41 protein-coding genes and 1 tRNA gene (1 of these 42 running past the window's edge) are annotated in these 57,671 nt (G+C 63.9%); 14 read left to right on the top strand and 28 right to left on the bottom strand.

Annotated features, from left to right (window positions below):
- The 4 genes from ACJH6H_RS21370 to ACJH6H_RS21355 all read left to right on the top strand — a co-directional run.
- Positions 1–1,472, top strand: partial view of a DEAD/DEAH box helicase gene (locus tag ACJH6H_RS21370; protein ID WP_406775765.1) — the final stretch only. 4,978 nt of this gene lie to the left of the window's left edge; the window shows 1,472 of its 6,450 coding nt (coding positions 4,979–6,450); the start codon falls outside the window, past its left edge; it ends in the stop codon at positions 1,470–1,472.
- Between the two features lie 82 nt (positions 1,473–1,554).
- Positions 1,555–2,826, top strand: coding sequence for a hypothetical protein (locus ACJH6H_RS21365; RefSeq protein ID WP_406775764.1), 1,272 nt, complete (start codon positions 1,555–1,557; stop codon positions 2,824–2,826).
- Positions 2,827–3,318, top strand: coding sequence for a T3SS (YopN, CesT) and YbjN peptide-binding chaperone 1 (locus tag ACJH6H_RS21360; RefSeq protein WP_406775763.1), 492 nt, complete (start codon positions 2,827–2,829; stop codon positions 3,316–3,318).
- Positions 3,290–4,225 carry a S1C family serine protease gene (locus ACJH6H_RS21355; protein WP_406775762.1) on the top strand — a complete coding sequence of 312 codons (936 nt, stop codon included), beginning with the start codon at positions 3,290–3,292 and terminating at the stop codon, positions 4,223–4,225. Before ACJH6H_RS21360 ends, ACJH6H_RS21355 begins: the two co-directional genes overlap by 29 nt.
- A 43-nt stretch (positions 4,226–4,268) precedes the next feature.
- Here the strand turns inward: ACJH6H_RS21355 and ACJH6H_RS21350 are convergent, their stop codons facing one another.
- The 10 genes from ACJH6H_RS21350 to ACJH6H_RS21305 form a co-directional block, all read right to left on the bottom strand.
- Positions 4,269–6,482: a 3'-5' exonuclease gene (locus ACJH6H_RS21350; protein ID WP_406775761.1), complete on the bottom strand. Its 2,214-nt coding sequence runs from the start codon at positions 6,480–6,482 to the stop codon at positions 4,269–4,271.
- Complete coding sequence (locus tag ACJH6H_RS21345; protein WP_406775760.1) at positions 6,482–12,865, bottom strand: DEAD/DEAH box helicase; 6,384 nt, start codon at positions 12,863–12,865, stop codon at positions 6,482–6,484. Before ACJH6H_RS21345 ends, ACJH6H_RS21350 begins: the two co-directional genes overlap by 1 nt.
- 2 nt (positions 12,866–12,867) lie before the next feature.
- Positions 12,868–13,563 (bottom strand): hypothetical protein, encoded by a 696-nt coding sequence (locus ACJH6H_RS21340; protein ID WP_406775759.1) that lies wholly within the window; start codon positions 13,561–13,563, stop codon positions 12,868–12,870.
- A 2-nt stretch (positions 13,564–13,565) separates the two neighbouring features.
- Positions 13,566–18,161, bottom strand: a complete 4,596-nt coding sequence (locus tag ACJH6H_RS21335) for an Eco57I restriction-modification methylase domain-containing protein (RefSeq protein WP_406775758.1) — start codon at positions 18,159–18,161, stop codon at positions 13,566–13,568.
- A 3-nt stretch (positions 18,162–18,164) separates the two neighbouring features.
- Entirely contained in the window at positions 18,165–21,062 is a 2,898-nt protein-coding gene (locus ACJH6H_RS21330; protein WP_406775757.1) for a helicase-related protein, read from the bottom strand.
- A 208-nt stretch (positions 21,063–21,270) separates the two neighbouring features.
- The gene (locus ACJH6H_RS21325) at positions 21,271–21,528 is read right to left on the bottom strand and encodes a hypothetical protein (RefSeq protein WP_406775756.1); all 258 of its coding nucleotides are present in this window, start codon (positions 21,526–21,528) and stop codon (positions 21,271–21,273) included.
- 208 nt (positions 21,529–21,736) lie between these two features.
- Entirely contained in the window at positions 21,737–23,470 is a 1,734-nt protein-coding gene (gene drmB, locus ACJH6H_RS21320) for a DrmB family protein (RefSeq protein ID WP_406775755.1), read from the bottom strand.
- Positions 23,467–26,415: a helicase-related protein gene (locus ACJH6H_RS21315; protein WP_406775754.1), complete on the bottom strand. Its 2,949-nt coding sequence runs from the start codon at positions 26,413–26,415 to the stop codon at positions 23,467–23,469. Before ACJH6H_RS21315 ends, drmB begins: the two co-directional genes overlap by 4 nt.
- Positions 26,416–26,681: 266 nt before the next feature.
- Positions 26,682–28,496, bottom strand: coding sequence for a UvrD-helicase domain-containing protein (locus ACJH6H_RS21310; protein WP_406775753.1), 1,815 nt, complete (start codon positions 28,494–28,496; stop codon positions 26,682–26,684).
- On the bottom strand, positions 28,486–33,198 hold the full coding sequence (locus ACJH6H_RS21305) for a DEAD/DEAH box helicase (protein WP_406775752.1): 4,713 nt from the start codon (positions 33,196–33,198) through the stop codon (positions 28,486–28,488). Before ACJH6H_RS21305 ends, ACJH6H_RS21310 begins: the two co-directional genes overlap by 11 nt.
- Positions 33,199–33,401: 203 nt before the next feature.
- On the opposite strand from ACJH6H_RS21305, the gene ACJH6H_RS21300 reads away from it, so the two are divergent.
- Positions 33,402–34,514: a DNA cytosine methyltransferase gene (locus tag ACJH6H_RS21300; protein WP_406775751.1), complete on the top strand. Its 1,113-nt coding sequence runs from the start codon at positions 33,402–33,404 to the stop codon at positions 34,512–34,514.
- Here ACJH6H_RS21300 and ACJH6H_RS21295 read toward each other — a convergent pair.
- Both ACJH6H_RS21295 and ACJH6H_RS21290 read right to left on the bottom strand, forming a co-directional pair.
- Positions 34,511–34,909, bottom strand: coding sequence for a very short patch repair endonuclease (locus tag ACJH6H_RS21295; RefSeq protein ID WP_406775750.1), 399 nt, complete (start codon positions 34,907–34,909; stop codon positions 34,511–34,513). The two genes, ACJH6H_RS21300 and ACJH6H_RS21295, sit on opposite strands and share 4 nt — an antisense overlap.
- A 119-nt stretch (positions 34,910–35,028) precedes the next feature.
- A complete protein-coding gene (locus ACJH6H_RS21290; protein ID WP_406775749.1) occupies positions 35,029–35,343 on the bottom strand; it encodes a hypothetical protein in 315 nt (104 codons plus the stop codon).
- 232 nt (positions 35,344–35,575) lie between these two features.
- On the opposite strand from ACJH6H_RS21290, the gene ACJH6H_RS21285 reads away from it, so the two are divergent.
- From ACJH6H_RS21285 to ACJH6H_RS21275, 3 genes are read left to right on the top strand one after another with little or no spacing between them, the layout of a single operon-like run.
- Positions 35,576–35,911: a hypothetical protein gene (locus tag ACJH6H_RS21285; protein WP_212812451.1), complete on the top strand. Its 336-nt coding sequence runs from the start codon at positions 35,576–35,578 to the stop codon at positions 35,909–35,911.
- Between the two features lie 8 nt (positions 35,912–35,919).
- Positions 35,920–36,819, top strand: a complete 900-nt coding sequence (locus ACJH6H_RS21280) for a hypothetical protein (RefSeq protein ID WP_318987128.1) — start codon at positions 35,920–35,922, stop codon at positions 36,817–36,819.
- A gap of 60 nt (positions 36,820–36,879) precedes the next feature.
- Positions 36,880–37,188: a hypothetical protein gene (locus ACJH6H_RS21275; RefSeq protein WP_406775748.1), complete on the top strand. Its 309-nt coding sequence runs from the start codon at positions 36,880–36,882 to the stop codon at positions 37,186–37,188.
- Positions 37,189–37,326: 138 nt separating this feature from the next.
- Here ACJH6H_RS21275 and ACJH6H_RS21270 read toward each other — a convergent pair whose 3' ends face one another.
- Entirely contained in the window at positions 37,327–37,725 is a 399-nt protein-coding gene (locus ACJH6H_RS21270; protein WP_406775747.1) for a DUF4267 domain-containing protein, read from the bottom strand.
- Positions 37,726–37,791: 66 nt separating this feature from the next.
- A complete protein-coding gene (locus tag ACJH6H_RS21265; protein ID WP_406775746.1) occupies positions 37,792–39,210 on the bottom strand; it encodes an SDR family NAD(P)-dependent oxidoreductase in 1,419 nt (472 codons plus the stop codon).
- A 99-nt stretch (positions 39,211–39,309) separates the two neighbouring features.
- Between ACJH6H_RS21265 and ACJH6H_RS21260 the strand changes: the two genes are divergently transcribed.
- Positions 39,310–39,900, top strand: coding sequence for a TIGR03086 family metal-binding protein (locus ACJH6H_RS21260; RefSeq protein WP_406775745.1), 591 nt, complete (start codon positions 39,310–39,312; stop codon positions 39,898–39,900).
- A gap of 49 nt (positions 39,901–39,949) precedes the next feature.
- On the opposite strand, the gene ACJH6H_RS21255 is transcribed toward ACJH6H_RS21260, so the two are convergent.
- The 6 genes from ACJH6H_RS21255 to ACJH6H_RS21230 form a co-directional block, all read right to left on the bottom strand.
- Positions 39,950–40,150, bottom strand: a complete 201-nt coding sequence (locus tag ACJH6H_RS21255) for a hypothetical protein (protein ID WP_406775744.1) — start codon at positions 40,148–40,150, stop codon at positions 39,950–39,952.
- 320 nt (positions 40,151–40,470) lie between these two features.
- Positions 40,471–41,064 (bottom strand): DsbA family protein, encoded by a 594-nt coding sequence (locus ACJH6H_RS21250; RefSeq protein WP_406775767.1) that lies wholly within the window; start codon positions 41,062–41,064, stop codon positions 40,471–40,473.
- A gap of 96 nt (positions 41,065–41,160) precedes the next feature.
- Positions 41,161–42,645, bottom strand: coding sequence for a SulP family inorganic anion transporter (locus tag ACJH6H_RS21245; protein ID WP_406775743.1), 1,485 nt, complete (start codon positions 42,643–42,645; stop codon positions 41,161–41,163).
- A gap of 29 nt (positions 42,646–42,674) precedes the next feature.
- A complete protein-coding gene (locus ACJH6H_RS21240) occupies positions 42,675–43,424 on the bottom strand; it encodes an ABC transporter ATP-binding protein (RefSeq protein WP_061007257.1) in 750 nt (249 codons plus the stop codon).
- Positions 43,421–44,308: an ABC transporter permease gene (locus ACJH6H_RS21235; protein WP_110766992.1), complete on the bottom strand. Its 888-nt coding sequence runs from the start codon at positions 44,306–44,308 to the stop codon at positions 43,421–43,423. Before ACJH6H_RS21235 ends, ACJH6H_RS21240 begins: the two co-directional genes overlap by 4 nt.
- Positions 44,309–44,336: 28 nt before the next feature.
- Entirely contained in the window at positions 44,337–45,788 is a 1,452-nt protein-coding gene (locus ACJH6H_RS21230; protein WP_064857943.1) for an ABC transporter substrate-binding protein, read from the bottom strand.
- Positions 45,789–45,989: 201 nt separating this feature from the next.
- Between ACJH6H_RS21230 and ACJH6H_RS21225 the strand changes: the two genes are divergently transcribed.
- Positions 45,990–46,358 carry a YidH family protein gene (locus tag ACJH6H_RS21225; protein WP_061007259.1) on the top strand — a complete coding sequence of 123 codons (369 nt, stop codon included), beginning with the start codon at positions 45,990–45,992 and terminating at the stop codon, positions 46,356–46,358.
- Positions 46,355–46,675, top strand: a complete 321-nt coding sequence (locus ACJH6H_RS21220) for a DUF202 domain-containing protein (protein WP_064857928.1) — start codon at positions 46,355–46,357, stop codon at positions 46,673–46,675. Before ACJH6H_RS21225 ends, ACJH6H_RS21220 begins: the two co-directional genes overlap by 4 nt.
- Positions 46,676–46,679: 4 nt before the next feature.
- On the opposite strand, the gene gyrB is transcribed toward ACJH6H_RS21220, so the two are convergent.
- The 4 genes from gyrB to ACJH6H_RS21200 all read right to left on the bottom strand — a co-directional run bounded on the left by gyrB (position 46,680) and on the right by ACJH6H_RS21200 (position 51,878).
- Complete coding sequence (gene gyrB, locus ACJH6H_RS21215) at positions 46,680–48,593, bottom strand: DNA topoisomerase (ATP-hydrolyzing) subunit B (RefSeq protein WP_406775742.1); 1,914 nt, start codon at positions 48,591–48,593, stop codon at positions 46,680–46,682.
- A 62-nt stretch (positions 48,594–48,655) separates the two neighbouring features.
- Positions 48,656–50,008 (bottom strand): arylsulfatase, encoded by a 1,353-nt coding sequence (locus ACJH6H_RS21210; RefSeq protein WP_406775741.1) that lies wholly within the window; start codon positions 50,006–50,008, stop codon positions 48,656–48,658.
- Between the two features lie 70 nt (positions 50,009–50,078).
- A complete protein-coding gene (locus ACJH6H_RS21205) occupies positions 50,079–50,783 on the bottom strand; it encodes a GntR family transcriptional regulator (RefSeq protein WP_061007295.1) in 705 nt (234 codons plus the stop codon).
- Positions 50,784–51,002: 219 nt separating this feature from the next.
- A complete protein-coding gene (locus ACJH6H_RS21200) occupies positions 51,003–51,878 on the bottom strand; it encodes a formylglycine-generating enzyme family protein (protein WP_406775740.1) in 876 nt (291 codons plus the stop codon).
- Positions 51,879–51,965: 87 nt separating this feature from the next.
- Here ACJH6H_RS21200 and ACJH6H_RS21195 point away from each other — a divergent pair, with 87 nt between their 5' ends.
- Entirely contained in the window at positions 51,966–52,844 is an 879-nt protein-coding gene (locus tag ACJH6H_RS21195; RefSeq protein WP_406775739.1) for an NYN domain-containing protein, read from the top strand.
- Positions 52,845–52,881: 37 nt separating this feature from the next.
- Here ACJH6H_RS21195 and ACJH6H_RS21190 read toward each other — a convergent pair whose 3' ends face one another.
- Together ACJH6H_RS21190 and ACJH6H_RS21185 are read right to left on the bottom strand one after the other, a co-directional pair.
- Complete coding sequence (locus tag ACJH6H_RS21190) at positions 52,882–53,904, bottom strand: hypothetical protein (RefSeq protein ID WP_061007265.1); 1,023 nt, start codon at positions 53,902–53,904, stop codon at positions 52,882–52,884.
- Positions 53,892–55,037: a glycosyltransferase gene (locus ACJH6H_RS21185; RefSeq protein ID WP_234785414.1), complete on the bottom strand. Its 1,146-nt coding sequence runs from the start codon at positions 55,035–55,037 to the stop codon at positions 53,892–53,894. Before ACJH6H_RS21185 ends, ACJH6H_RS21190 begins: the two co-directional genes overlap by 13 nt.
- A gap of 411 nt (positions 55,038–55,448) precedes the next feature.
- Here ACJH6H_RS21185 and ACJH6H_RS21180 point away from each other — a divergent pair, with 411 nt between their 5' ends.
- A complete protein-coding gene (locus ACJH6H_RS21180; protein ID WP_406775738.1) occupies positions 55,449–55,607 on the top strand; it encodes a hypothetical protein in 159 nt (52 codons plus the stop codon).
- 3 nt (positions 55,608–55,610) lie between these two features.
- Here the strand turns inward: ACJH6H_RS21180 and ACJH6H_RS21175 are convergent, their stop codons facing one another.
- Positions 55,611–56,699: a fatty acid desaturase family protein gene (locus tag ACJH6H_RS21175; protein WP_406775737.1), complete on the bottom strand. Its 1,089-nt coding sequence runs from the start codon at positions 56,697–56,699 to the stop codon at positions 55,611–55,613.
- 222 nt (positions 56,700–56,921) lie between these two features.
- On the opposite strand from ACJH6H_RS21175, the gene ACJH6H_RS21170 reads away from it, so the two are divergent.
- Positions 56,922–57,053, top strand: a complete 132-nt coding sequence (locus tag ACJH6H_RS21170) for a hypothetical protein (RefSeq protein WP_110784233.1) — start codon at positions 56,922–56,924, stop codon at positions 57,051–57,053.
- A 408-nt stretch (positions 57,054–57,461) separates the two neighbouring features.
- Here ACJH6H_RS21170 and ACJH6H_RS21165 read toward each other — a convergent pair.
- Positions 57,462–57,548 (bottom strand) — tRNA-Leu (locus ACJH6H_RS21165).
- Positions 57,549–57,671 lie beyond the last annotated feature (123 nt).

Here is a 57,671-nt window from a genome sequence, read left to right as displayed (position 1 = left end):
CGTTCGACCGCAACCAGGTTGATCGTTCGTACCGGCTCCGGTTGGCAGCTTCCCGCTCACTCAAGAAGCAAGTTGTACCTGTGTTCAACGCGCACATCACCGAAGCAGTGATCACCGAGCCTCACGTCAGCCTTCAAAGGGAACGCAAATACCGTCACAGCTGGTCAGCTGCAGGCGTCTCGTCAAACACTCAACTAGCGGCGGAATTCGACACATCCGAAGCTGATCTCATCGAGCTGGCAAGCAATGATTTTCCAGCACTCGGACGGACGCCGGACCCCGTCACCACGTCGCCGCCGTCTCTTCGGCCAGTCCTCACCACCATGCCAAATCCGAACCCAGCAGCCATGGTCGTCCGATGGGAACAGTCCGGGTACGACCGTGCGATAACCGCCGACGGCATCTACGAGCTGATCGTCGAACCAAACGGCGAAACACGTTCTGTTGCACCATGGGCTGAGGCTGACGACCTACCCGACTGGGTCGCCGCGGCATGGGATCCGACGCCCACAATGCACGTCCACGCGAAGACCAAAGATGTCGAGGCCGCGATCGTCGAACTCGCATCGTTGATTGCGCTCGGCATCCGAACCGCCAAATCCGTTGAGTGGTATGCGATCAATCCATCCGACAGCGCGCCGGCCGCAACGATGCTTGCCCGGTGGATGGGGTTGGACGACGCCGACACTGTCGGGGTGTTCACGGACCCCAGGAAGGTGCAGCGATCCAACGTCATCAACGCCGTCCAATCCGATACAACGGTGCTGCCAACCGGCGTCCTGAGCAACCGGTCGCCGGCTCACCCAGACGTCACCGCCGAGGCACTCGAGGCTTGGATGCCCGATGCTGCAGTCAAGGCACCGGAGCTCCGAGTCCTCCCGGCCGATCTCTATGCAGCACTACGCCGTGACATGTCACCGATCTCGCCAAAATCGGTGTTGTCAATCGGCGCTCAATTCGAACAACTGGTCACGGTGGAGAGCGGCCATCAGTGGCGCTACGAACGCAAACTCGCGGCCGGCCAAACTGACGCCCGCCGAACAGCCAACAGCACGGGCAACTTGCTCGATTCTGGCGTCGTTGACCGCGAAGGGCATTTTGGAGTTGACTGCCCACCGTGCATTTACTGCGGCGGCAGAACGTGTTCCGCTTGCATCGACGGCATGATTGCCTGCACTGGCTGCCAAACCGCGATCTGCAAGCGCTGCGTAGATGGGGCCAGTCCCGGTTTCTGCCCGGCGTGCATCGCGTTGCGGCCGCCTACACGTAGCGAGGCTCGACAACATGGCCGTCTCCTGCTGACCCGTCGGATGCTCATCGGCACCGACGCACACCACACAGCGGTATTCGAGCGGAGCAAGGAGCACTGGATGCTGCATGATGCGAACGGATCGAAGGTTGAAATATCTAGCGAAGCGGCATCCAGGTTCCTCGATGAACGACTGGCAGGCGCTGGCTCGGACGGGGCCTAGCACTCGTTCAGTCCACAGGACACTCCCAGGATGTCGCAGCCCAGACATACACTCTCTGCGACCACGAAGCTAGGGGTTGGATATGTCAGAAGCCGGACACGCGCGCCCTCCTGCGCGCGCAATCAACGATGAGGTTGAGGTCTCACTCCATGCCGATGGCCTATTGGTCGGCGGTGACCCCGAGGCGATCGAGGCCTATTTGTCCCGGCTGCGCGTCGTTGCCGGCAAGACAATGCGAGTCGTCGGCATCGATAAATCTTCCCTTGGCAACGCCGCGGGCCTCGCTGCTGGCGCCGCCGCGTTCCTGGCGGACGCGGGCAAGTACGTGCAATTGCATCCGGAAAGCGTCAACGCCCTGCGGATCGGCAACTGGATCCCGGGCACTGAGGGCTTCTTCCGCATGATGACGCGCGGCCCGGACGGTCTTTTTCTCCAACAGCTCCAATGGCGGCCGGCACCAATCGCGCCGCCACAGCTGATGGCGGTGCAGATGGTCGCCGTTCAAGTTGCGCTCAAGTCCGCCATCGCAGAGGTCGAGCAGGCGGTGCGCCGCGTTGAGGGCAAGGTTGATTCGCTGCTTCAACTTGCCCAGGCTTCGCGCGCCGGCGATGTGCTCGGAAGTCACCTTTCGATCAACCGCGCAGCAGATTTCTTGGAAAAGCACGGATCGCTGCCCGACGCGGACTGGGATTCGCTGGCCGGCCTTGGCCCCACCCTGAGCGTTACCGTCGAGCAACTGCGTAATTACGTCAGTCGACTGTTGGCAACCTTCGACTCTGAACTTCCGGTACAAGCGCGAGCAGAGAAACTGCGAAATGCTGTCGAAGACAACCACTTAGGTGAGACCCTCAGCTTGCTCATCGTCGCCGAGCAATCTCTATATCAATGGCAGCGGCTGCGTATTGCCCGCGTCGAAGCCAGCCAACCGGAGCATCTCCAACGAGTACTCGATGATGCGCGAGAGCTTCTCGCCCACCAGCTAGCCGCAGACGGCGAAATCTACCGCACTGCAAGGAACCTCCTCGATCACTTTGCGAAGCCTGAAGCGATCGAGGGGTTCCGGTTCTTGTCGGTCCGCGAGCTGGCCAAGCAACGCTCAGTTCTTCGCGATGAGCTTGACCACTTTGCTGAGGCGCGCCGCCACCAAGTCGAGGAATGGGAGGCTGTCGAGGTTCCGGGTGTTCTCGACGCGGCTGCCGCTGTGCTCGATGCTGCCGGCGATTCAGCGTTGAAAGCAGTGAGTGCGGCCGGTCAGGGGTTGATCCGGCTGGGTGAGTATCTGACCGAAAAGAGCCAAGCCGACAAAGTCGAACGGCCAGTCGACGGAAACGTGGATCACAAGAGGGATCGATAGATGGGTTTCTTTGACACGATCTTCGGTGATGACGGCGGCACATCCTCCGGCGACCTGGACCAATGGCTCGTAGCCACACTCAAGCGTGAACTCAAGCTCGACAAGGTCGAGCGCGACGATGATGGCGACATCCCAATCAGTTGCGGTAGCGCAGTGGTCTTCGTGCACGCAGTCCCCGAAAGCGAAGACGAACCAGCCCGCATCGAGATCTTCGCGCCGCTTATCGGAGACTTTCCGATGCGGCCCGAAGTGTACGAAGCGGTCAATGAGATCAACAGACAAACGCCCTTGGCCAAGGCGATCGTTGATCCCGATGACACGCGGATCATCCTGCAGGCCGATATCTACATCTTCGGCGAACTGTCCCCCGACCAACTGATGGCGACACTCGATCTCGTGGCCGATCGCGCAGACCACTACGACACCCTGCTACAAAAGCGGTTCGGCGGGAAGACCATGGCCGATGACGATGACGACGAGTTCGATGTCTGAACATGTCGGCGGGTTCCTGCGGCAGTTCAGCGATGAAGCCGCATCATTTGCCGAAAGAGTTGTCCGCTCGACTGCCATCGTCCGGGGTCAGACCGACAAGTTCGAAGTGGCGAGTGGTTCGGCCTGGCTTTATGACAACGAGCACCTTGTCACCAACAATCATGTCGTCGCCGACCTAGCCGATCCCATCGAGGCACAGTTTCCAGGCAGTCGACCAATGCAGGCTTTGACGATCGGACGCGATCCGCTGACCGATCTCGCGGTGTTACGCATCGACCCGCAAGATGTTGTTCCGCTGCAGATTTGCACACGTGGTGCCAGGTTGGGCGAGCTCTGCTTTGCTTTCGGCAGCCCCCTGGGCGAGTTACCGGAAAGCATCAGCATCGGTATCGTCAGCGGATTGAAGAGGAGCCTCCCGACGGGAGACCGGCAGACCATCTTCGACGTGATTCAGACCGACGCAGCGATCAACCCAGGCAACTCGGGTGGTCCATTGGTCAATGCCGACGGACTGGTCATTGGTGTCAATACCGCAGTCGTTGACGGCGCCGACGGCATCGGCTTTGCAGTCCCCGCTGACATCGTCGCCGAAGTCGTTCACGAACTCATCACCTATGGAGCTGTGGAACGTGCATCCCTGGGCGTCTCCGTCACACGGCGCACCATCGACGGCGCAGCAGATGGGCATGGCCTGGTCGTCACCGCGGTGAAAGCCAACGCGGCAGGACCACTCGAATGCGGAGACATCATCCTCGCCGTCGGAGACCGAAAGGTCTCGACCCAGAACGACCTGATGCGGGCCCTTCGCCGCGATGTGGCAAACCGACGGGTTGCGGTCATCGTGCAACGCAAGGGATTTGAGGTCTCCGTTGAGTGCCGCCCTCGTGGAGTTCGTACTGTCGATTAGCGCTCTACCCCATTCGGCGGGTACCAAGGTCCACTGTCAAAACCTACGCGTGTCCCAACAATGCCGATTTCTTCCCGCTCCATGTGACCACCAATGCATCTCGCGCTCGGCTGCTCGCGACATACAGCAGTGAACGCTCCCGGAGCAGCGCTTCCGCGCGTTCTTCATCGGGCACGTTGCGTAGGGTCGCCGGTGACGGCACGTGCTTCTCGTCGGCGCCGGCGAGGACAACCCTGGAGAATTCCATCCCCTTTGCCCGGTGCATCGTCATCACGAGTGGTTGGCCGGGTGTCGGAGCGTTCTTGTCGACAGCGCGTGCGGTAACACCACGCTCTCCGAGCCCGCGAACGAAGCGGTCACGTTCGTCCTGGCTGCGGGTGAGCACGGCGATGCTCTGAGGCTCCACACCATCCTCAGCCAGCCAAGTCTTTACCTTCGTCGCCACCGCCTCTAGCTCGGCAGCCAAGTCGGGACACGAAATCAACTCGGGTTGAGGACCGTTCCTCGCAGAACGGTAGCCGCTGGTCGACTCCTCGCCCTGTTCGAGATCCCGGTACTCCGCACCGGACAGAACACTCACTGCGAAATGCAGGTTCTGCGCAGTCGTCCGGTAGTTCAACGTCAGGCGGCGGGATCGGCCGACGATCTTGATCCCGAAGCGACTCAAGACAACCGGGCTTCCGTAAATCCGCTGGTGCGAATCCTCGGCGATGAACAGGTCGTTAGGTCCTTCGGCCACCAATGCCCGCAGCAATGCCCAGTGTGTGGCATGCAGGTCCTGCGCCTCGTCGACGATGACGTGGTCGGCCAGATACGTGCCGTCACGCTCCGCACGGACGCGCAATGCCTCGGACGCCAAGGCAAGGACTTCCGGGAAGCTGATGCTTTCATCCATCTGGCTCTGACGCCGAAACGCATCTACCAGTTTCCAAACAGCCAACCGCTGCGGACGGCTGAGCCGCACTCCCCGACCGGGCCGCGCGACCTTGGCGTAGTCCTCACGCGTGGTGATGCGGTTGGCCAAAACCACCGACACGTACTCGCTATCGAGAAATGCCGGCGTGGCCAGTTTCGCATCGAGCCCAGAGTCGACGGTCTGTACAACTTCCCGCCACACCGAATCCGAAGATGTTCTCTTGGAACCGAACTCGATGCCACGACCGAACAATCTCTCGCATGCCGGCACAACGGCAGATCCGGCTCGACGCAGGACGCCACTACCGAGCGCATCGATGCCACCGACGTAGACGCCGAGATCTCCGGGCTTCTCGGCGATCCGGATGTCCGGGTCCAGCGCCTTGAGGTCGGCTTTGAGTCCTTCCGCCAGCGCAGTGTTGTACGTGGTCAGAATGATCCTGGCATCCGCATTGTCGCGGGCCAGCCGACGCGCCCTATGGATCGCGACCACAGTCTTACCAGTACCTGCGCCGCCCGAAAGCCGGAATGCGCCAGTGAAATCCGTGTCAACGTACTTGCGCTGTTCGGGATGCAGGAACGTACGCCACGCGGCAAAGTCGCCGCCTTCGATGACTCGACGTAGTTCTTCGTTGTCCTCGATGAATGCAAATTGCATCTTCGAGGCCGGCCGTTCCAGAGCGGCGATGATCTGCTGATCTTCGTCCAGTGAGGTGTCCACGGGTTCTTTAGAGAACCCGTGGTTCTCGCGAATCGTCTCGATCGCCATGCCGGTCGCGAGTTCGAGAAGTGCGCTCCCTTCCCATTCGAGCCCGTCCGCCGCAGCTTCCAACAGCGCCGATTCATCCGGCGCTTCCATGACTTTGGCTGCGAGCACCGGGTTGATGCCCAGTCCCTCTGTTAGGTCGGTGAGCTTGTAGCCCACTCCGGCGAGATAAGACAACGCAGGCTTCGAAACCGGTTCAGCGACAGTCGCGGCCTGAACGGGCTCGGCAGGCGCAGAGTCTCCGATCAAGCCCTCGAGAGTGCCGTTGATGGGGTTGACCCGAAGGGTCGCCCGCTCCGCGAGTTTGATCGCGTCGTCGTGGCCCCAGGTACCCATGTAGATGTAGGTCGGCCCGCTGGACTTGTCGTCCACGCGGAACAGCACGGCGCGATAGTGCAGGTCGACGCGGCCGGTCCGCACCCGGGGATCGGACGCCACATGAAGCGGTTCGATGTGCAGCGAGGGCTGAGTGTCGTCGGCGGCCAGCTTCTCGAAGAAGTCGTACACCTTGTTCTTGATCGAACCGTCGAGCTTGGACATGCCCTTGCTGTTCGATGCGATAACCAGATTCGCCACTAGACCACCCCGTTCACTTTCAACGCCTCCACAATTTCATCGACATCAGGTGAGCACAGCGTCCACCCGTCAACCGGTCCACCTTCGTCGAACACCACGGCCACTCGCCCACCGGCCCAGGCGATGTCCAGTACTTCACCATCGGTCGTCTCATAACCCAGCTCGGGCGCGGCCGCACCCGCAGCCGCCAAAGCCCGGATCAGATTGCGTTCCGCATCCGACACCGTCTCGCCGAGCAAAAGTTGCCATTCCGCGGATAGCTTGGACTCTGCGGTACCTGCAGCCACTTGAACCGGAGCCGATGTCAGCAGGGTACGAGTGGTGACGCGGCCGGGGTCGCTGATTCCCAGCCAGTTCGACAGCCGCAGCCATTCCTTCCATCCCTTCCCGCCCAGGTCGTCCAACCGCTCGTCTCGGTCATCGACGGCGAGCACGGCCCGCGGCGGATCGGACGTGGTGCGCACGCCCGCTGTGACGGTGACGCCTCCGTCGGAGTATGTCCAGCAAGTATCGGATCCGACTGCTTCGAAAGATGCCGAGCCGTCCATTGCCGCAAATGCCGCTGCGGCGACGTCGTCGGAATCAGACTTAACCCGGTTGTCGCTGCGGACGAATAGATACGGCATCCACTTGCTGAAGTGTTCCCAAGCCTCTTTGTCGGGAGTAACCATGAACTCCAGCAGTTGCGATACCGGGTCTTTGGCTTGCAGCCGAACCAAACCCGGTTGAACATGGAACCGGCTGGTGACGAAGCTAGTCGCCTTTTGATCGAACCAAGCCGGCTCGATCGACTCCCCAGATTTGAACCGCTGCAGATCCTCATGTCCGAACGACCACACCAGATAGCCCGCGGCCCGCAAGTCCCGACGCTTGTCGGCGTCGTCGGCGACGCGGTTGCGGTCTCCGGTCCCCGCGTGAAATGCGCGTCCGTCAGCGAAGATCGCGATCCGTGGGATGTCCGGGTCGGCGGTCTGCAACACAAAGTCGGGTCTCACGAAATCCAGCGAAACCTGCGGTCGCAGTGACCATTTCCGCGCCTTGCTGCCCTGCAGCGTGATGGTGGCCGACGGGCCATAGGTTCCAGGCTTCTCCACGACGGCTGCACCCATCAGCTTGAGCCGCTCGACGAACGAGCAGTAGAAGTCGCGTTCCAGGAACGACTCGTCGCTGAGCGGTGTGCTCGGCGGTGCCTGCTCGGTCACCTCAGCGGTCCAGGCATCCAGGTCGGGCGTGCCGTGGGCGCCGACCTCGAGGATGCCGTCGAGCAAATTCAATGCGGTCAGCCGTGACACCTTGTCCATCTCGTAAGGCGCGGTGAACGGCAGCAGGCAGCGGTGGCAGGCCAGCCGATCCTCATCTCGGCACGGGCATTCCCGCAGAATCTGCCGGGCCGCGGCCAGTACAGCGAAAACCTTGGTGTGGTCGGCGAATTCGGCGAGGTAGCCGGTCCCGCCGGGAACCGTGTCGTGGATCAGCAGCGCGCGCCGGTCGGGCGCCCACAGCGCATCGCTGATGGTGGCGACGTCGAGATGTTCGGGTGATCCGCCGATCACCTCGCGCAGGCCGAGCAGGATTGCTGCAGCCAGACTGGGGTGGGCGAAGTTGTCGTATTCCATCTGCGGCGGCAGATGCAGCAGCACGCCCTGCGTCCGTAGTCGTCGCGCCAGGGCGATGTCACGGACATCCTCCACGGCCGAGCCGCGTAGGCGACACCAGGTGCGGTGCTCGTATCGACTGTTGCGCCCGGCTTCCCGGTCGAGTTGCCCACAGGACGCGCAGACCCGGAACAGGCCGCTGGTCGATTCCTGCCCGGCGATCATCCGAGTCTTGCCCTTGGATGTCCGTCCGCCGAGGTTGATCCAGCGAATATCCAAGCGCCGCAGGTATTCCGCACCGAACGATGAATTCGCACGGAACCAGGTGCGCCCCACCTGGGTGGGGTCGACGTCGGCGGCGGTCACCACGGTGAACGGTTCCTGTGCGCGGTTGTCGCGCAGATCGTTGATGGTGGCCTCGTCCCGGCGCACTTCCGCCGAAACGCGGGTCATCTCGACGACCTGTAGGTGCTGACTCACGTCGGCGATGCCCGTGCTGTGACAGCGCGGGCAGCTCGACACGGGATCAGATCCCGCGGACGCGCTGCTGCTGCGCACCCACCCGCACTGCGGGCAGACTTGCCAGGCGTGGATGTTGGATTCACCGGTGCCCAGGTCGACCGCGTCGATGGTGACCGCGAGACCTTGAGCGTAGAAGGTGGCGCCGGGCGCGAGTTCGGTGAGTGCAACACGGGAGCCGCGCTGATAGCTGAGCTGCTCCCCCATGTAGTCGTTGCTGTCCGGGTCGATCCAGGTGACGCCGACATCGAGGGTCACCGCGTCGTCGAGCAGTGTGTAGTTGGGCAGCACGCCGTACCGTTCGAGCACCGAGATCCAGTAGTCGCGGGTCAGCGAGATGATCTGGGCGCCAAGCAGTTTCCGTGATCCCTTGGCGATCTTGAAGGCCCGACGGTCATCGTCTGTGGCGGCCGGGGAGGTGGCACGGCGTTCGAACTCGGGCAAATCCGCCTCGATGGTCGCCTGCCGTTCAGTGAGTTCTTTGAGATCAAGTTGCCATTGGTAGGCCGCGGCCATCAGGCGCTGCGTAAGGCCACTGGGATCGCCCTGCGGCGGTGCACTCGCCCAAGATCGCAAGGAGTCGACGGCGTCGGGGCTGAGATGCTCCCCGAACTGGGCCAGGAAGCGGTCCAACAACGCGTCGGCGTCGTTGGCGGCGGTGTCCATCAGCCGGGCCAGCCAGCTGTCCGCCCCGTTATCTCCGAGCACCGATCGTGCATCCTTGGGCGCCACCAGCTGCGGGTCACGGGCGAACTGATCGACGATGTGCGCAATGTACTGGCGTTGCAGGATCTCCTCGGCGTTGAGGAACGTTGCCGGCGGACGTACATCCCCCTGAATCACCGACAGCGGCTCGAACAACTTGGGCAAATGTTCGCCACGGCCGCGAACGTAGGCCAGCACCAAAGAGTTTCCGGTGAGCCGGCCGGCGCGCCCGACACGCTGCAGGTAGGACGACACCGATCGGGGTAACGAGCCGAGCATGACGGTGGAGAGGTCACCGATGTCGATGCCCATCTCCAGCGTCGGGGTCGCGACGAGCACGTTGGGTGCTTGCGGGTCTGTGCCGCCGCGTTTGAAGGCAGTCTCGTATTCGAGGCGGGTCTTCGTCGGCAGCAGGCCGGTGTGTTCCCGTGCAACAACGCGTTTCATCTCGGTCGAGTCGTACAGCCGGCGGTAGAAGTTGTCAGTCTTCGCGCTTCGGTGCAGCCGCCCCGGACAGCGGATCAACGTGCAAGGTGCACCGTCGAGGTCGTCGACGGTGGTAGCGCTGCCCGGCATCGGGGTTCGGCAGATGTCACAAGTGAGCAAGTGCCGGGCACCTTCGAGCGCTTCCAAAGTCGGAGCGCTGACCTGGACGGTGGCCGACGTCAATCCGTAGACAGTGGAACCGGTCTCGGAGGTGATGGTGGACAGCAACATCTGCTCGGCAAGTTCGACAAACAGTGCCTTGGCGAGGAAAGTGCCGTCGTGGGGGCGAACGTCGAGGCACCGCGATGTCCACTGCGCATACCAGGAAGACGGCGCAGTGATCGCATCGAATCCCTCTGGCAGAGCACCACTTCCGGATCTAAGTGCGGGGAATGCCGGAGCGGGACGGCCTTTCGGGAAGGCGGGCATACCCTGACCCCGTGGTCGCCCACCCCAGACGTGGTACCGGTTGGCGTTCTTCTCCAGGTAGGGCCGCAACCAGTCGTGGTGGATGCCGCCGCGGGTACGGATCCGTTCGACGGTCCCCCGCACCCAGTGGGTCAGCGCCGTATCAGACACTCCTATCAGAGGGAACTGAGCCGGGCCGGCCTTGTCGATCGCTCGTCGCCCGATGATCGGCGCCTTGTGTGCTGCACCGAGATACACCTCGGCAACGACGCTGCCGGTGAGCTCGAGGGTACGGCCGGTGCGGGACTGCAAACCGAATTCGAGATCGACGTCGAACCGCAGCCGCCGCTTGGCCTTGTTCTCCGCGGCCCGTCGCGAATTCGGGTGTACATCGGGCTTCCAGAACGCGACGAACTCGTCGCGATCCACGATGTCCGGGGGCAGCAGTTGGTAGCGCAGCATCGGATCGTTGCCGGCGCGGTCGATGACAGCTCGGGCGAGCTCGTCCAGATCGAGTTCGGCGTTACCCAGCGCTCCGCGCAGCGCGGTGCGCAGGCTCAGGCTGTGCGAGCGTGCCTGCACGAATCCGGCACGGTGCGCAGCGTCCTGCACGCTGTCGGTGAACATCAACGCCTTCTTCTCGGCAGCGTCGAGATGCTTGTCGCCGAACAGGTTCGACAAGGTCACCGACAGTTGGGTAGCCACCGCGCTGCCAAGGAACCGGATGCCGTCGCCGGCGCCGCAGGCCGGGCAGACGTCGTTCTTGGATTGCTCGTCGGCGTCCGGCCCGACCAGGGTGAGCACCGGCAGCACCCGTCCGTCGACAACAGCAGGGCTCTGCGGGTCCGGTGTCGTGTCGAGGAGTTCGCGCTGGTCGAGGTGGAACCACCGCAGACCTTGGACGCCGCCAACGACCTGCGCTTCAGCGGGTGCCGAGATCAGCGCACGGAACCGGGAAGCACCGGCAGCGTGGTCGGCTCGGATCGCCTCGTCGGTGACGTCGAGGGCACTTCCCGTCGGCGCCAACCGTGCACCCCAGCCCGAACGACCGCAGTGCCGGCAGTACACCGCCGGCAGATACAGCTCGTCGACAGCGGATGCACCGTCGTCGGCCCATCGGTATTCCGCGGAGGCCCGGACGGCGCGGTCGACGCGGCTGAGTTCTCTGATCCACAGGTGCACGTCGACCCCGAGGGCCGCGCGGCCGGTCTCGGCACGCACGTGCGAGAGCATCGCAATGACATACTCCAGGAACCGAATCCGAGTGTCACGGGTACGGGCGGCATCGCGATCGACGGGCACCGCTGGAAACACCTGCTCGGCGAGGTCGGGCAGCGACACCGCGTCGACCGCGTTCTCCAACACCGCCTGGATGAACCGATGTCGCTTGAGCTGATCAAGCATTTCCTCGGCGGTCAGGTCCGACGCGGTGGCTGAGACACCTATATGTGCCGACTTCTCAAAGAGCTCAGATTGGACGGGCTGCTCAAAAAGTTCCGCTTGGGTGGGCTTCCCGAAGAGAACAGATTGAGATTTCGTCTCGAAGATCTCGGCGAAAACCGCTGTGGCGACGGCATGGTTGTCGCCATCAACCCGATCGAGTGCCGTGATCCGGTCCAGCGCGTCAGGCAAGGCCGGTTCGATCGGCCGCCAGGCATAGTCGCCGGTGCCCAGCCGCGCCCTGCGCCATTCGCCGGGAGTCAGGCGGGTTTCTTCGATAACCGCGTCGTCGCCGAACGGTTCACCGAACACCGTGTAGGCGAAATCGAGCATGGCGGTCGGGGCTGAGCGCGAACCAAGGGTCGCCGAAGTGGCAACGGGAGTGATCTTGCCGAGCGGGCGGGCGCGATCGTCGTCTGAAACCTTTGACGCGGCAGTCCAGTGGGATTTGATGGTGAGACCGAGACGACGCAACAGCATCGCGACATCCGTGCCCTGCGCCCCGTCGTATGTGTGGAATTCGTCGAGCACCAGGTATTGCAGCGATTCGGCGGACAGCTGCCACATGCCGGCGCGGTCGGGGCGCAGCAGCATGTGGTCGAGCATCTTGTAGTTGGTGAGCAAGATGTCGGGGGGCGAATCGTGAATGAGGGATCGGTCGGTGATCAAGCCGTCGGCCGAGACTCGGGTGCGACCACCGCCGCTCTGCTCACCGGTGTAGATGCCCGCAGTGACCGCGCCGAGGGCCGGGTCACCGGAGATCAGCTTGGCCAGTCGCTCGGCCTGATCGTTGGCGAGCGCATTCATCGGGTAGAGAATCAGCGCCTTCATCCCGGTGACACCGGACTTCTTGGCGCGCAACACATGATCAAGGATCGGGAAAAGGAACGACTCAGTCTTTCCTGACCCGGTGCCGGTAGTGACCAGGGTGGGCTGTGGCCGTTCTCGGTTCTTGGTCGAGAGCCGTTCGAATACCCGCGATTGGTGCCCGTACGGGGTGAATTCGGATGGCCACCAATCCAGATAGTCACTCCAGCCATCCCTCGCAGGTGCGAATGGCAGTCGGAGCCGCACATACGGTCCCTTGAACATCCCGTTTTCAGAGTCGGCGATGAAGTCCGTCAGCACCGCCTGCGCATCCGGGTCGGTCAACGCGAATGTCGTTGCCAGATAGTCGGTCAAGCCCTCACGCAGGTGAGTCGCCTGGAGAGTTGGGAGGAGCGCGCCCATGGTTACATCCCCCGCCCGGCGTTCCACAGCGCATGGTCTATTTCCCACGCTGTAACTGGGCGCTTCAGACCGGCGCTGACGGCCGGCACGAGTGCAGCAATGAGGTCGCGCGCACCGACAGGATCGACAGTCACTCCGTGGCGGCGAAACCAGCGCAGCACCATGCGGTCGGGCTTGATGAGATCGTCCTGGCCGATGAGCATCCACAGGTAGTCACGCCGCACCGCGTGCGCTCCCTCTCCGGGGATCTTCCGCAAGTCCGCGTTCATGGCGGCGAACCGCTCGTCATCGCCGAACAGCGCGATCGCATCACCCAGATCCCCCACACCGTGTGATCGAAACGCGTGGATGTGCCGAAGCACGGCATGGGCCTTCCGGATCCCATCTCGGGTGGATGTGTTCTGCCGGTTGGTGAGCGAAATCAATTCGTCGACGCTCAGCTCAGCCAGTTCGGCGAGCGGTAACGGGTCGGCGTCGAGCGGCTCAGTCATCGGTATCGTGGGTTGTTCGACGCCGAACCTCGTGCCCAGCCTGCGCACCAATGGCACGACGACGTTGTCGTAATGTGCCCCGATGCTCCACACGGCATCTGCGATGCACAGACTGAGGCTGACCCAACGGCGTTCTCGCAGTTTCGGATCGAGTGCGACGACGGCCTCGACCAGTACGCCAAACTCGGGTGGGTGTACTCCGCGCATCATCACGCTCCTGCGCTTGCGATGTCGCTGAAGTACTTGTGCGCCAGCTCCATGTCACGCTCGCGATCAACCCCGACGAAGGGCTCGACATAAGTCCCGCCGTCGACCGTTAGGTCGTCAGGCTTCACCGCGCCCTTCTTGCGGTACTCCGAAGCGAGCTTGCCCGGCAGTTGGCGGCCGTTCGTGTCGTAGAGCGCTTCCCGCTCGTACTTTTGCAGCACGGGGAACTGAGTGCGATAGATCGTCAGCAGTTCCTCGGCGGTGATGCCGAGCATGATTGCGACGATTGCGTCGATCTCCACCAGAGCTTGTCGACGATCGGCAGCGCAACGTAGCGGGGTCGCCCACTCCCATTTCGGGCCGACAGCACCGAGCCCTCCGCGGTTGGCGTGGTCCACGCCGATGTGCGGCACCCATGAATCCCGCTGCCATGCTGCGTCATACAGTCCCTCCCAGAGCGGGGCGTACGGTCGGACGAGGCAGTTCAGGCGGAGAGTTCGGAGCAAAAGCTGCGGTTCGAGGAAGTGATTGCGGATGTGAGGAAAGCGCGAGACCACACCCCTGGTCAGATCCGCAGCTCCAATGACCTTCGCAAAGAAGTCGAGCGGCAACGACGCCCAGTGCCCTGCCGCAACGACCAGGTCCCGGCGGTCTGACGTCGATGCCGATAACATCAGGTGTACATGTGTTGCGCCTGGGGGAAGCACAGCTGGATGCATGCTTCGGACCGTTGCGGAGTCCGCCATTCGTCGCCATGCCAGGCGGAAGTAGCTCGAACTCGGCTCGCCCTGCCATTTCGGGTAGGCGGCGATGTACTCGTCGTACGGCTTCGAAATCTGATAGTTAGTGCGGGGAATGAAATCTTCACCGATGGCATTAAGGTCGAGGGCTGAGTAGTCTCTGTTACTCCGCATCGATGAATTGGGCTGTTGATGGAGTGGCGTGGCGACGGTCAAGTGCGGTCCTTGAAGTATGACGTGATCCCAGTCTTCTGGAACCGCCGACGCGGACTTGAAGAACCCCAGTTTGCGGTCCCGGTCCTCTTCCCAACCACGGGTCCATTCGAATCCCTCGTCGCCAAACCGAGGCGCCGCCGCGATCTTATCGAGCACCTCGGCACTGGCTCGATTCACCGGATAAAGCATGCGAGACCCGTCGGGTTCTGTGCCTGGGTCTTCGATCAGGGCAGCCCAAGTCGATAACCGCGATCCGGCAACTTCGACGATTCGTTCAGCATGCGGGCGTAAATCCCACCTGTCCTCATCGTCTTTAACACCGGGCGCCGAGCCTGATCCGTCGTGGCCAAAGGATCGAACCACAGTGTCGGGGTGATACAAAGACGAACCCTGCAGAAACCGAACTCTGGACTCGGTTCCGTATATATGTACTCCATACTGTCTTGTGTTTTGGATCTCAAAAAGTCTGAGTTCGTTGCGGAATTGCCAATGCCGCCGCAGCCGCCGATAGGTCTGACGACGTAGGTGATGCGCGCGTAGTTCCGTGAAGTGACTTTCCGGATGAATCAGTCCCACAATGCTTTTCGACGCCATCGACCTCCACGTCCGTTCGATGAAGCACCGGTACAGGTCGGGTTGCAGGCCCTCCAGCAATGGCCGGTCAATTCCCGAACCAAGATGCTGCTTGATCCCGGCCTGTTCGGCCCGCTCGTCCAGAAACTCGTCGAGTGCAGCTTCCTGCGCAAGCGACTCGTGTCGCTTGCGCGCTTTGATCGCTTCGGCCGGCTTGTCGACCAATGCCCACCACGGATCGAACTCCGCTAATACCCCGGCCTCGTCCCAGTCCGGACGCACCCACGGCGGATTTCCCACCTGCAGATCGAATCCTCCGCGGGCGAACACCGGCGCAAAGTCTAGTTCCCAGTGGAAGAAGCCCTGTGCCTCGGCGATGTCCGCCGCGACGGTCATCCACGGAAAGCCTTCGAGCGCCTTATCAATTGAAATCGCTTGGGCAAAAGTGCGGTCGTTGTCCTCGGCGAGATCTAGGTCTTGCCAGGACAGGTCGCCGGCGAGGCTGATCTGCCCGTGCTTCTCGAACTTGCCAGCCTTGGGCGGTATCCCGAGGAGTGCCTCCAGTCCACCAACCCACTGATCCCAGTCTGGTGGTTCGATGTCGGCGGTCAACGGCCAGGACCATAAAGCACACCAGGCGTCCATCACCCGACGCAGCCTTCGATAGGCGCCGTTTTCGTCGTGGAGCACCGCCTCGATCTGCTCGCGGGTTACCGCAGCACCCGACGGCTCATCGGACTCGAGCCCCCACAGGCCAATGTCTCGGCGGATCTCCGTTTCGGCGATGACCAGCCGACGCAGGGTCAGCTCCCACAGGGTCTCGACCCGCAGCGCCAGTGCGGCCAGACGTTTCTTGATCGCGGCGCTCGGATTGGCGCGAATGCCGTTGCGCCACAGCCGTAACTGTTCCCGTTTGTCCGGGGCGTAAGTCTTGGCCTCGGGGGTGTCGATCACCGCACCCCAACCCTCGGACGGCAGCAGGAAGTGGTGGATGCCCGCACCGATCTCGTCTCCGAGCGGAACATCCTTGGGCACCTCCTTCAGCCACGCCTTCTTGGCGAGCAATGTGGGCGCGTAGACAGCTCGACGGGCACCGATCAGTGAGTTGCCTCGCCGCAGGTGCAGCCCGAACCAGGGGGCCTGCAACCCGGCGACCATGGTGTCGAGCCAAAGCGAAATCTCGGCGAGTTCTACCGCGGTCGCATTCAGGTCCACCCCGTACACCTGGTGCAGCGCGAGATACGCCTTCACCTTCTGCAGCTCGACCTGGTAGCGGTCGGCGTCGATGACCTCGCCGCGATCTTCCTGCTGACGCTTGAGATATTCCGCGGCCAGTTGGCGCACCGCTTCGATCGCGAACGCCCCCGACCCGAGCGCGGGCTCGCAGATGGTCAACTGCAGAATCTGTTCCGGTGTGGTGCGCTCGCCATTCTGGTCCAGCAATTCTTCGAGGGCCTGGGAGACAACGAATTTCGTCAGCACCTCGGGGGTGTAGTACGAGGCCGACTGCTGCCGCTCACGCCCGGCGAGCCGGAACACGAAGGTGCCCTGACGGTGGAGCACCGGAATCTTTTCGCCGGTAGCTTCGTCCTCCGTCGTCACGAAATCTGACTCCGAGAGGTGATCGGCACGGGTCACCGGCACCACCCACGACCCCTTCTCCGGGTCGCCGTTCTTGGCGACCTCGTAGAGGTCTTCGTCGGCGAAGAAACCGGTGTAGGACATCAGGCCCTCGTACACCGCGCCGAGCTGGTTGATACCGAGCTCGGCGTACGAGATGAACCCGCGGTCGGCCCCCTTACGGCCCTTGGATTCCTTGGACAGCAGCAGGTGCTGCAGAACCCGCTGAGTCGCCTCGTTGCTGAGCCCGACCTGGTCGATCAGTGCGGTGGAAACGGGTGCGAATAGGTCGGCGCGCAGCTCGTTGAACTCCAAACCCGGTGCCGGGTCGTCGGTTCCGCCGCCAATCTCGGGAGTGCGTGGGTGATGGCCGCCGTCGACAAGATTAAACAGCTTGGCCAGCGATTCGTACAGGTGTGTACCGGATTTCGCGGTGGGCGACACCAATTCGGTCAGCGTCAACTCACGCAGCCGGTCCAGGCCGTACCCTTCGCCGTATTCGGGGGCGCCCGATGGCAGGACACGCATCTCCGGGGACGCCTCGGCGTAGAGCAGGAACAAGATGCGGTAGAGGAATCGCAGCGAGTGCTTGGCGAGTTGTTGGGCGTCGATCTCGTCCAGTGACCAGCCGCGCTCTGCGCGGCGGCCCACCACGTCGTTGGCGATGATCTCGATGGACAGTCGGATACCTTCACGCAGATCCTTGGACACCCCGACGGTGTGTTTGACCGAATCGTCGAGAACACCTGCCCACCAGATGTTTCCGTCGGCGTCGGGCAGCAGCGCCTGGCACCCGAGGATCGCGGCGGCCCGGTCGAGTTCTCCGCCGCGCTTATCGTCGCGGCGTTCCGTGACCACCAGCAGATCGACGGCCAGGTACCGTCCTTCGGCCCATCGCTGCGCTTCTGCCAGCAGCGCCCACTGGCCGGCCTGCACCACGATGAACGCAGGGGGATCATCGGCGCGGAACGCGGCCGACACCGCCTTGGTCACCGAGTCGATGGGCTTGCCGTCCTCCTCCCCCGCGTCGAGCAGCAGCCCGGTTTCGGGGTCGAGCAGGTCGTCGACCGATTCGACCGGGCGGGCCTGCAGCAGCAGCGTGCTGGTCAGACCGGCCGGCCGTGCGTTGGGCAGCAGCAGCTCGGTACCGGCGCGCTCGCCGGTGTAGTCAGCCAGCGTCTCGGGAAACCCGAGAACGGCCCGAATCGCGGCGTGCACCGCGGGCGTCCCGTCCGGGTTCTCGGCCAGGGTCGCCAACTCGGTCTGCAGTTCGCCGGCAGCGGCCAGCAGCCGCCGTCGTACGGTGTCCCGCCCCTCGGCCGCTTCTGCGTCCCACTGCTTACGCAGCTCGATCACCTTGCCCTGGAAGGACTCCTTGGTCGAGTCGGTGGTGAAGTAGTGCTCGCTGATCCAGTCCTCGCCGACGACGATGGAATCGTAGGACGGCATGGCTCAGAGTTCCTTTCCGGCGACGGGGATGTCGGTGGGCACGATGATCAGTAGCGGGCGGACCAGCTGCTGGGTAGGGGCCAGTAGGTCGGCCAGGCGCTGCTCGTCGTTGATGCGCTGCCCGAGCTTGCTTACCCTTGAGCGCTGCGCCCCAAAGAGTTCGAGTTGTTCGGCATCGTCGTGCCAGCGCTGCGCTCGCTTGCGCCACTGTGCGAGGCGTTCGGTGGTGGCTGCTTCCTGTGCGTCGAGCACCCAGCGCATCTCGCGGCGGGCGTGGTCGACGGCGATCGGGATCAGTGCCTGATAGCGCTCGGGCTCGGCGATCGGTCCCGGGTTGGCCGCGCCGGGTTTGAGGCCGGTTTGTGTGGTGAGAAAGCTGATGTCTTCGAGGGCTTCGACCATGCAGAAATCAGGTTTGGCCGGGTTGGGGAACTCAGCGGTGGAGAACACCCGCGAGATCAGTTGTCCCCGTTTGTTGCTCAAAGTGCCCATGAGCAACACGGTGGGGGCGTCGACGTCGCCCCGGATCGCGAACACCTGGTTGCGGCCCAGCGCCGTCAGCGCGCGGTCACTGGCCCAGTCCAGTACAGGGTGTAGCGGACCCAGGAAGTGCGCCTCAGGCCAGGTGGTGTTGTTGATGCCCTTGCCTTCTCGCGCGATGCGCAACTGAGCGGTGCCGACCGTCGGGTTGGTGGCGAGTTTGAGTCGCTCCAGCACTCGGCCATGGTGTAGGTAGTTTTGCGGGAGTTGTGCCAACCGTTGCCGGAGGTCGCGCGGTGGGGACAGTTCGGCGATGCCATGCGGTGCGCTAACGGTCCAGCCGATGCCGCCCTGCTCGGGGGCGGCGTGAGGCTTGTCGTGGAATGCCGCGTGCAGTGCCTCGTCGAGGAAGGTCAGGTCGTCGGCGTACAGACTTTGACGTGCCGATGCGGGTAACGGCGTCGCGGTCGCCTCGACCGCGTCGAATTCGGCGAAGAACGCATCGAGGTCCTCCCCGGCCGCGACCTCGGCTGCAGTACGGACCGCGTCGTCGAGTTCGCCGCGCTTGGCGAGCACATCGCGGATTACGTTCTCTTCCTCGGTGACGCTGTGCTTGCCCATCAGCGAGGCCACGTCGCCGAGTGTCTCGTGGGCCTGGTTCTCCCGTTCCAGCAGCCGCGACAGCACCCGCAGGTCGCCAGAGAACTCCGGGTCGGACGGTTCGAGGATCAACGAGGAAATCACCGGCGGATGCTTCTGCCCGTAGCGGTCGATGCGGCCGTTGCGCTGCTCGATGCGGATGAGGCTCCACGGGATGTCGTAGTGGATCAGGTGATGGCACTGTGCATGCAAGTTCACGCCTTCGGAGGCGACGTCGCCGGTCACCAGCACCCGGATGGGTGAGGTTTCCAGCTTGAAGCTGTCGACGAGTTCTTGCTGCTCGACGTCGGACAGCCCGCCGTGCAGCATGGCGATGTTCTCGTCTTTCAGGCCGAGCGCCGCCGGCAAGTTGTTTCGCAGCCAGGTCAGCGTGGCGATCCGCTCGGCGAACACCACAGCACGCGTCTCTGATCCCTTGCCGACGCCAATCTGCTTGAGGCGCTTGACCAATGCGGCGAACTTGCCGGCCTGCTCGCCGAGGGCCGCCGCATTGAGTTCGTCAAGAGTGTTGAGGGCCTTGAGTTCGGCCCGCTGCTTGGGATCGCCCTGATCGAGCTTGGCGCGGCGCTGCTTGATCGACTCGGCCAGCGCGGCCGGCGACGACAGGAATGCCTTGGCCAGCGTCCACGGGAACAGAGCCTTGGTGTCACCGGAGTAGGGAGAGCTGCCGGACGCGGGGTGCAGCCAGGTCTGCGACAGCTCCGCGGCGACCGCATCCTCGGCCGCGGACGGTTTGACGAGAAGGTGCACCGGCTCGGCGCGTTCGGCCCAGTCACTGCCGACCTCGGCCGCGACGTCCGGGCTGTGCCGGTGCCGACGGATCAGCAGCGATTCGACGTCCCGTTTGGTGAAGCCGCCGTCGGCGTGCACCACCGTCGGGTCCAGCAGCCGCAGCAGTTCGGCGAAGGATTCCTCCTTGCCGTTGTGCGGGGTCGCGGAGGCGAGGATGAGCGCCTCGGTGTTCGGTGCCAGGACGCGGGCCAGCTCATTGTTCTGGGTGCCGGCATTGGTGAGGTTGTGGGACTCGTCGATGACCACGGCGTCCCACTGCTGGCGTTCCAGGTGGGCCTTGTAGCGGGGGCTCTTGAGCGTGTCGATGGAGATGATGGCCCGCTTGAAATAGGTGAACGGGTTGCGGGTCGCCGGGAGCTTCTGGCGGACCTTCTGGATGCCAATCGAATCGAGTCGGACGAACGGCAGCGCGAAGCGGCACCACAGCTCGTGCTGCATCTGCTCAAGGACGTGCTTGGGCGTGACGATCAGGATGCGTTCACCGCGGCCCCGCCGCACCAACTCCGATAGGACCATGCCGATCTCGAGGGTCTTGCCCAGACCGACCGCGTCAGCGATCAGGATTCGTGGGCGAATATGTTGTGGATCAAGAGCTTTCGTGACAGCTGCTCTTTGATAGGCGAGGGCATCGGCGAGCATGTGGGTCGAGACCGTGAGATTTTGGTCGCCGTACGGAACTGGTGTCTTTCTGATCAGCGCTTCCAGCCAAAGCCGGGAATCGCGGTAGCCGGACGACCCGTCGGGCACCACTCTCGCCTCTTTGGGGTCCTGCACCTCGATCGTGTCGAGGCTGGAGTAGAACGCAGCAGTGGTCTCGGCGACCAACTCGGAGAGTCCACGCACTCGGACCAGCCAGCCGTCGGATCCCTGCTCGGCCGAGGTGACCAGCCACTCCTCATCGCGGATGACCACGATCGAGCCGGGGGCGACGTTGAGGTCTTGTGGTTTGTCTACTGCGGCGGTCTGCACGTCATCTCCGGTCGGCGGTGCTGGGGGTTTCAGTTTTACGATCTGTGGTTGGTGTTTGACCTCGGCGGGTGGTTTGGATTCGATCTCGGGGGGGCTCGGGCTCTTCTGCCTCGACTTCGCCACGGTCGATGAAGGCCTGCAAGACGACGGCTCGCAGATTCTTCGCATTGCTCAGCCCACGTAGGTAGGCCATTTGGTCTTTGCGGGTTCACAGCTGCCCGTCTTCATGGCGGAGTGCTCGAAGTTCCGAGACGACGCGGTGACGCGACTCCCCATCGTGAAGCAGCCAGCCTTCACGAAGCGTGTCCCAGGCCTCTTCGACGAAGTTCCCCTTCGGGCGGGCGCCGTAGGCGTCGTACAGCACGGCGGCGGGGTCGAATCCGTCGCAGTGGTCGAACAAGGCTTGGCACAGCTCGTCGAGGAGTTCTGTAGGCAGGTTCGACCACTGAAACTTGTACCTAGGCACCGCACACCCACCGACCAGCCGTTCGAACCACCCTCTCCGTTTGCTCCGCTTCCCGTGACACTAGCCACTGCATCTAGATCACACCTCGGTTCCTCACAAAGCGGCTGTTAGCCGATGCAGGCCGCCTTCGAGCCAGCCGTACAGAATCGCACGGGCCACCGACAAACGATCAATTCTGCAGGTGGCCGACTCCGATCGCGCTCCCAATTCAGCGCGCCATCTCCACGAGCTCACTGAACAACCCCGCTTCCTCGCAACCCTCGTCGTGAGTACCGAACAAGAGCGCCCGGTCCAAGAACGAGTTGTTCATCTCGCATGATGTCTCCGGCGCGAGGACGCATGCATGGCAGGCCGCGAGATTCAGTCCGTCGGCACCTGATCCCGCCGATTCGATACACACTGGGTCGGATGAACACCACGAAAGACGTTGCAGCCCTTCGCGGAGCGCCGCCCCAAGGTGTTCGGCCTCCGCCATAGAGGCGACCCCACCGAGGCTTCCTGCCGAGTCCGAGCTTGCGGTATAGACCAGCAGCCCGGCCACCTTGTCGTTCACGAACAGCCGCTCACGGAGCGCCGCCGCCGGGTAGCCGGCGTCGAGGGACAACTGGTCGATGATGACGTGCGACAGCGTGTGGATCGCCACCTTGATGATCTCGACAGGCGCCTGGGGACGGCCGTATTCCAACGCTGCCCGGTCGGCTGCCTTCTGCAGCGCCCGCAGTCGCTTCTGCGCGAAGTCAGCGCCGGCCCACTCCTCGAGTGCCTCACGCCGGAACGCGAGGAACACACCCTCACCGATTACTTCGATCGCAGGCAACCAATGCAGGTGCGTGGGGGCGAGTGCGCACAGCTTCTGCGCTGGTCCGGATGGATCGGGAGCACCGTCGAGACGGGTAAACCCCTGCAACGCACGCACTTCGCGGAGCCTGGTCACCTTCCGCACGTCAGAGATCAGGGATTCGAAGCCGTCAGGAACGTCGCGGCGGAGGCATACGAAGTCCGAGTCGATTCCTTCGTCGTCACGTCCCTCGACCAACGCCTTGTACTCGTCGGCGCGGAGTTTGGCCTCCGAGATCTCTTCGTCGTCTTCTTCCTCGCCGCGACGGCGTTCGATCTCACCGTTGATCTGGTCAGCGGTGAAGCGCCCCTTGGACATCGCAGCCAGACCGGCCAGCACGGGCGGGATCACCGCGGCTGGGTCCTTGACCATCTCCCAGTGCTTGTCCACGAACTTCGCGAGGGCTTCCGAGTACGGGGGTATGGAAATCGCGGACCGCACGGCTGGGAACCAGACGTTCGAGGCACCGCGCTGGACTGCGCGTGGGTACTGGTCGCACTCCTCGGTCGTTTCGAGTCCTAGCCAAGGCCGCAGTCCGCTGCACTTGCCGAAGTCATTGAGTGATCCTGAACCGATTGCCCCGTCGAGGCTGCGGCTCTCTACGCCGCAGGTACACGTCAATACCAGGTCACCGAGAGAAGACGTCCGTCCGAGCACATTGAGCCTCATTACGTGCTCATCGCCGACGCTCTGTTCCTGCTGTCCCTTGTGCAGCCACCGGAATACCGGGAACTCGCTCACATGACCGTTTCGGCAGGCGCCCATCAACCGAAACGGGCTGAGGTCGACGTTGTCGACCTTGCATTTGGCCTCGTTCTTGTCCTTGGACAGCTGTGAGAGCGCGCCGATGCGCCGGCATTTGGGACACACCTGGGTGTAGGGGTATCGAATGACGGGCACATCGCGCTTACCGCCAGCCGGCGGTGCCTTGAGCTCCGTCACGCCGAGCGCCCTGGCCAGTCGCGGCTCGGCGATGTGTTCGGCCTTGTCGACGTCCCACTCGTGGAGACCAGCAATCATGAAACTGGTTGATTCAGAGGGGAACAGTCCCCCCACGCCGTAGGTGCTCAGCAACTGGCTACGCCGAGCTTTTGGGGTGTTCATCGAGGCACCTTCCTTGCGGGTATTTGGTAGAGCGTGCTTTCGGCGTCCACATCCCGCATGCTCTGCGGTGTCGGCCACGGCGTCTCTCGGGTGGAGTATTCGATGTCGTCATCCGTCAACGCCACATCGGAGGGTACGAGCAGTGAATCGTCATGATCGCGGCTGTTCCGGTACTGCATGTCCGGCCGAGATTCGGCAGCCTCGGCCCACACCTTGAGAAGTTCTCCTAGCTGATTCTTGGTGTCCTCGGCTTCCTCCGGATCGGTGACGTCCTGCGCGCGCTGCTCCAGAAACTCGGCCAGCTGCGTAATCTCGTCGTACCGAACGGTGGCCTTGTGGGCCGACTCGTTGGCCGCAAGGTCATTCACCATCAGCCGGGCGAGCGACACGAGCACGCCATGCAGTGCACGATCACGTGCGCGAGCGGCGAACGGTGTCGCACTTGTCGCTTCGACCGCACGGTACAGCGCCTGGTGATATGGGACGAAGTTCTCGTAATGCGACCTGTCACGTGAACGGGCAGCGTTGAATATCGTGACAACCAAACCGGGGTACCGGCGTCCGACACGGCTGGTGGCCTGGATGTACTCGGCACTCGACTGGGGTTGACCCATCACCGCCATCAGCCCGAGCCTGTCGATGTCGACGCCGACCGAGATCATGTTGGTGGCCAGGACCACATCATTCGCCGAGCCCGAGGAGACATCCTTCTCGAGACTCTTGAGCGTGCGCGGAATCTCCGCGGACGGAACGCGGCTGGTCAGTTCGACCGGTGGCCTGAGGTCACGCGGCGAAGCCTGTTTGCGGCGGGCGACGAGTTGGAGTCGGTCTCGGACGTCGCCTTCCACTTGAAGATTCGCACTGCCGAGCACGCGGAGGCTGTTGAAGTATCCCAGCAGCGTCCAGTACGGATCCCTGGTCTCGGGACTCCCGGACAGATCATGGGCGGCCTGCAGTATCGCGGCGTAGACCCGAACCATGAGCGTGGCATGGCTGGTTCCCGGCGCCATCACCCCGACGTACTCGCGCGTGCCCTCTTCGTCGCGCGAGGCAGGTTCTGCGAAGAACGACTGATCGGGATCGATGCCAGGAGGCGGGAATTGCTCGGCGCGGCGGTTGAACACCGCGAGGATCTGACGATCGGCACGGCGGATGGTCGCCGTCGAGGCGATGACCTTCGGCCGTCCCTTGACACCTTCGGAGGTCAGCCGCCCGCAGGCGGCATCGATGGCGGCTTCGTACAACCCGACGATCGAGCCGAGTGGTCCGGAGATCAGGTGCAGTTCGTCCTGGATGATCAGCGACGGTGGTGTTCCAATTCCATCTCGCGCGAACAGGTTTCGCACCTTCTCGTTCCACGCCATCTGCGCAAACTTGTCGACGGTCCCCAGGACCAGCTCGGGACGGATCCGGTAGATGTCCTGGTCCACCAAGTACGCCGGCAGACCGTCGCGGAAGTCACATGAACTGTTCCCACATGCGATTTTGAGCCTCTCTTCTGTACCCTTCGTCACGGAATAGTGGTTTTCGTTCAGGTCTTGTCCGCACCAGGGGCACTGAGTGAGTTGTACCGGGTTCTTCTCGTTGAGCTCCTTGCCGTCTGCGATGTCCCTGAGCGACTTCCGCGCCTCGACCAACGTATTTGGCGTGGCACCTTGGCCGACCCAGAGACCGATCGAGAATGGACGGTCCCCGAGGTCGTTCTCGCGCTGCCGTAATCGCTCGAGCGAACAGAGCAGCATGGTTGCGCGTTCGAATTGCTGAATGGTCAACAGGCGCAGGGTGTAACGCATGATCACTGCCACGCCGAGGGCGTCGGGATCCTTGAGCCTGCGGTGAATGATCGTGAAGGCGACCAGTCCGAGGTAGGCCTCCGTCTTGCCACCACCGGTCGGGAACCACAAAAGATCGGCGATGTTGCGGTCTTCATGATCTGCATCCGCGAGGCCCGGTAGGTTCAACAGAATGTAGGCGATCTGAAATGGCCTCCAGCCTTGCTTGGCGCCGTCGCCCACCGCTCCGACTGCACCGCCACGCACCCAGTCCTGGCGGGCACGCTGCACCTGCATTGCAGCATTCGCGAGCCGAAACGCGCGTCCTGCAACGGGATCGGTGACGATCAGGTCGATACCGTTCTGCATGCGTTCGGCCGCACGCCGGGCACGGACGACATGTTCCTCGGCAACACGCTTGAGCCCATCCTCGACGTCCGCCTCGCCGATCTGAACACTCTCACTCAGCCCGTCGATCCAATCGCGATACTCGGTGACGAGTCGACCAAGGTTCGCCGCCAGCTCCTCATCGGTGGCGTTGGCCAGGAACGACATTCGAAGGTCAACATCACCGCTGACACCACCGGGTTTCGCCCGCCAAACTTCCTGCCGAGGGACGAACGTCGAAGCCACCCGTCCGACATGGGCCGAAGTGCCTTCCCGGTCCCATGTCGCGGCACAGCCGTGACCGATCGCGAAGACTCGCGCGTTGCGGTAAAGCAATGCAGCCGAACGCAAGTCAGAGTCGTTACCCAGCACACCGTACGAAGTCCGGTCCACGATGGCATGCTCGGTCGACCGCACTTCCACCCCGACCTGAAACCAGGCGAATGCGTCGCGGAGTTCTCCTTTGGGGGGCACCTGCGTATTGCGCAACGCTACCGACACCGCGACGCGGCCGTCTTTCGGCACCCGGCTGTACACGTAGAGCTGAAGGCCCGGCGCGACATCGATCTTCTTCGCCCCCGGCGTCGCGACGTCCCAGTCGATCGGATCGACGACCTGTTGGTTGCGAACCCACGAGTCCGGCTTCGCCTTCTGATTCCGCCGACTCGAACGCTGATCCGATGAATCGCCGTTGCTCTTGGTACCTGACGGAACATATTTCGCTGCCGTGATTGCGATTTGAACCGACGTGGCCCGCTCCAGATCAACGGAGAACGTAATCCCCATCGATGTCGGGTACCGCATCAGAGCCTGCGAGATCGGACTGTCCTCGGAGTCGTTCTCCTCGGCCTCACCACTGTCGGGCTCGGCCGCCTCCTGCAGCTGATCGTCTGCCGGCCAGAGGACTCCGGCGATGTACCTGTCCAGCGGAAGGTCTGTGATGACCTCTTCTGCGCCCTCCGCCGGCCCGACCAGGTCTTTGATCAGTTCGTCGACGATTTCGTCGCGAAAACCGTACTGCTCAACAAGATTCGCCATTGCGGCTGCAACTCCTATGCTGTGTTCAGATCAGGACGGGCAAGGCCTGTTATTCGCGGCACCAGCCAGAAGCCCGAGCTTCCGAGGCCGGCCTTCTCCGACTCGCGATAGTCACCGGCAACAGTCTCCACCGATACCAAGGAGAGTCCCTCGATGACTGTCGGGCGATTCTTCAACCATCCGAACGTCTTCTGGAAGGCATGATTGAACGCCGGACTTGTGCGTCCCAATGGCTGCAGGTCCTGCGTGACAAGCATGTAGGAAGGCGATTCCGTAGTGGACTCGGCCTCGTCGAGCTCGGCATAAACCTTCACACCGACTTGATCGAGTGATTGCAGCGTCTGTTGAATGCGTTGCGCGTCAACGGTTTGCGAGACGGCGGGGTATGCGGTTTCAACGTCGCCATAGAGGAATTCGAATGCTCTCGTCCATGGCTTACCGCCCTTCTTCCTACTCCTGACCTCCTCCTTGAACCGGCCCAGCCGGTCGTCGGCCTTGATCGTCGATTTCGATTGCGGCAACCTGCAGGTGAAGATTTCGTCGCGCGCTCGACTCAACGCCACGTACTCACGACGCACTCTCGTCCACCTGTCCTCGTCGGGCGGCAACCAATTCGGTTCGACGACAAAGACAGAGTCGAATTCGAGGCCTTTCGCGCGATGGATCGTCGACACGATGACCGAACTGTGGTCGGGCTCGGTGAGTGTAAGCGGCAGCGCTCGCGCCTTTATCAGGCTGTTCATTCTGCGAAGGTCCAGCGAGTCGAAATCACGTGTGCGTCCTTCGGCGGACTTGAGTTCGTTCCACTTCTGGTCCACGTCGTGTTCGGCAAGTAACCGTTCGAGCGCAGCTTCGACCTCGGACCGTCGTTCCTTCGGACCAGGCAAGGGGCCGAGCGCGCCTGCGATCCACCGCGCGGCACCGAAATCCTGTGCTTGCCTGCGGACAGCGTGCGGGATCGATTTCTCGTTGAGGAATCTCGACACGCGAAGGACGTCCGCATTGGTCGTGCACAGCACGGCCGTCTTGTTACCGACGGATGGGGTGACGAGGTCGTACCACTCCTCGATCTCACCGCGGTAGGGCAATTCGTAGACCAGGTCCACCAGCAGGTCGTCGGCATCGTCGCTATCGGCGATGGCACGGAGCTTGTCGCCCAAGACCACCACTTCCTTCGGGTACTTGCCCCTGGCCCGGTAGTTCTTGCCCAACGCGACCTCCTCACACGCGAAGACGTCGGTCAGCTGCTTGAAGACGTCCTCTGCCGAAGTCTTGCTGAGGGATTCGTCCAGCTGGAAGTCATATACGCCCTGCAGCGGGTCACCGAGGGCGGTGATACCCGCGTCGTCGTCGAGCCACTTCAGAATCGCCAGCACGAAATCGGCGCGGTCTCCGACCAGATCCTGAACCTCGTCGATGATGACGTGACGCAGGAGTTCGACCTCGACGGGCGCGTCGTCGGCCTCTTTCAGCAGCTGCGTCGCACGCCGAATGCGGTCGTTGAAACTGCCATCGGGTTGAACGCCGGCTCCGACCAGCAAGACGCTCGCGAACGAGTCGAATGTCCGAACATTTGGCGTGGCAGCGTCCCTCAAGTCCAGCCGGGTCCGGACAGCCGATACCGCCGCACGCGAAAAACTGAGGACCAGAATCTCATCGGAGGCCGTCAGGCCCTCGTCCCGGACCAAGCTGTTGATCCTGCTGACGACGACCTCGGTCTTGCCTTGCCCGGCCCCCGCCATCACGAGTAACCGCGCGTCTGGTGCAGCTTCGACGACGTCAAGTTGTTCGTCGTTCAGCTCAATGCTATGTCGACCTTCATCTGACACAGACGGACTCCTCGTCACGCTCCGATTCGAAGATGTCCTTCACCTTCTCGTATTCGATGCTGTCCCTGAACTCGACGATGTTGTCGAGCATGTTCACGATCAAAACTTCCTCGGTACCACCGTTTTTCGGCCCGCGGAGCCCTCGCCCGACCATCTGCAGATAGCGAACCTCGCTGCTCGTCGGTCGGGTAATGTAGACGGCGTCGGTCTTCGGCGCATCAAAGCCTTGCGATAGCACTGCGTAATTCGTCAAGACCTTGAGATCACCCGACTTGAAGCGTTCGATGGCCACTCGTCGGTCTTCAGGACTGGTGTCCTGGTCGATGGACGCCGCCGGGCGGCCTTGGATCGTGAGCAAGGTGGCCAGAGTCTGAGCGTTTTCCACCGACGCAGCGAAAACCACGATCTGCCAGTTCGCCGGCTTGCCCATGATCGAATTGACGATCGTCCGGGTACGGTCTTCATTCCTGCCGAGGCGGATTTCCGCGCTCTTGGCCAGCCAGCCATTCGATCTGAAGTAGTCGAGCTCGTCCTGCGACAGATCAGCCGACACACCATCGAGAATCTCCAGGCTGGCTCGAGCCAGAACTCGGTCGCGCTGCAATCTGACCTGGGGGAGTTCATCGCCGAAGACACCCTCGTCCAACCTGTTGTCATCGAAGCGATTCAGCAGGCGCTCCGTTTCCGCACTCTCTCTGCGCCCGCGAAATGGTGTGGCCGTCAATCCGATGAGGGGTTTGTCCCGCTGTCGAGTGCCTCGACCCAACCACTCGAAAATCCTTGTGTAGGAAGGGGTATACGCACCGTGCGCCTCGTCGACGATGACGATCGGAGCCTCGGCCAACCACGCGTAAGAATCGTTGTCGACCGCACGCGCAAGAATTTTCTGCCACGTCGCCACCACTACCTGGACGCCTGCAGGTTCTTCTTCCATCTCGTAGTTCGACCAGAAGCGGCTGAGGATCAGTTGGGTATCCTGTCGACCGACAGCGCGCCATAGATATGACCATGCGTCGATCGCTTGCTCACAGAGTTCTTCACCATCGGCCAACCACAAGATAGGCCCGGAGAAGACTGTCTCGCGCGCCGAGCCGTCGAGACTGCCATCGCGGATCGACTCGATGACCGTCTGGACAGCTACCCGTGTCTTTCCTGCCCCGGTCGGCAGTGAAACGATTCCTCGCTTGGGCCCGACACCTCGTAGCAGGTCGGAGAGGCGCTGCGAAACCACCCGCTGATAATCGTGGAGCGCATCGAGCTGAGTCGGACCATCGATGTATTCCGTGGGCTTGTTACGCCGCCTGGCTCGCTGGCCTGCCCACTCTTCGCCGAACCCAAGACGTTTCACCCAGTCACGCGTGTTGAATGATCCCGCCCATGTCGACGGAGGCGGAACTGGAAGTCCAGCCGTATCAACTTTGCATACGCGTTCCAGGGCACGAACGCCCAGCATGGTTACGCATAGGTGGGCGAGTTCGAGCCCATGAGGTTCCACCCACCGATCGTTGACCAGATAGGTGAGTGCATCCTTCGGCACCAGCGTCCGCAGGCGCTCCTCGCCGGCGAACATCAGAAGTCGTTCAGCATCGTTCGATGCGTTCCGGATTGCACGGATATACGCCGAGTTCCGGCGTTGTTCCATATCTTTGAGCAGGAGATCGACTTTGCGGTCCGAGTTGTCGTACAGCAGGCATTCGAGTGCTTGCTTCAGAATTTCCCTATCGCTGGCACCTGTCACCAAGACCGTGTTCGACTCACGACCCGCTTGGCAGGGCACGTGCGTCGCGGGCCGGCCAGGCACTGCGGCCATCTTGCTGATCGACGGGCACTTCTGGAGCACGATGTCTTCGAGTTCGTCAGCGCCGGGGAGCGTGTCGAGCACGGGGAAAACATCAAGGAGCCGCTCAGGCTCCGCGCTCGTGTCGTACGAATAGGTGACGGGAAGGTCGCGTCCCTCGAGGCAACCCCAAATTTCGCTCAGCGTGTGCACGTCCTCGATGCCATCGACGAGGATGCACGAGATGCCGAACTCGCCGAGTTCGTCGTACATCTCCGGGGTGTGGACGACAGCGACACTCTTGCGATCGACTTCAATCCATTGCCCGCCGCTGCGAACCCACACTCGTTCCGGTGGGACGGCATCCTTGTGCGTCCAGCACCACCAGGCGTAGGTCTGGCCCACTCGCAAAACATCGTCGCGTTTGACATGAATCTGTGAAAGCGAATTGAATCCCGCCGGGTCCAGCTCTTCCATCGCTCGTTTGAGACCTAACACCCGCTCTGCATCAGAACTGAGCGAAACCTGGTTCGCGCAAGGCAGAAGCCCCTCCGGCGCGTCGGGGACGTGCGCAACGAAGGCTTCGGACACCGGCATCGCACCCAACGTCGTCTGTAGCATCCCGTGCTGCCGAACCCACCAAAGCTCTGGCGCCACATACAAGGCTGTTTTGGGGACGCTTTGATGGCTGACGCGGACGCGTGGAACGTCTACTTCGCTGATGACCGCGAGGCTCAGGCCGACTTTGTTCGTGACGCTGAGTTCAGGCAGACATTCCAGAGGTCCGAGAACTGAACCGATGGACTCGATCTCGATGTTCTGTCGAGCCTGGACGCTCAGTCCAAGCTGGTCGCCGATGTTGTCCCGAACCGCCCCTTGGTATCGCGTCACCCACTTTTCATGTGCCGCCGATCGCGCCGGCCTGGAGCGCACACCCAGCAGATACAAGATCTCATGGTCACCTGCGTGGTAATCACCGTCGACCAGGAATGTGCCGTCCTCCTTGAGCTGTTTCAGGCACTCACCCGGGCAGTACAGGCCGCGAGGAGTAACCCACCGCCCGTTGCCATCACGGACCCGAACCAATTCCGCCGCGTGGCCGTCGAGCACGCTGGCGAAGGCCTCGTGCACCATCTGCGCGCCCGAACCACGCATCGCGATCCACAGCTCGCCCCAGTCGACCTTCCCGGTGTGTCGCAATTCGGTGAGCAGCTGCAACATGTCGCCGCCGTCTTCGAACGCGGTGATGCCCAGGTACTTCAGTGCGTCTACGGTCGACTCACTGCCGGCCACTGCGCCATCAACAAACGATGTGCCGTTCTGGCGGTTATCGGACCGCAGAAAGCAGCGCCCGCGTACGGGCTGCGCCAGACTTTTGTTCTCCAATAAGACAATCCGAGCATCCCGGACGTCCTTCTCCGTGTTGCCTCCCTTGGCGACCAGCTTTACGGCCAATTTGATCGCAGCTGCCGACTGTCTTGAATTCGGTTCGGCCACAACCGATTGCAGCCAATGGAGAACCCTGCCCGCAGTCGTCGCCCGCCCCTCGTCCTGGAGCAGACGTTCAACCTTGGACCTGCGCTCATTGCCCTTGGTGCATTCGGGATGTACCCAGGCACCCCGATTGCCCGTTACCTCGAGCCACTCGTCGGCGAAGTCAACGACGTCGTCCGGAACACGTTGCAGCGCACTGGGGGCGCGCAGCTGACCATCGAGGTCTGGAAGGCAGCGAGAAGCTCGGAGGGCTTCGAACACTGGCTCGTTCAAGACCTTGTCGGCCCAACTGCGAGATTCTTTGCCCCGCGCGGGGAGTACGTCGATGTACCTTGCGAAGGAACCACCCGCGATCAGATCCTTGCGGGCGGTTACAACCAACTGCGGCAAGACCTCGGTCAGGATTTCGTAGTTGAACGGACACTCGATCACGTTGATGCGATCGTCGGACAACTTCCACGGCGCATTGACCCGACCACTCAAGGTCAGATCCGACTTGACAGGGAAGAAGGCCGACAGCTGGCCCAACTCGACCCGTCCCGTCAGAGGCAGGGCCCAGCTCACCGTCACCGATTCACGCCGAGCTGCGTGGCCCGCCGATTCCAACGCCTTGAGTGAAGGCTCGTGGTCCGTCGATACGACCAACCACTCCCGATCACCGTCCTCTGTGGTGAGGGTGACACGGTTTCCGCTCTTCACAGCCTTGAAATGTCGCTGACGGTCGGCCACGTCGTCTACGAGGTCGAGAATCCGCACGTGGGAGGCGAACAGGCTGAACGACTCATCGAATTCTGCCATCTCATCCGAAAGCTGTTTCGCCGCTCCAACTTTCAGTGGAACCTTGACGACTGTCGTAGCCCACGAAGCAAGCTCACCCAGAATGGCATCCTCGCGGAACTCGGCAGTAGCGTTGAGCAGCCACGCCAGCCGTAGCGCAGGAACGGCGCTCAATTCGTATTGGGATCCAAGCTCGTCGGACAGCTGTTCCGCCGATTTCTCACGGCTGAACCGGAATGACACCGATCGGCTGAATACCTGCGGACTGTCGGAGATCCCGCTGATCGACTTGAAACCGAGCCCGAACCTACCGATCTCGGTGCCGGTCTTGTTCGACAAGTGCGTGTAGAGCAGTGCACGAAGACCGAGCTCCTCGAACGGTCTGCCTTCGTTCGCGACGTAGAGGGCCTCGTTCGTCAAGCAGACCTGAACGCGGCCTGCGAGGCCTTGAAGGGCGTCCGCCGCGTTCTGGACGAGCTCCTGAATCTGTTTCCGGCCATACCCGCCCTCGGCGATTCCTCGCTCTTTGCCGGCGTCTTCCTCGACGCGGTTGGGATCCTCTTTGTAGACGCGAATACACGTGTCTCGAAACTGGTTGACCAACCCTTCCAAAGCAGGATCAGGGCCGATCCAATCCCCCGTTGCCACGGTCATACCCCCACTGCTAGCCCCCGACAAACCCCTGTTTGCGGGTTGACGTCCGCGTCATTGAAATGTCTACCACTCACCGCCGACAAATTTGCAGATGACAGGCATATATTTGTGTTTGCTATGGGCGCACGCCCCCGGCACCTGGTGCGACACGGTCGTAGAGTCTCGGATAGGAGATCCGGCCCGCGCCGGCTAGCATCTCAGGCATGCCGGGGGAAGATGCTCTCGTTGATCCGCTGCCACAAATCGTCGACCTGTTCGCGGGTCCCGGCGGGCTCGACGTCGGAGCAACGTGGCTCGGCATCCCGACCACAGGCATCGAATGGGACCCCAACGCCTGCGCGACGCGCAGGGCCGCCGGGCTCGACACTCGCCAAGGCGATGTACGAAACTACGGACCCGCTGACTTTCCGGAATGCACCGTCCTGACCGGCGGACCGCCATGCCAAACATTCACGGTCGCGGGCAGCGGCTCCGGCAGGCAAGCACTGAACGAATTGATCGCGCAAGCCGAGGCCATGGCCGAAAACCTCGGGGATGGCATCCCGAGTGGTGGGTTCGCCGACGATCGGACGGGCCTGGTCTTGGAACCGATGCGCTGGGCCCTGCTCGCCTTGCAAGCCGGCAAGCCATATGAGGCGATAGTGCTGGAACAGGTACCCGCGGTGCTGCCCATATGGCAAGCCTTCAGCGAAATTCTCAAGGAGCACGGATACGGGGTCGATGTCGGCGTACTCCGGACGGAGGAGTTCGGCGTCCCACAAACCCGTCGCCGGGCCATTCTCATCGCGAGGTTTGGCGACGATGAAGTATCACTGCCCTCGCCGACCCATCAGGCATTCAGACGAGGAGCGCCCGACCAAGCGGTACTCGGACGTTTGCCGTGGGTATCGATGGAACAGGCACTGGGGCGGGGCACCCGCTTCACCGTCGTCTCCAACTACGGCAGCGGCGGCGACCCGAAGAATCGCGGGCAACGACACTCCCATGAACCCGCAGCGACGGTGACGGGCAAAGTGATGCGCAATCGCCTCCGCCTTGCGGGCGGCGGGGAGAGCCGGTTGTCATATCAAGAGGCCGGACGACTACAGACATTTCCGTCCGACTTCCCGTGGTCGGGCAACGACGTCGGTCAACAGATCGGGAATGCAATTCCCCCACGCCTCGCGGTACATGTCCTGGCTCAGGCATTGAACATGCGGATCGACGCCGAGGAGCTCGACCGCACGGTCAATGCACCGTGGTTCGAGGGACGTCCCGTTCCCCTCGGCCGTCGGATCAAGGACCTCGACGACCGTATGGCGGCTGCGCAGGACTAGCTCCCGTCAACCGCCCGCCCGCCGCGCAACTGCGCGAGTGTCGTGCAGATGGCAGCGACGACTGCGTCGGGCTCCTCGTGCTCCCAGAATCGCAGCACGGTCCAGCCCCGAGCCGCCAGCTCCGCATCTGTTCTGCGGTCCCGTTCCACATTGTCGTCGAGTTTCTGCGCCCACCATTCTTCGTTGGCTTTGGGCCTGGTCGCGTGGTGGGGACATCCGTGCCAGAAACAGCCGTCGATAAAAACTGCGAGATGCAAACCGCGCCAAACGATATCGGCCTTGCACCTCAGATCACGTTCTGGAGCGGAATCCACGCGGTAGCGGATTCCGCGGGCGTGCAGCAACTGCCTCACGAGTAGCTCGGGCTTTGTGGCGCTACGCCGCTGCCGGCTCATGCGTGCACGAACCAACTCCGACGATGCAGGCGGTCTTGCCGACATTTGCCCTAACTCTCAAGCGACCTTCTCCTCGCATGCTATTCGCGAAGATGCGCTCACTGTGCGCGAGACCCCGTTCACGGACACTTCTCGGTATCCCGCACCACCCCAAACCTGACCGCGGTACTCGTCGTGATCGTCGCCCCCGCCGCCGGCGTGGACGTACACACCTGCCAGTTGCGATCGATGATCTGCGCCCGGCCCTTCCCGGTCAGGTCCGTCGACCCGCTGAACCACACCGCACCCCGGGTCAGCGACTGGATCGCATCCTGAGCACCCTGCAGATCCATCCCAACCAGGTTCGGCATCGTCCACGACGGCTCGGCCGCGGCCACCGGACTCCACGCAACAGCCGCCCCGACCGTCATCGCAGCCACCAACAGTTTCTTCATGTCTTCCTCCTGATTTGAGTGAGCCGCACATCGTCGCACCACCCACCGACAAGTTCGACGGCCTATCAATCCGGGCCTAATGTGGAAATTGGACGACCTAGTCAAATAAGGCGGGCAATGGCGATACGCGAGGCGACACAACAGATCCCGGGTTCAATTCCCGGCGACTGTCAGCCACGCGTATCGCAAAGGTTCTCGTCACAAGGCACAACACCGATCAGGAGGCCCCACCATGGCTGATGCACAATCGCTCCAGACCGACATCTCCGGCGTCACCGCCAACGGCATGCCCGAACCCTGGCGCCGCGTCCTGGCCCGCCACCCCCGCAACATCGGCGACATCGTCGACGACCCCAACCGCGGCCCATGGAACTCCACCCACAACGGCCAGAACTACCAGGGCACCTTCGACGCCTTCGAACAGCAGGTGACCACCGCCGAGCAGATCGCCTGGGTCCACACCTTCAGCGACGGCATCACCCGCGACAGCGGCGACGTGCTCATCGAGCTCATGGAGTTCGCCATCCAGTGGCGCAAAGCAAACGGACTCCCCACCACCGCGAAATGAGCTGAGCGATGACCACTTTCAGTGATATCGCCGCCAACATCTCGGGCGTTTACCACGTCCGCCACGCCGTCCTTACCTTTGCCGGCACGTGGGCCGCCCCCGGCACCGGCTATCCCTCCGACGTCGTCCACGCTGCCGACCCCGACCTCGTCTTCGAAGTCCCCATCCAGGCCCCTTGGACGTTCGGCCCCATCCCGCCCGGCGCGCCGCTATCCCCCAGCTACGCCGAATCGGTGCGGATCGCGGTCACCAACGCGATCGGCTGGATCAACAACTACCCGAAGCAGACCTTCGCCCTCGGCGGCTACAGCCAGGGCGCCGAGGCCGCCTCCCGGGTCCTCGCCGAGATCATGACCGGCAGTCTGCAGTGGGCCCGGCCAAACCTGATCGGCGGCTACACCTTCGGCAACCCCTGGCGCCTGACCGGCCACACCTTCCCCGGCGGCACCGATCCCGGCGGCCGCGGCATCGCCGTCACCAACCTGACCGCCGCGCAAATCCCCAAGGACGCCAATGGCATTGACACCTGGTGGGACTTCGCCAACCCCGGCGACCTCTACACCACCACCCCCAACAACCAGGCCGGCCGCGACATCACCGCCGTCTACAAGGCCGCCGTCCAACTCGGCATCAGCATCAACGCCGCCGTCGCGCTGATCGCCGGACTCACCGGCCAGGGCAGCCTCGCCCAGCAGGTGCTGGCGTTCGTCACCGACCCGATCGTGGGCGGCCCAGCACTCGTCGAGGCCATCGACCGCGCCGTCGCCTTCTACGCGACCAACCCGCCGACTCTGCCGCACATCACCTACGAGTACGTCGACGCGCTCCCCCACCAGAGCTCGGTGCAGGTCGCCACCAACCACCTCAACCAGATCGCCGCGGCCACCGCGGCGCGGATGGCGGCCTAGACGATCGACGCTGCCGCCGTCCGTCGAATTCGTCGGCGCGCGTGATTATTGTCTGCAGGTATGGACGAACACCGCGAGCAGTCGTTGGCCGAGTGGGCGCATGAGTACAACGGCTATGAGCGGTTGGCGAGTGACCCGAGTCTGCTTGGTGATCTCATGCGAACTCTCCAAGACGAATACCGCCGCACCAACGAAATCCCCGAATGGGCCGGCGTTGATCTACTGCGTGGTTGGGCGTTCTTCTGCGTACGCGCGCATCGTTTCGGCGGCTATGGCCCGCTGGGTGAGGAGTTCCCGGAGTTCTACGCGATCGTCGACGCATTGCACCGGCACCCCGCCGCAACAGAGGCCGAACGTCCGCCCGTCTAGTGACGTGTGCTCACGCCGATGTGCGGCTTTATGAGGCGATACGCCGAGCGGCTCATCGGACACGACGGCACGCTCTTCGCAGGTCCGCGAGAGATGACGACCATCTGCTCCACAACAGGCGCCTCAACTTCGCTCGGGTCAGGACGTAGCGGCAGCTCCCACAGCAACAGACCGGCGCCGCGTCGCACCCCACAACCCGACACCGATCCCGACGACGGCGCCGCCGAGCCCGATGTACTTCTGCGACGACCGCATCTCGTGATGAACACCCATGCCGCCCAACAGATCTGCGGCATCCGCACCACCGGAGGCCAGGAACCAGCCTCGGGTGTCCCGGCCACGCAGTGCCGCCGACGCGAGCAGCCCACCGATCAGCGCATCGCGGTAACCCATCGAGTGCAGCAGCAACCACGTGGATCCCGTCGGCTTCTCGGGGTCACCCCACAACCGATTCGCCCGCGCCGGGTCGACCAGAAACGATACCCCCGACGCCAGGCGGATACCACCGACGACGAGCCCAACACGGTCGATCGACATGATTCGCAGCGTAGGGCCTCACTTCACCGGGTGTGGGCAAGTTGGAAGCCCACGAACGTCACGGACCTACCAAGGACTCTTCGCGTAATCCTTCAAGAAGCACCCGTAGAGGTCCTCGCCCAATTCCCCGCGCACAATCGGGTCATACACGCGCGCAGCACCATCCACCAGATCCAGCGGCGCGTGGAAGCCTTCCTCGGCCAGCCGCAGCTTGGTGGGATGCGGGCGTTCGTCAGTGATCCAGCCGGTGTCGACGGCGGTCATGAGAATGCCGTCCTGCTCCAGCATCTCGCCCGCACTGGTGCGGGTCAGCATGTTCAGCGCGGCCTTGGCCATGTTGGTGTGCGGATGCCCGGGCCCCTTGTAGCCGCGGCTGAACTGGCCTTCCATCGCCGACACGTTCACCACGTACTTGCGCCGGGCGGACGAGGCGGCCATAGCCGGGCGCAGCCGGCTCACCAGAATGAACGGCGCCGTCTGGTTGCACAACTGCACCTCGAGGAGCTCCATCGCATCGACCTCGTGCACGCGTTGGGTCCAGCTGTTGATCGACGCGGTATCCGGCAACAACCCGCCCGCGTCGATCGCGAGGCCGGCGGCGATCCGCTCCGGCGATGCGCTACGCGCTTGCAGCGCAAGCTCGGTCAGGGCGTGCGGGGCCGGGTGCTCACCGAGACTGCCGGCCAGGGCGTGCGGATGCGCGTCACTGACATGGTCGAAGGTGATGACGTCCACCAGCTCGGGCGGCGGGGTGCGCTCGGCCTCCACCAGCGCGGCGTACGAGCCCGGCGGGCGGCGCACCGTCTGCGCGGCATTGTTGATCAGGATGTCCAGCGGCCCTTGCGCGGCCACCTCGTCGGCCAGCGCGACCACCTGGGCCGGGTCCCGCAGGTCGATCCCCACGACCCGCAGCCGGTGCCGCCAGTCGGCGCTGTCCTCCATCGCGGCGAAGCGCCGCACCGCGTCGTTGGGGAAGCGGGTGGTGATCGTGGTGTGCGCGCCGTCGCGCAACAGCCGCAGCGCGATGTACATGCCGATCTTGGCGCGGCCACCAGTGAGCAACGCGGTACGACCGGTCAGGTCGGTGCGGGCGTCGCGCTTGGCCCGGTTGAAAGCGGCGCAGTTGGGGCACAGCTGGTGGTAGAAGGCGTCGACCACCGTGAAGTGGTTCTTGCAGATGTAGCAGTGCTGTGAGCGCAGCAGCGTGCCCGCCGAGGCGCCGACTGCGGTGGACACCAACGGCAGACCCTGCGTCTCGTCGTCGATCCGTCCCGGCGCACCCGTGGCGGTCGCGGCGATGACCGCGCGATCAGCGGCCGCAATCCGGTCGCGTGCGGCGGCCCTGCGCTCCTTCTTCAGCTCCTTGAACATCTTCGCGGTGGCCTGGCGTACAGCGACGGCGTCGGGATGCTCGGGCGGCAGCCCGCTCACCTCAGACAGCACCTTCAGGCAGGTGCTGAGCTGGTCAGGATCGATCGCGGTCACCGTGGAAGGGTACGGGGACGGGGCCTGAACAGGCCAATTAGCGAACCGGCTCCCCCGATTCGTCGACCGATGTCGGTGCCTGCTCGTACCGTGGCCCTTATGAGCGAAGACACGACTCCCGAGCTTGGCGGGTTGGCTGTCGAGGCCCTCGACCTGCTCACCGCTGCCGTCCGTGACGTCCCCGCCGACCGCTGGGACGACCCGTCGATTCTGCAGGACTGGACGCTGCGTGAGTTGGTGGCGCACGCGACGGGCAGCGCCACCCGAATCATCGTGCTCGCCGAGGACGGCGAGCTGTGGGACGGTCCTTCTGAACCGTCGGACTGGATGTACGACAACCCGGCAGATCAACTGAGCGCGTTGGGCATTCGCCTTCGCGACGCGCTGCCTAACGCGGATCTGGATGCGCCGCGCAAGTCCCCGCAGGGCGAGGTCCCCCTGCGCCGGGCGCTGCTGTTCCCGATCGCCGATCTGGCTCTGCACACGTGGGATCTGCGCCAGTCCCTCGGCGAGTCGATCGAGCTGCCCGACGACCTGCTCACCCTGGCCGAAGGGCTGGTCCACTCGGTGCCGGAACAGATGCTCCGGCGTCCGGGTGCGTTCGGTCCGGAGCAACCCGCGCCGGCGGGTTGTTCGCGCACCACCAAGCTGCTCGCGTTCCTCGGCAGGGCGGTCAGCCCCAGTGCGTAAGGCCGCCCCGTCGCGATGACAGGGGCGGCCTCAGCGGTGACGGAAAGTCTCAGCGGTGGTTGTGCTGGTGGTGGTGATGCACCGGGCTGCCCGGCTGCGGGGCGTTCTGCTGGTGCGGGAACGCGTGGTGCGTGCCGACGGGGCTGCTCGCGGTCGTGACGTCGGCGTGCGCGGTGGCGGCGCCCAGAAAGATGACGGTGGGCGCGGCGGCGAGGGCGAATCCGGCGGCGATGCGGCGGGTGATATTCATGTCGACTCCTTTGTGCGGGAAGGCTTTTCAAGTTCTTTCCGGTGTGTTCCGGTGTTGAACCAAGAATGCCGCGCACAGCAGTCGAGCTGTATCCGCCGACCGGCCCCTCCGCCGGGTGAAACTCCTGTCCCCCGATCAGGGGACAAGAACCGACGCCATAGCGACCTGGTCGAACCGGCAGGCGCTACGCCGAACGTGTCGCCTGCCGAGATGCCATGCCGCGACGGACCATGCCAAGCGCCACGCTCGAGGCAGGAAGCCGGGACGACCCCGTGCCCCGGCCGCGCGATCCGAGCAAGTCGGGGGCCGTCCTCGACGGGTCAGGCCGGAAGCCGGCTCAGCCACTCCTCGTCGTTGATGACCTGTCGATCGATGACCACCAGCGGCACGCCCGGCTCCGGGAACTCGTGCAGGAGTTTGAGGTTGTTGGCCGCGATGACGCGAGAGTCGTAGCCGACGGGCAGGCCGAGCCGGATCAGGTCCTGCGCCGACTGCGGCGCCCCCGCCCGGCCCGCCAGCTCAGCCAGCTGGTCGTTGTTCAGGTCCGTGTCGCCGCCCTCACGCGGCTGGTGCTCCTTCGCGAAAATCTGCTGGATGAAGCGCCATGCGACGTCACTCGACTTCGACTCGCCGGCCGTGACGAAGGCCGCGTAGATCGCGCGCCGGTCGTATGTGCCACTGGCCGAATACTTTTCGAGGAAGTTCACGAATCGCACGTTCACCCGCAGCGCGCCGTTATCGATGCGCCGCCCCAGTTCGTCGCCGTCGGACCGGATCAGCTTGCCGCTGAAGGGGCAGATGGGATCGAGGTAGAGGTCGATCTGCCCGAGCGCGTTGGGGTCACCGATGGAGATGACATCACCGGCAGGCGTGGCAGCGGCGGCGTGCGCCTGGCCCGCGATCGGTCCGCCCATGAGCAGTCCGATGAGCAGCCCGACCACGACACCGAGGACACCTCGCCAGTTCACGTTCACGCCTCCATCATGGCGCAACGTCGCAACCCGCCGCCGCTAAATCCCGAGGCGCCCCGACAACCGGTTCAGCCGGTCCGCGCTCGCGTCATCAAGCCCGACGAACCGCACCGCCTTTCCTCGCGACGCGTACTTCACCCGGATGGCATCCAGCGTCGCCACCGACGAGGCATCCCACACCGCGGTGCCCGACAAGTCCACGACGACGTCGGCGGGGTCACCCGCGTAGTCGAACTGATGAATCAGGTCATTGCTCGAGACGAAGAACAGGTCGCCGCTCACCCGGTATATCCCCGGTTCCACCACCGACACCGACGTGAAATGCGCGACCCGGCGGGCGAACGCCACCATCGCGGCCAGCACCCCGAGCGCGACGCCGATCGCCAGGTTTCCGGTGGCGACCGTCGCGCACACCGTGATGACCATCACAAGAGTTTCGCTGCGCGGCAACACTTTCAGTGTCCGCGGCGCCACGCTGTGCCAGTCGAAGGTGGCCACGGACACCACGATCATCACCGCGACCAGGGCCGCCATCGGAATCCGTCCGACCAGGTCCCCGAGGGCCAGCACGAGGATCAACACGAACACCCCGGTCAGCAGCGTCGAGAGCCGCGTCCGGGCGCCGGCGATCTTGACGTTCATCATCGTCTGCCCCACCACCGCGCAACCACCCATGCCGCCGAACAGCGCCGTCACCACGTTGGCGATGCCCTGCCCGCACGCCTCGCGGGTCTTGTTCGACGGAGTGTCGGTGATGTCGTCGACGAGCTTGGCCGTCATCAACGATTCGAGCAGCCCGACCAGCGCTGCGCCCACCGCGTACGGCGCGATGATCTGCAGCGTCTGCACGGTGAATGGAATATCCGGAATGCCGGGCAGCGGCAGCGAATCCGGCAGGGCCCCTTGATCTCCCACGTTGGGTACGTGCCACCCGAAGGCCACGACGGCGACCGTCAGCACCAGCACCACGACCAGCGGCGGCGGCACCGCGGTGGTCAGCTTGGGCAGCAGCACCATGATCGCGATGCCCGCCGCGGTGAGCGGATACACCAGCCACGGCACGTCGATCAGATGCCGGAGCTGGGCGACGAACACCAGGATCGCGAGCGCGTTGACGAAGCCGACCATCACGCTGCGCGGGATGAACCGCATCAGCTTGGCGACTCCGAGGAACGCCAGCAGCATCTGGATCACCCCGGCCAAAGCGATGGTGGCCACCAGGTACCCGACGCCGTGTTCGTGGGCCACCGGCGCCACGACCAGTGCCACCGCCGCCGTCGCGGCCGACACCATGGCCGGGCGTCCCCCGGCGAACGCGATGGTGATGGCCATCGTCACCGACGAGAACAGCCCGACGCGAGGATCGACGCCCGCGATGACGGAGAAGGCGATGGCCTCCGGGATCAGCGCCAGCCCGACGACCAGACCGGCCAGCACCTCGGTGCGCAGCACGGCGGGTGACAGCAGCGACGGTCGCTCGGGGCGGGATGCGGGCGCGCGGAACCCAGGCAGGGTGATGCTCATCGAATCTCCTTGGCGGGAAGCCAGTTTGGTCAGGCGGCCGGGCGATGACCGAGGAAGTCCAGGATGTCGCGGCGGCGCCGCTGGTAGGACTCCTCGAATTGCGCCTCGGGGGTGCGGGGTTGCTCGATGGTGATGACGTCGGCGACGGTGGCGGGCCGGTGGCTGAGCAGGACGACCCGGTCGGCCAGCAGCAGCGCCTCGTCGACGTCATGGGTGACGAACAGCAGCGTCATCTTATGTTGCTCCCACACCGACATCAGCAACTGCTGCATCTCCAGCCGCGTCTGCGCATCGAGGGCGCCGAACGGCTCGTCCATCAACATGACCCGCGGCTTGCAGGCCAGGGTGCGGGCCAGCTGCACCCGCTGCCGCATGCCACCCGACAGCTGACTCGGCAGATGGTGCAGGTAAGCACCGAGGCCGACCTGCTCGAGCCGCGCCGTCGCCGTCTCCTTGAGCTCCTTGCCGCGCACGCCACGGAGCTTGAGCGGGAACTCGACGTTCTTGAGCGCGCTGCGCCACGGGAACAGCGCATCCTCCTGAAACACCATGGCGCACTGTGCCGCATTGCCGGTGACGGGTGCGCCGTCCACAGTGGCAGTGCCGCCCATGGGCTTGAGCAGCCCGGCCAGCGCCCGCAGGATGGTCGACTTGCCGCAGCCGGACGGCCCGAGGAAGACGACCACTTCGCCGCCCTCGATGGCCAGGCTGATGTTGGCCGCGACGACACCGTTGAAGCCCAGTTGCAGCTGCTGCAGATCGACAGCGCCGGCGCTCATCGGGCGGCCCTCGGCAGCCAGCGGTTGACCCGCCGTCCGACGCGCTCCACCAGCCACGCGGTGCCGAGGCCCAGCGCACCGATGGAGATCATGCCGACCACCACGCCGGCGTAATCGAGCAACCCGTAGGCCTGCCAGGTGTAGTAGCCGATGCCGTACTGGCCCGAGATCATCTCCGCGCTCACCACGCAGATCCACGCCACACCCATCGCCACCGAGAGTCCGGCGAAAATCCCCGGCAGCGCACCCGGGATGATCACGTGGAGCAACAACGACATTCGTCCCGCACCCATGGTCTGCGCGGCTTCCTCCCACACCTTCGGCATCGAGTCCATGGCGTGGATGGTGCTGACCACCACCGGGAAGAACGCGGCGAAGAACGTGATGAAGACGATGCCCTGCTCGCTGGACGGGAACAGCAGGATGGTAAGCGGCACCAGCGCGATCGCCGGGATGGGCCGGATCAATTCGATGAACGGCCGCAACGTCATTCGGGCGATCTCCGAGCGGCCGATCAGCACGCCCAACCCGATGCCGACCACCGCGGCCAGGCCGAAGCCCAGCAGGATGCGCTGCAGGCTTGCCAGCAGGTCGTCGTAGAAGCCGCCCGAGCTGGCCCGCGTCAGCAGCGTGTGGAACACGGCCTCCGGTGCCGGCATCCGGTTGAAGCGCAGCCAGGCGACGACGTTGTGGGCCGTCAGCAGATGCCACAGCGTCAGGAAGACGGCGATCGGGATCAGCGGCAGCAGCAGCGCCGGCACCCGGCGTGCGGCGGACGTCGACAGCAGAGCAGTCATCTTGTGCCGCATCGGTTTTCCGGTCCGGTTCGCCGGCGACCACAGGCGAGGGACGGCCAACGTGGGTCTGGTCATGAGCTCGGTCATGCGTTTCCTTTCTCTCCTGCTGGTGTGATCAGCCCGCGGTGCGGGATTGGCCGATGGCGGCGGTGTAGCCGATGGCGGCTGCTTGTGGGTGGGTGGTCCGGTAAGTGTCCGCACCGGCGGCGGTGGCGAACGGCTTGTACCGCTGGGTCGGCGGTGCATCCGGATCGTCGAGCCAGACAGCGTGATCGGCGAAGATGCGCAGCCCGGTCAACGTGTCGGGCACGTAGGCGGCCCGGACGTGCGGTGTCGCGGCCAGCCGGCGCAGCAGGCAGCTCGGGGTGGCCGAGACCGCGGTGGTGCTGCCGGATGCCCACACTTCGGAGGCCTGCGCCGCGTCGTTGACCGGTAGTCCGCAGACCTCATCGAAACCGGTGAGCGTCATCGGATTGGCCACGCTGGCCTGCCGCTGCGCGTAGTCGGGTCCGAACAGCTGCCGCAGGTATCCGTCGTTGACGAATTTGGGCACGTCGAAATCCTTTGTCACCGCGCCGCGTCCGACCAGGTAGGCCTTGATCGGCTTGAATGCCGCGAGCACCTGGTCCTTGAGTGTCATATCGAAACTCACGAAGCCGTTGGGGCCGTTGTACAGATAGATCACCTCGGGCTCGATCCCGGTGAGCGCGCTGACCCGCAGAGCCGACTTGAGCGGATGCGCGACGATCTCGTCGGTGGTGCTCTTCATGGCCCGCAGGAACGCCGCCATCACCTCGGGATGGCCGTCGACGAACTGCCGGCGCGCGACGACGCCGTGGAAGGTCGGCACGTTGTTGTCGCCGCCGTCGTAGAGCAGCCGGCCCTGGTTGCGGTAGATCACCAGCTGCGGCCACGGCACGAACTGCGCCAGGGCGTCGACCTGACCGCCGTCGATGGACGACGCGCCGACCGACGGATCCTGGTTGACGACGTGCAGCGAGTCCTTGCTGACGCCAACGGTTTGCACCGCGGTCGACAACATGCCGTCGCCGGCCGAGCCGAGGCTGGTGGACACCTTCTTACCGCTCAGGTCGGCGAGGGTGCGCGCCGACGAGTCCGACCGCACCACCACCTGGTTCAGCGATCCGCGCAGGTTGTAGCCGGTGGTGGCGACCAATTCCGTTGCCGCGTCATCGTATTTGCGGGTCTTGGAGCCGTTGGTCAGCAGCGGGTAGTCGCCCATCGAACCGATGTCGACGTGGGTGGCGATCATCTGCGCCGTCAGCGGCGCACCGGACGCGAAGTCCTGCCACACCACTCGGTACTTCGTGTTGGTGGCCGCGCCCAGTTCTTTGAGCTGGTTCTCGAAGTCGCCGCGGTCGCGCAGCAAGGTGCCGGCGTTAACGGTGTTGATGGTCTTCGACTGATAGCCGACGTTGACGACGACCGTGGGTTCCGACAGCAGACCGCACCCCGTCAGCAGTTGGGCCCCACCAACCGTGAGTGCGGTCAGCAGAGCAACCGAGCGGGCCTGCCACGGGCTGCCAGTGCGCTGTTGCTTGTCCATGTCCACAAGGGTCAACCGTTTCTGTTACCTCGCTGTCATCTGAGGTTGCGCGGTAGTTACGCCATCTTCGACGGTGGAAACCGCAGGTCAGATGCCCATTCGACCGGATTGCGCCGCGCCGCGGATACCGCGAATTAACACTCTGTTACGCCACCTCGGACGCCCTGGCACGACACAGAGTTTTCGGAAAGTCTTGTAGCCATGGACATTTCGAGCGTGACGGCCGCGCGTACCCCGATCGAGCCCGATTACCGGTTCACCCTCGCCAATGAGCGCACGTTCCTGGCGTGGCAGCGCACGTCGCTCGGACTGATGGCCGCCGCGGTGGCTGTTGTCCAGTTCATGCCGGAGCTGGCCATCCCGGGCCTGCGGCACGTCCTGGGCGTCGGCGTCGGAATCATGGCCGTGTTGACGGCGGTCGCGGGACTGCGGCGCTGGAGCCAGGTGGACCGGGCCATCCGCAACGACGAGCCGCTGCCGCAGGCCTCCGCTCCCACCTTCCTGACCACCGGCCTGGCGCTGATCGGACTGATCACCGTCGTCCTGGCGCTCAGCGCCACGGTGCGATGACGGTCGCCCAGGATCGCGGGCTGCAGGCCGAACGCACAGCCCTGGCCTGGAACCGGACAGCGCTGGCGATCGCGACCTCGGGAGTTCTGGTGTTGCTGCGCAACGTCGATACCTTCCGCGTCGGCCACAACGCGACACGGATCGTCCTTGTGGCCGCCGTCGCGGTGCTCGCCGCCGTGGTGTGCCGGATCGGGGCGAGCCGGCGTCGACAGCTGGCCCACGGGCAGTACTCCGGTATGCGGTACCTGCCTGCTGTTGGACTCGCGGTGATCGCCGAGGGCGTGCTGGTGCTGATGTATCTCATGCCACTCGGCTGATGCATCACACGTCGAGGAAGCGAATGTCCTTGGCGTTGCGCACGATAAAGCTGCGGCGGGCTTCGACGTCCTCGCCCATCAGGATCGAGAACAGTTCGTCGGCGGCCGCGGCGTCGTCGAGCGTGACCTGACGCAGCACCCGGACGGACGGATCCATCGTGGTCTCCCACAGCTCCTTGGCGTCCATCTCACCCAGACCCTTGTAGCGCTGGATGCCGTCATCCTTGTTGATCTTCTTCCCTGCTGTGAGCCCCGCATCCAGGAGCGCGTCACGGTGCCGGTCGGAGTACGCGAATTCCGGTTCGCCGCGTTGCCATTTCAGCTTGTACAGCGGCGGCTGCGCCAAAAACACATGACCATGCTCGATGAGTGGTCGCATGAAGCGGAACAGCAGCGTCAGCAGCAGCGTCGAGATGTGCTGGCCATCGACGTCGGCGTCGGCCATCAGCACGATCTTGTGATACCGCAGCTTCGACAGATCGAACTCGTCGTGGATACCGGTGCCCAGCGCCGTGATGATGGCCTGCACCTCGGTGTTCTTCAATACCCGGTCGATGCGTGCTTTCTCGACGTTGATGATCTTGCCGCGAAGCGGCAGGATCGCCTGGAACATCGAATCCCGACCACTCTTGGCCGAGCCCCCGGCCGAATCACCCTCCACCACATACAGTTCCGACTTGCTCGGATCGGTGGAACGGCAGTCCGCCAGCTTGCCCGGCAGGCCACCGATGTCGGTCGCACTCTTGCGGCGCACCAGCTCGCGCGCCCTCCGCGCGGCGACACGGGCCTGCGCCGACGACGCCACCTTGGTGACGATGACCTTCGCCTCCGCCGGATTCGCCTCGAACCAGTGCGTCAGCTCCTCATGGCACACCTTCTGCACGAACGAGCGGACGGCCGCGTTCCCGAGCTTGGTCTTGGTCTGCCCTTCGAACTGCGGCTCGGCAACCTTCACGGAGATGATCGCGGCCAGGCCCTCCCGGATGTCGTCACCGGTGAGATTCGGGTCTTTCTCCTTGAGCAGTTTCTTGTCTTTGGCGTACCTGTTCACCATGCTCGTCAGCGCCGCGCGGAAACCCTCCTCGTGCGTGCCACCCTCGTGGGTGTTGATGGTGTTCGCGAAGGTGTGCACCGACTCCGAGTAGCCGGCGTTCCACTGCATCGCGACCTCGACCTCGTGGCCGTCCCCCGCGCCGTCGAACGCGATGATGCTCGGCTGGATGGGCTCTTTCACCCGGTTGATGTGGCGGACGTAGTCGATCAGCCCACCCGGGTGGTGGAAGACGCGGGTCTCCGGGTCGGGCACGCGCCGGTCGGTCAGGGACAGCACGAGCCCCTTGTTCAGGAACGCCATCTCCTGCAGGCGCCGCGCAATGGTCTCGGCGTTGTACTCGGTGGTCTCGAAGATTTCTGGGTCCGACCAGAATCGGACCGTGGTGCCGGTGCGGGTCGACGGCTCGCCCTTCTGCAGAGTGCCGGGCTCCGAGCGGTCGTAGTGCTGGAACCATTCGTACCCGTCCCGGTTTATGCACACCTCGAGCCGTGTCGACAACGCGTTGACCACCGAGACCCCGACGCCATGCAGGCCACCGGACACCTGATAGGAGTCGCCGTCGAACTTGCCGCCGGCGTGCAGTTGGGTCATCACGACGTCGACGGTGGGAATTCCCGTGGCGTGCATGGCAACCGGGATGCCGCGGCCGTCGTCGCTGACCTCGACGCCGCCATCGGGCAGGAGTGTGACGTCGACGCGGCTGGCGTGGCCGGCCATGGCTTCGTCGACGCCGTTGTCGACCACCTCCCACACCATGTGATGCAGGCCGCGCTCGCTGGTCGACCCGATGTACATACCGGGCCGTTTCCGGACGACGTCGAGCCCTTCGAGGATCGTGATCGATTGGGCACCATAGCTGGACACGGCTGCACTCCTTCGACAGTCGAGTACGGCCCCTGACGTGCAGGGGCCGTACTCCGCTGGTGTTACTGGTTGCGTTCGGGGACGAAATCGATGGGCGCCCCGGCCGGGATGAGTTGTTCGGTCTCGACGCTGGCTTCGAATTCCTGGATGAACCGGTAGGCGTGTTGCATGACCCACCACCGCACCCAGGTCTGGTTGACGGCCTCGCGTTCCTTCGGGTCCTCGAGGAGGTTGGTGATGCGGGCGAAGCCCAACGGGATCTCCGGGTCGTGGAAGTGCTGCTGCCGCTTGAAGTTGATCTTGAACTGCGACCACTTCACCGCGTGCAGCTCCTCGTTGAGCCAGACCATGCAGCCGTCGCGCTTGGATTCCTCTGCCCCGCCGAAGAATTCACGCTGATCGATGCCGTCGATGATGCGGTCGTCGGGCACGTCGCAACCCACCCAGCGCAGCAGCGTCGGGAACATGTCGGTGACGTGCACCATCTCGTTGCTCTCCCGCACCGGCACATGACCGGGCCACCGGATGAGGCACGGTGTCCGGATGCCGCCCTCGGCCGAGCTGAAGTAGGAGCCGTCGAAGAAGCCCGCGGTACCCCGGCCGGCCAGGTGATCCTCGGCGCCGTTGTCGCCGGCCATGATCACGATGGTGTTGTCCTCGATGCCCAGCTCTTTGAGGTAGTCCAGGATGCTGCCGAAGTCGTGGTCGAGCATCAGCAGCGAGTCACCCCAGTTGCCGTTGGTGCTCTTGCCCTTGAACTCCGGGCGGACTTCCATCGGGAAGTGCATCAGCGAGTGGTTGTGGTACAGGTAGAACGGCTTGCCCGCATCGACGCTGCGCTTCATGAAAGCTTTTGCCCGGCGGTCGTATTCGCCGTCGACCTCGCCCTTGAGCTTGACCGTCAGCTGCTGGTCGGTGGTCGTGACGCCACCTTCCTTGGTGCCGTCGTACATGTAGGAGTAGCCGTCACGCTCGGCTTTGTACCAGGGGTCGTCGGGCCACAGGCACTCGTCGTAGGTGCGGGCCGGGCCGTACCACTCGTCGAAACCGTGATCGGTCGGCCAGCGGCCGTCCTCCGCACCGATGTGCCACTTACCGAAACAGGCTGTGGCATAACCTGCTTCGGACAGGATGTCACCCATGGTACGTTCCCACGCCACGATGCCGCCGCCGTTGCCGCCGAGCGCGATGGTGTGGTTGCCGGACCGGATCGGGTACCGGCCCGTCATCAACGCCGAACGGGTTGGCGTGCACTGTGGTTCGACGACAAAGTGCGACAGCTTGAGCGACTCGGCCGCGAAGGCGTCCATCCGGACCGTGTCGGCCCCGCGCAGGATGCCGCCGCCGTAACAGCCGAGCTCCCCCATGCCGAGATTGTCGACGTGAAAATAGACGATGTTGGGTTGTTCGGGCATGGTTGTACTACCTCTCTATCGATTGTGTTAATCGGTAAGGGGATTGGGTGATTGACTGCTGAAGTGCCGGCTACGGTGGCGGCGGCGCGGAGTCTCGTGCGGCGGTGGTGATCAACGAACAGCGGTCGCCGCGGTACCGCACGGTTTCAAGGTCGAAGGGGGTGCCGTCTTCGAGGTGGGTCAGCCGGTGCAGCAGCAAAAGCGGTGCGCCGGGACGGATTTGCAGGAGCTTGGCAGTGTCGGCATCAGCTGAGACCGATTCGACGGTGATCTCGGCCCACCCCAGGCGCATCCCGAGTTCGGTCTCGATCAGCGAGAAGACGTCCTGGTCGGCCAGATTGGCGTCGACCGGGATGGCCCCGATCCGCAGCGACGTGGTGTCCAGCGACAGCGGCACCCCGCCCACCGACCGCAGGCGCTCGATGAAGAGTATCGGCGCGCCCTCGGCCACTTGGAGTTTCGCCGCGACGAACGGGGAGGCGACCGACTCACGTGCCGACATCACGGTGTTCTCCACCGGAAGTTGATGCCCGGCAAGCGATTCGGCGAGGCCTTCCAATCGGTCGATCCGCTGGCTGAGCTTCGCACCCGTGACGAACGTCCCGGCACCCTGCACACGGGTGATCAGTCCCTCACCTCGCAGGAGTTCCAGCGCCTCACGAATTGCGTTGCGGCTCACGCCCAATTCGGCGGCCAGCTCGTTCTCCGGGGGCAACATCGGGCGCGCCGCGGCCAGGCCGCCGTACACGCCGTCGAGGATCTGGCCACGCAACACGTCGCGCGCCCACCGGGCCGCGTCGGCGCGGGTGCCCGCATACTCCCGGGCCGCAGGACGGGGAAAGTCCTTCGGCGGGATGTGCGGGCGGCGGGTCATGAACTCACTGTGCCACCGATGACCACAGGTGGCGATACGTAGCGTGTTACGCCACCCGATCGAAGGTAAAGCCCTAGGCCAGGGACTATGCGGCGGCGTTTAGAGGCCGCTTTCGCCACCTCAATCGGCGATGCAGCGGAAGCCGATGTGCGACGTCGCACTGTCCTGCGACTGCGACGACCGCGCCGCCGGCCGGTACCGATGGCAATATTCCGGTGCGCACAGGTGCGAGCCGCCCTTGAGGGTCTGCATCACCGACGGGTCACCGCTGGGCGGCGGACAGCAACCGGACACCTGGGGACGCGGCTGGTGCCGAGGCGTGTAGCGGGTGCGGGTCCATTCCCACACGTTGCCGATCATGTCGAACAGGCCAAAACCGTTGGGCGGGAACGTGCCAACCGGCGAAGTGCCGGCCCAGCCGAGAGCGCCGTCGTTGCGATACGGGAACTGGCCCTGCCAGGTATTGGCCATCAGCTGCCCGTCGGGCCGGACCTCGTCACCCCAGGCGTACACCGTCGTCGCCCCGGCGCGGGCGGCGTACTCCCACTGTTCCTCGGTCGGCAACCGCCTACCCGCCCAGGCGGCGTAGGCCGCGGCGTCGGGGTAAGCGACCTGCACCACCGGATGATCGAGCCGGTCCTCGATGGATGAGTCCGGCCCCTTCGGGTGCTTCCAACACGCTCCGGGCACCCACGTCCACCAGGCCCGCCAGTTCCGCAGGTCCACCGGGCCCGCCGTCGGCTGGAACACCAGCGCGCCGGGGACGAGGTCGTCGGCCGGGACGCCCGGGAACAGCGCCGGATCGAGTTCTTGCTCGGCGACCGTCACGTGCCCCGTCTCCGCCACGAAGTCGGCGAACTGGGCGTTGGTGACCGGGTGCCGTTCGATCGAGAACGGCGCGACCGTCACCTCATGCACCGGCGCTTCCTCCGGGTAGAAGTCATGCGATCCCATGCGGCAAGACCCGCCGGGGAGGGCGGTCAGTTCGGTCAACATCCCGACAGGCTATGCATTCCGGGCTCAATATGGGCGGCCGAGTGGGTTCCCCGCCACTTCCCGCATGCCATGCACCACACTGGGCAGATGACTGACACCGCCGCGACCCGCGTCGCGGTCTACCTGGACTTCGACAACATCGTCATCTCGCGCTACGACCAGGTCCACGGCCGCAACTCTTTTCAGAAGGACAAGGCCAAAGGACTCGATCCCGACCGATTGACGACGGCTACCGTCGACGTCGGGGCAGTCCTCGACTTCGCTTCGTCCTTCGGCACGCTGGTACTCACCCGCGCCTATGCCGACTGGTCCGCCGAGGTGAACGCGGGTTACCGACAGCAGCTCGTCGGCCGTGCCGTCGACCTCGTACAACTGTTCCCCGCCGCGGCCTACGGTAAGAACGGCGCCGACATCCGGCTGGCCGTCGACACCGTCGAAGACATGTTCCGGCTGCCCGACCTCACCCACGTCGTCATCGCGGCGGGCGATTCCGACTACATTCCGCTGGCTCAGCGCTGCAAGCGCCTCGGCCGGTATGTAGTCGGGATCGGCGTGGCGGGCTCGTCGAGCCGAGCACTCGCCGCGGCGTGCGACGAGTTCGTCACCTACGACGCGCTGCCCGGCGTCCCGGCGCTGGAAACCCCGTCCGCACCCGCGCCGCCGAAGCGCACCCGTCGCGCCGCCAAGACCGAGAACGACGAGCCTGAACCGCCAGACCCGCAGACTTCCGCCAGTGCCCTGCTGACCCGCGCGTTGCAGATCGGGCTGGAGAAGGACGACGTCGACTGGCTGCACAACTCCGCGGTCAAGGCACAGATGAAGCGGATGGATCCCTCGTTCAGCGAAAAAGCTTTGGGATTCAAGTCTTTCAGCGATTTCCTGCGCTCGCGAACCGACGTCGTCGAGTTGGACGAGAGCTCAACGACGCGAATGGTGCGGTTGCGCGCAACGACCGCGGACAACTGATCAACGCACCGGAAGACCAGCACCCGCCGCGCGGAAGTCATTGCGTCACGGCGATCAGTCGGTGCGCCTGCTGAAATGTGGATAGCACCGCGAGCGTCGACTCGGCGCCCTGATCGGGGTTGGCGCCGTCGGCGTGCAATCCGTTGAATCCGCCGCCGGTTGCCGGATCCCACATCACAGCTCCGACGTCGTTGACGCCCTGGAACCACGCCGCAGCAGCCCGCACGGTATTGGGCCAGATGGCACTGGCATCAACGCCCGCGGCTCGGGCGCAGGCATCGGCAAGCGCCGCCACTTCAACCGGCTGCTGATCGAAGCCTGGCCGCGCTTCCTCGGCCGCCCAGCCGCCGACAGGACACACCGACAGGCGCCCGTCAATGGTTTCGCAATCGATCAGCCACTCCAGAAGGTCCAGTCCGCGCTGGCATAGCGCCGAATCCCCGCGCGCATCGCCGGCGGCGATCATCGCCTCGGGTAGCAATGCGTTTGCGCATGTCAGGCGAGCCTCCGGCCACGGCCAATCCGAATCATCACCCGGCGCCGCAACACCTGTGGCGTAGTCGTCGATGAGCCGGTGCGCCTCAACATGGCCGGGATCGACCTTGAGCAACTCCGCGGCACCGAGTGCCGCGAATGCCATCGCCCGAGGCCGCGTGGAGCGACCACGAACAGAGCGCCCGAACTGCACCACCGACAGACTACGGACCAAACCGAGATCGCTGTGTGCGGCGGCCGTGCCCAAGCTCCACAGGCATCGACCCCAGCAGTCGTCGAAAGCGAAATCGTCAGCCCAGTGGCCGTTACGGTCCATCCGATTACGGCAGCCACCCGAGAATGATTGCGCGCCGTTCAGGAACTTCACCGCCAACTTGGCCAGCACGTGGACTTCGTCGCCGGCGTCCGGCTCACGGCTGGCCACTACCAGGACCCTGGCCATATCGTCGGTGCAGTAGCCACTCTCGCGGCGTGGTTCTACGCCACAGGCACACGCGAAAGTGCCCTGCCGATCGGTCATCGCAAGCAGGTGGTCGAACTTGGGGTACGGCACTACCCCAGCCACATCCGCTCCGGCCTTCTGCTCAGAATATGTTGTGCCACAGCTTGATACGATCTGGCGATGATCGGCCACGTCATCGACGGGGCCAACCGCCGGGCCTCGGCGGCCATCGAGCCGGCCAATCTGGGCTGGGTCAGTACTGCATGCAGAGCCGACCGCAACGCCTCGGGGTCGTCATGGCCCACCACGATCCCCGCCCCGGTGGACAGCAATTCAGTGGCGTGGGGGAAAGCCGTCGCGACCACCGGTCGGCCGCTGGCGATGGCGTCGACCAAGACGCCAGAGGTCGTCTGATCGGTGGAGTCGTACGGCAGCACCACCGCCGCGGCGGACAGCATGAGCTCGATCAGAGACGACCCGTTGCGGTAGCCGGCATCGAAATGCACGGAGTGCCCTACGCCGGCGCGCTGGACCCTCTCGGTACAGGCATCGCGGTAGGCCTCGCCGTCGGCCGCCAGCACCCGTGGATGGGTCTGGCCGGCAACGAGATAACGCGGCCGGCCATTGAGGCGGTGCAGTGAATCCATCGCATCAATGACCCGCTCGATGCCCTTGCCCGGCCCCAGCAGACCCCAGGTCAACAGCGTCGGTCGTCCACCACGACCGGGGCGCACGCCGCTGGGGAGGGTCGCCCCACGCGCGATCATGGTGACTTTCCGCTGATCGACGTCGAACCCGTGACGCAGTTGCGCCCTGGCGGCCTCGGACAGCACCACTACCTGGTCAGCATGCGTCATCACCGCCTCCAGCACGGAGCGCTGGCGCCGGGTCGGATCCCTCGGAACCGTGTGGGCGACCACGATCGACGGCACCCGCAGCCCGCCGATGATCTCCACGACCTCATCTCCGTCAGTGCCGCCATAGATTCCGTAATCGTGCTGGATCACCGCGACGTCACTCTTGCTGAGCAGGTCCACGGCCGCGGCGACTGACGCCGGCGATCCGTTGACCAGTTCACCGACCACACGGCTATCGCTGGCAGAGCACCCATCCGCAACACGCACCACGCTCACGTCGGCGCCGTTGGCGGCCAACCCGCGACTCAGCGCCGCACTGAAAGCGGCCAGGCCACATCGCGTGGGTGGAAATGTGCCGAGGATCCCGAAACTTGGCGAGCCGGCACGTCCGGGATTCAGCACCTGGATATCCGAATACTGAGTGGAGATTTCACGGCAGTCCCGTCGCATAGAGGTCACCGATGTGTCCGGCGCGAGCGGCTGCTCGAGGAATTCAACGGCAAGATGCTGACTTGACTACGCCCGGCGGGCTGGTTGGTTCCCAACCCGTTCGACGCTACACCCGAAACGGCTGCCCCGACGGCCGGGGTGAAGATTCCTGCAGCTCAAACGGTGTAGTGTGGCACCTATCGAGAACTTGAGTTGTGTCGAGCCCACAGCATCGACGTGATCTCGCAGCGCCCCGGATCACCGTGGCGAACAACTTGCCGACCTGCCCGTCTGGGCGGCCGAAAGCCAAAGCCGAAGGCGCATAACGCATTCTGCCAATGCGCCGTCCTTCATCACCTAAGAGAACCAGAGGGAACGATCATGAATATCGCAACAAGGACCAAAACCGCTTGGAAAGCCACCAAGAGCTATTTCGGCTTCGGCATCGAAGACCGCGGTCCGTTCGACGAACAAAAGGCGCATCACGCAGCCGACGCCGGACAGGCGCGGACCAAAATCAAGGCCGTCTTCGACCACTGACGGCTATCCGCGGATGGCGGCCCAGCCGCTGTCCGGGAACGCCAGCCGGAAGTTGGTCCGCAGGGTCTGTAGGTACTGAGAGATGAGCGAGCCGGTGGTGTAGGGCAGGTCGTACTTCTCGCACAAGTCACGGACCCGGACACTGATCTGCGCGTACCGATTGCTCGGCAAGTCGGGAAACAGGTGATGCTCGATCTGGTAGCACAGGTTTCCACTCGAAAATGCCAGCACCGGACCAGCTTTGAAGTTCGCGGCACCCAGCATCTGTCTCAGATACCACTCTGCTCCGGTCTCGGTCTTCAGGACTTCCGGGGCGAACGTCTGCACGCCGTCGGGAAAATGTCCGCAGAAGATCACCACATACGACCAGAGGTTGCGCAGCAGGTTGGCGGTCGCGTTGGCGGTCAGCGTTCGGCGCCAGCGGCGCAGGCTGACCGCGGGCAGAACGACGTAATCCTTGACGGTCTGCCGCGCGATCTTCCTCAGCATCGCCTCCTTCGCAGCCTGCCTGCCGTCCTCGCTGCCTGCTCGTTCCGCTTCGGAGTGATAGCCATGGCGGGCGATTCCCAATTCGAAGACCAAGGCCAAGAACAGGTTTCGTAAAGGCTGCCACAGATCCGAGGGCTTCCACGGCTGATCACGGGTCACCCGCAATACTCCGAACCCGAGATCGTCATCCACGCCGACCACGTTGGTGAAGACGTGATGGCGGTAGTTGTGCGAGTACCGCCACTGCGCGGACGGCCCCATCATGTCCCACTCCCAAGTGTTCGAATGAATTTCCGGATCGTTCATCCAGTCCCATTGGCCGTGGCTGACGTTGTGCCCAATCTCCATATTCTCAACGGCTTTCGCATACGCCAACGCCACGACCCCCACCGCCCAACCGATCCTGGATCGGCTCCCGGCAATCTGCAGTCGAGCGACGACGTCCAGAGTCCGTTGAAACGCGATGGCGCGCCGGATATAGGTCGCATCCTTCGCGCCGAGGGATTCCTCGACGTCGGCGCGAACGGTGTCCAGTTCAAGACCGATCGCCTCGACGTCTGCCGGAGACAGACGGGCATACGCGGCAATATCACTGATGGGCAAAAGAATTCCGGTCCGTTGACGCGCGTGGCACCGGTCTCGGCCACCTGGGGTGCGTGTCCCACCAGCCTAGGCCCCATTTCGAAACGGCGCCATGGGGCGCTCACGCAGCGTTCGGACCAGGCGATGACGGCACGGCGCGCTCGAGCGCATTGCGTGGCCGTCCGCGGTGCGCGTAGGGTCAGGTGATTGGGACCGCACAGGCCCCCGAACAAAGGGGCTGTCATGTCTGACAAATCTCCGCGACAGAGCATGACCAAGAAGACCGGAAAGTCGCTCAAAGAGAAACGCGCCGAGAAGCGCGCCAAGACCGGTCAGGCGTCGACCGACGGCGTCTTGCATTCAAAGAAGCACTGACACAGGTAACGCCAAGCGGCTCAACGCTTTTCGTCGCCGCGATTGAACGATTCGGCGGTCGGCGATTGTCCGTGTCTGATCACTTGGCCGAATCTGGCTATCCTCCAAGCAGTTTCGACGGCCAACGCCCGATCGAACTCCGGCGGCGCGGGGGCGACGGTGGCTGATCCGTGCGAGTCGCCTAATGCAGGGTCTGCAGACGCTTCCGGCAGCGACGCCTGATCCGCGCATCGCCGCACGCCCTCCAGTCGACCGACTCAAGGCCCGCCGCTCTGAGTGCAGACAGAGCTCTTTGGATTCACCTCAACAATGCAAGAGCTGCCCAAACACAGGCCGGCGGGTCGATCGCTGCAGCGATCGACCCATACCAGGCCGTTCGCTCTCGCGATGAATGCAGCAAGCACTCTATGGTGCGGGCGGTGGGACTCGAACCCACAAACTCTCACGAGCACCGGCACCTAAAGCCGGCATGTTTGCCAATTTCATCACGCCCGCGGGCCCCCTGAGGATACCGGTACAGCACAGCCAGAACTTGTCGGACGAGGAATTGTCAATACCTGTGGATCGGCTTGTTTCAGGCGACCTCCGTTCCAGTTGATTCGGTCGGTGCCGAGTCCG

Origin of the sequence: Mycobacterium sp. SMC-21 (assembly GCF_045310825.1) — a bacterium.
In the GTDB taxonomy this organism is placed as follows: domain Bacteria; phylum Actinomycetota; class Actinomycetes; order Mycobacteriales; family Mycobacteriaceae; genus Mycobacterium.
Note: the sequence above shows the minus strand (reverse complement) of the source record. Positions and strands in the feature narration are given on the sequence as shown.

Excerpts from the sequence above, each read along its gene's own strand:
- ACJH6H_RS21180 (WP_406775738.1), top strand. The coding sequence starts at position 55,449 with ATGAATATCGCAACAAGGACCAAAACCGCTTGGAAAGCCACCAAGAGC.
- ACJH6H_RS21345 (WP_406775760.1), bottom strand. The coding sequence starts at position 12,865 with ATGGGCGCGCTCCTCCCAACTCTCCAGGCGACTCACCTGCGTGAGGGC.
- ACJH6H_RS21210 (WP_406775741.1), bottom strand. The coding sequence starts at position 50,008 with ATGCCCGAACAACCCAACATCGTCTATTTTCACGTCGACAATCTCGGC.
- ACJH6H_RS21315 (WP_406775754.1), bottom strand. The coding sequence starts at position 26,415 with ATGGGGATTACGTTCTCCGTTGATCTGGAGCGGGCCACGTCGGTTCAA.
- ACJH6H_RS21250 (WP_406775767.1), bottom strand. The coding sequence starts at position 41,064 with ATGGGCGGACCGATCGCGGGCCAGGCGCACGCCGCCGCTGCCACGCCT.
- ACJH6H_RS21275 (WP_406775748.1), top strand. The coding sequence starts at position 36,880 with ATGGACGAACACCGCGAGCAGTCGTTGGCCGAGTGGGCGCATGAGTAC.
- ACJH6H_RS21235 (WP_110766992.1), bottom strand. The coding sequence starts at position 44,308 with ATGACCGAGCTCATGACCAGACCCACGTTGGCCGTCCCTCGCCTGTGG.
- ACJH6H_RS21285 (WP_212812451.1), top strand. The coding sequence starts at position 35,576 with ATGGCTGATGCACAATCGCTCCAGACCGACATCTCCGGCGTCACCGCC.
- ACJH6H_RS21220 (WP_064857928.1), top strand. The coding sequence starts at position 46,355 with ATGACGGTCGCCCAGGATCGCGGGCTGCAGGCCGAACGCACAGCCCTG.
- ACJH6H_RS21365 (WP_406775764.1), top strand. The coding sequence starts at position 1,555 with ATGTCAGAAGCCGGACACGCGCGCCCTCCTGCGCGCGCAATCAACGAT.
- ACJH6H_RS21195 (WP_406775739.1), top strand. The coding sequence starts at position 51,966 with ATGACTGACACCGCCGCGACCCGCGTCGCGGTCTACCTGGACTTCGAC.
- ACJH6H_RS21305 (WP_406775752.1), bottom strand. The coding sequence starts at position 33,198 with ATGACCGTGGCAACGGGGGATTGGATCGGCCCTGATCCTGCTTTGGAA.
- ACJH6H_RS21335 (WP_406775758.1), bottom strand. The coding sequence starts at position 18,161 with ATGCCGTCCTACGATTCCATCGTCGTCGGCGAGGACTGGATCAGCGAG.
- ACJH6H_RS21280 (WP_318987128.1), top strand. The coding sequence starts at position 35,920 with ATGACCACTTTCAGTGATATCGCCGCCAACATCTCGGGCGTTTACCAC.
- ACJH6H_RS21200 (WP_406775740.1), bottom strand. The coding sequence starts at position 51,878 with ATGTTGACCGAACTGACCGCCCTCCCCGGCGGGTCTTGCCGCATGGGA.
- ACJH6H_RS21260 (WP_406775745.1), top strand. The coding sequence starts at position 39,310 with ATGAGCGAAGACACGACTCCCGAGCTTGGCGGGTTGGCTGTCGAGGCC.
- ACJH6H_RS21255 (WP_406775744.1), bottom strand. The coding sequence starts at position 40,150 with ATGAATATCACCCGCCGCATCGCCGCCGGATTCGCCCTCGCCGCCGCG.
- ACJH6H_RS21230 (WP_064857943.1), bottom strand. The coding sequence starts at position 45,788 with ATGGACAAGCAACAGCGCACTGGCAGCCCGTGGCAGGCCCGCTCGGTT.
- ACJH6H_RS21290 (WP_406775749.1), bottom strand. The coding sequence starts at position 35,343 with ATGAAGAAACTGTTGGTGGCTGCGATGACGGTCGGGGCGGCTGTTGCG.
- ACJH6H_RS21360 (WP_406775763.1), top strand. The coding sequence starts at position 2,827 with ATGGGTTTCTTTGACACGATCTTCGGTGATGACGGCGGCACATCCTCC.
- ACJH6H_RS21270 (WP_406775747.1), bottom strand. The coding sequence starts at position 37,725 with ATGTCGATCGACCGTGTTGGGCTCGTCGTCGGTGGTATCCGCCTGGCG.
- ACJH6H_RS21225 (WP_061007259.1), top strand. The coding sequence starts at position 45,990 with ATGGACATTTCGAGCGTGACGGCCGCGCGTACCCCGATCGAGCCCGAT.
- ACJH6H_RS21240 (WP_061007257.1), bottom strand. The coding sequence starts at position 43,424 with ATGAGCGCCGGCGCTGTCGATCTGCAGCAGCTGCAACTGGGCTTCAAC.
- drmB (WP_406775755.1), bottom strand. The coding sequence starts at position 23,470 with ATGAACACCCCAAAAGCTCGGCGTAGCCAGTTGCTGAGCACCTACGGC.
- ACJH6H_RS21355 (WP_406775762.1), top strand. The coding sequence starts at position 3,290 with ATGACGATGACGACGAGTTCGATGTCTGAACATGTCGGCGGGTTCCTG.
- ACJH6H_RS21340 (WP_406775759.1), bottom strand. The coding sequence starts at position 13,563 with ATGCGCGGAGTACACCCACCCGAGTTTGGCGTACTGGTCGAGGCCGTC.
- ACJH6H_RS21300 (WP_406775751.1), top strand. The coding sequence starts at position 33,402 with ATGCCGGGGGAAGATGCTCTCGTTGATCCGCTGCCACAAATCGTCGAC.
- ACJH6H_RS21170 (WP_110784233.1), top strand. The coding sequence starts at position 56,922 with ATGTCTGACAAATCTCCGCGACAGAGCATGACCAAGAAGACCGGAAAG.
- ACJH6H_RS21295 (WP_406775750.1), bottom strand. The coding sequence starts at position 34,909 with ATGAGCCGGCAGCGGCGTAGCGCCACAAAGCCCGAGCTACTCGTGAGG.
- ACJH6H_RS21245 (WP_406775743.1), bottom strand. The coding sequence starts at position 42,645 with ATGAGCATCACCCTGCCTGGGTTCCGCGCGCCCGCATCCCGCCCCGAG.